Raw genomic sequence first — 57671 nt, 5'->3', positions numbered from 1 at the left:
GAGGCAAAATAATCAAAAGCGCTGCCCAGAACACAACAGACCCGAAAAATACGCCAGTCAGCAACTTGCCATAGTTTTTGAAAAGCGCCTTCATTCCGCGATAAGCTCCTCTCGGCCCGTTTTCGCCATAGGACCAACGGACAAAACCCGGGCGGCTTCAGGATCAAACGCCACAAATGCCCTCTCATCCTGTTGAAGGTCCGGTAAGGCTCCGTTATTAGGCAGCTGCATACAAATGGGGGCTCCTTGCTCCCCCCCTGCCAGCTGCATGTAAAGGTTTACAAACGGCCCTTCCAAATCCCGTCGAAGAAAGCGTACTTCAAAGGCATTCTCATCACTTATCCCATTTGCAAGTCTCATATTTTCCGGACGGACAAATAGGATCGCCTCCTCTCCATCTCTCATATTCGATGGATTTTTGCCGGCCATACTCCCAAGTGTGGTCTGAATAAAGGCCGATCCCGTACCTGCTTTGGAAACCCTGCCGTGGAAGTGATTAACCTCACCCACAAAGCTGGCAACAAAGGGTGTTTCAGGGTGCGAATAAACTTCATCACCACTGCCCACCTGTTGAACTCGCCCCTCATTCATCACCGCAATGCGGTCTGACATTGTCAGCGCTTCGCCTTGATCATGGGTAATATAAATAAAGGTAACCCCGGTTTGCTTTTGAATGGCCCTAAGTTCGGTGCGCATATGTTGGCGCAGCTTTAGATCGAGCGCCGACAAAGGCTCATCCAGCAGTAAGACCGCAGGCTCGACAGCCAACGCCCGTGCAATAGCAACACGCTGGCGTTGCCCACCGGAAAGCTCGGTCGGTTTTTTATCGGCCTGATCGTGAAGGGCAACCAGTTCCAGAAGCTCCTCGGCCTTTTCACGCCGTTTCCTTTTGGAGATCCCGCGAGCTTCAAGCCCAAAGGCTACATTTTCCCAAACCGACATAAGAGGGAACAAGGCGAGGTTTTGAAAAATCAGCGCAGTTGGACGCCCATTGGGGCCGATCCCTTTATAGTCTGTCCCGCCAATCAGAATTTGACCTTCTGTGGGTTCAACAAAACCCGATATGGAGCGAAGCAGTGTTGTTTTTCCGCAACCGGATGGGCCAAGGATCGAGAAAAACTCTCCGGGGTTGATCGTCAGGCTAGTGGGGTGAACAGCTGTAAAGCCGTTAGGGTACGTTATACTGACGTCATTCAACGTCACTTCCATTCCGCGCATCAATTCCTCATTGTATAGGGAATGGGAGGCAGCAGTGCTGTCTCCCGAAAGATCTCTGATTTGAGATTTAGGCGTTCGTTATGATTTCAACGAATTCGTTACGAACTGGTGCGAAGAATGGCGTATCTGCCTGCCACCACCACATATTACTCAGAACATCCGGCGTATAAACCTCATTAAACTGACGCTTGAACTCTTCAGTGGCATAGTCCGCAGCCCCAGCAACGGCTGAATTGTATCCGGTATTGTTGGCAAACATGCCACCCACTTCCGGCTTCAGCATGAAGTTCATGAATGCAATCGCCTGATCCCGATTCTCGGCACCACGCAAAATACCAAAACTATCAAGCCAAGTGATGATACCTTCCTTAGGCGCACGGAAGGCATAACTTGAATCTTCCCTGTTCAATAACAGGCCGGTTGTGTCCCATGTCTGACCGATAATGCAGCCAGCTTCTTTGAAGGCGGCGGTTGCTTCAGTGGCGTTGTTCCAGAATGCCCCGAAGTTGTCCTTGCGCTCCATGATCCACTTGGTGATGCCACCCCAGACACGGCGCGCATCCTCTTCGGTCTTATAAACATCCAACATACGGTTGGACTTCACTTCACCAATCGCATCCAGATAAAGACCCGTTCCCATAATAACGGATTTCTGTCGGAAGGCTGCTTTCCCTTTTGCTTCTGGGGCCCATAAATCCCCATAGGAAATGCTCTCATCAGCGATATCAAAAGCACTACGGTTTACGGTGATGCCCTCTGTGCCCCAGTTGAAAGGCAGCAAAATCTGCTTACCGCGGTGCAGACCACCCAGAACAGCACTATCTCTTAAAAAAGAAGGAATGATAGCGTCTGCATTCACCTCTGCCGGAATGGGAGCAAAATAGTTATCTCCACTTTCATCCAGATAATTTGGCGCATTGGTGATGGAAGGGAAGACAACATCAAACCCTTTTCCGCCAGCAGCACGCACAGTTGATTCAGATTCGTCATTGGAGCCATAAGTTGAGAGCTCAACTTTAATTCCAGTCTCGCCCTCAAACTTCTCGATTATATTGGGCTGAATGTAATCGGTCCAAGCGGAAATCTTTACGGAACCAGAAGTCGCGAGAGCGTCGTGGGCTCTCAAAACCGCCGGTGTTGCAACTGCTGCAGCCGTTACTTTTAAAAGGTTACGTCTTGATATTGTCATCTACCCCTCCAAGAATTCAGTCAGTTTACTTTTTACAATGGCATTGTCCCATCCAAGGCCATTGTTGTAAGCGCCGCTCATTTACACTTTTATGACGATACAAATTCTGAATTCAATTATAATCAGCTAAGTAGAATTTAATGGTATTTAAATGTCAATATAACTTCGATATTTAGACGGCTTAAGCTATAAAATTCTCATTTATATTTATATATTTAAATATAATATCACCGATATTACTAGGATACATAGATTTTACACGATAAGACTATTAGTAATATTTATGGGTAAGCGATTTAAACCAATACCATTGTATATATTTCATTAAAATTGGCCCTTGAACAGTAGAGAATCCTTAGCCTTATCTCTCTGGTTCGCCGCCTCGGTCAGCCAATATTCCACGATGGTACGACGCTACCCCTTTTATTTATATTATCATATTTACCAATAATTGACGTATTGCGCTTTAGCCTCTGTTCAATTTTTTACCTTGAGGGGGGTGATTCTGGTGCAATTGCTGCGATTTATTGGCAATCAAAAGCTATCCGTTAAAATTGGCGGAGGTTTTTTTATAATTATGCTGCTGGCATTAACGGTTGGCGGACTAGGAATTTTTTCTATCTATAAACTTTCCAAACAAACAGAGTTGACGAGCTCTACTTTACATTTGATGCAGAAGCTGCAGGACGCCACAGCTGCCCGAGAAACATATTTGCGCCATCTCGATAGCCAGACAGCTGACGTGGCAGCTCAGGAACTGACAGGGCTCGCTGCCCAGTTAGAAACCTATCAACAAAATGCGGCCCAACTGGCCCTGTCCGGTCAGGATTTTAGCCATGCTCGCAAGAATATCAAAGACCTATCCACATCCTTTGACGAACTACGAACACTCAATTCAAACCAATCTGCAAAGCTCTCCGAGCTGATGGAGACAATTGGCTCCATCAAAAAGATTGATGCAGCTGTCAGGAATGAAATTTCCAAACTCAACCAGTCTGCTTTGACAAGCTACACTGAGGCACAGGAACAAGTTGCCCTCGCTGAAAAAGCTGGAAAGCTTGCCGTCAACATCCATAATAACCTTCTGCAAATGCGGTTTGATTTTCTTGACGCCACTTCCGGTGGCAACGAGGAACAACTCCTTAAAAAGACAATTCTGCTGGCTGCAAAAACACAAAAATACTTTGACGAGCTAACTGCGCTTGAAATTCAGGGCTTTGACAGCGAATCTGTTAAGCAACTGAGTGAGGTGAACCAACAGCTCACCGCGCAGCTGAAAACATATAGAGACACAACTGACTTTTCTGAAAAGTTCATTGTCAAAGATGAAGTTGCCAAGAAGATGAAGAGAGTTTCAAATGGCTCCAAAATGACGATTGCCTTTTCTCAGGCAACCATTTCTGCTTCAAGAAATATCCAGAAGATATCAGGGCAGCTCCTGCAGGATGTTGAGCAGATTAGCCAGCGTACGCAGGCTTTGTTTATTGCCTCAACTGAATCCACGGTCAAAACACTGGATTTCCTGCGGCCGGGCAGCCAGCTACTGGAAGAGGATGTCTCCAAACAGATCAAACTATTTGTTGAGGCAACCGCTGAATTCCAGAGCAAGGAAACCCAGTCAGCGGAAATAAACAAGCTGGCGAAAAGCATTTCTTCCGTGAGTAAAGCTTTACAGGATAAGTTTGCAGTACTTTCAGAAAATCAAATCGACCTTTATAGCAAGCGGGCAGATCTTGTTTTTCTTTCCCAAAATCTGCAGGAAAGCATATCAAGCATTGCAGAGGCTGAAGCAAGTTCAGCCTTCTCCAGAAGTCAACGTGCAATCGAAGTTATCGCAATAGTTGATATTATTTGCCTGGTCCTTGGCATCATCATCATTGTCATTCTTAGCCGTATTATTTCCCTGCCTATCAGGCGGTTAACTTCCATTATGGCGCAGCTTGTTGGAGGCAAACTGGATGTGCGCATTCGTGGTTTGAGCCGTCAGGATGAAGTTGGAGAAATAAGCCGAATGGTTCAGGTCTTCAAAGAAAACGCTCAAGAACGCGTAAATTTGCAGTCTGAGCAAGATAAGGCGCGCGCGAGAGAAAAAGAGAAACAACAGGCCATTGCACAGCTCATTGAAGCCTTTAAAGAAAAGAGTCACGATTTATTAGGTGCTGTTGGAAACAGTATGAGTGAAATGGGCCGAACTGCCCAAGATATGTCAGAGCTTGCAAAAGCCACTTCGGAAACAACTGCCAGTGCATCCAGTTCCTCAAATGAGGCTGCCTTGAATGTTCAAATGGTCTCTTCGGCAGCTGAAGAACTTGCCGCCTCTATTGATGAGATTGCCCGTCAGGTAACAGCAACGACAGATGTTGTTGGGAAAGCAACAACTGATGCGCATAACTCCAATGACCGTATTCTTCATCTGGCCGAGGCTACCGGAAAGATTGGAGAGGTTGTAGGACTCATTCAAGCAATTGCCGAACAAACTAACCTTCTGGCTCTGAATGCAACGATTGAAGCCGCTCGTGCTGGAGAAGCAGGCAAAGGGTTTGCCGTCGTTGCTTCTGAAGTCAAGGAACTGGCCACCCAGACGTCCAAGGCAACAGAGGAAATACGAACGCAAATTTCAGCTATTCAAGGGTCCACGGATGAAGCCGTTACTTCCATCGAGAAGATATCGGCAACTATGGATGAAGTCTCCCAGTATACGACCGCCATTGTGACTGCCGTAGAACAACAGGGAGCTGCGACCAGCGAGATTAGCCGCAACGCTCTTGAGGCTTCAGAGGGAACTGCAATGGTGAACAATAATATCACTGAGGTATCGAAGTCTGTAACTGATACCAACCGGGCCGCCAACGGTGTGCTCATGGCGACAAATGAGGTAACCGAAAAAACTCTGTCTCTAAGCAGAGAGGTTGATGAGTTTCTAAGTTCCGTCGCTAAAGTTAGTTAAATACGAGTACAAGCAAAAAGCGGGTTGCAAGCCACAATGCCCTCAAGTGGCTTTGCAACCTGTTTGATCTTCTCTTACGCTTCAAGATCAAAGGCCATCTATTTTTTAGCGCTCTCAGTTCGAAAGAGCTTGGTAGAAAAGTAGGTAACTGGCGTTGGTCCAGCCAAATCCTCGCTGTGCATGCGCATAACCGCGCTGTACCACTGTCTCCTTCAACGGGGCACTTGCATTATATTTTTCCTTAATAACACCTTCTTGCATAAATGCGGTGCTGATAGCAGTGAGCCAACTTGTCATCACTCCTGCCGCTATGCGGGAACGATTAACACGGCGCAGACCTTCCACAGCAAAAAGCTGGATAGGAGCCCACGCGAAGGGGGCATCCCACTGATCCCCGCTCCATTGTAAACTCATTGGAATCCCGAACTGCTTATTCCACGTACTAGGTAAGAGAGATAGTCTTTGCTGCTGATCCGTTTGCTTAAGGTTTTTTAACAGTTCCTCAACTTGAGATTGCTCCAGCAGCAAATTTGCCCAAAGTAAATAATATTGTGTTCCATAGGAATAACTGAACTCAGGTAAGTTTGGAGCACCACCGGGCCTGTGAATCAGTCGATCCCCAAAACCTCCCCCCTTACTCCGTTTAAAAAATTTAACCAGAAATTTCACCCGCTCATCAATATCTGCCTTAGGAATAATTGGCAGGAGGTTAGTGATATCCGCAAGCTTATTGAGGTCTTTAGACATCTGGTAAAGAAGAGCATTTAAGGATAGCGGCGCATAGTGCATAGTCCACTGCCCTACTTTGCCAAAACGGGCTGAAAGATCAAAACCAGAGGCGCGGGCCGCCCTGTCAGATGCATAATACTCTTGCGTCAGGTGATATACAGGATCCCCGCAACCTGATTGCATAAACACACCGTCACATGTGTTTTCGTCATTGAAAAATTGTCGGTATCCATTTTGGCTCTCATTCTGTTTGAAGTACGAAGCAACCACGGAGTAGTATTTCTGATTTTGCGGTTGGCTACTGTTTGCAACCTCAGGAGCGGGGCCCATTCCATCAGTTCCGTATAAGCTGATCCAATACTGTTTTCCTTCAAACTTGATGTTCTTTACTCTTGGGTTCCCCTTAGATTTTAGCTGAACCAAGTCAGGGTCAGTCCAATAGGCATAATATGCCTTCGCAGCGGGCAAGACTTCGTATTCAATCCATTCTTCATAACTTGCAGGCTGAATGAAGTTAATCTCCGACAGGCCAAAGAATGGGGCAAGAGTTTCGCTATATTCAAACCCATACTTCTTGGCATAAGCATAAACTTCCAAAGCCTCTTGCGTAAAAAGAGGTGGTTGTGATCGCGTCAGATAATAGGTTCGGTTCGCATTTAAGATATACCCACCATAATACCTTATCTGGAAGATATGATTGTCCACCATGCCTTTGGCTGTATCAAAAAGCCGTTTGGCATATCTCTTGAAATACCACTCACTGTCTTCCTCAGGACTAAGCGCAACAAACCTCTTCTCACTTTGCAGCCATATCTTACTGGTAGGATTAGCCATAATGTAATCAATGGAAGCCAACATACCGCGAATGATGAAGTAAGAATCCCATCCATACATTTCATTAAAAATTTCACCCGGCACCACATAAGGGTTGGGCAGGTATAAGAGCCCAGGCCTATTATATATACTCTCAGATGAAAGGCTCGGCTTTGGGAGTGGATCTGGCAGTTCTTTCAATGCTATCCGGCTGTGTTCTCCAATGACGCCGTGAAGGTCTTTTCGAACAATGCTTGACACCTGCCTTGGATAGTAAATTGGAAACCTATAATCCTTTTTCTCTCGTATCAGCTTGTCAGTCGCTTGTTCTTCAATGTTTTGGCGAGATCGGTACAAAGTCCCAGGGTCAAGCCAAAGCCCATTGATGTAAGGTATAATGCAATCAACCGAAAGCTGCAGCAATCTATCCCGACTGCCCCGCTCTTGGGAATCAAGCTCTGCATTACAAGCCTCTAAAACGGCTGGCCTTGCCGATATCTGCTTGCTAGATGTCTCTGGCAAATCTGTCGCCCTTGATGGGGTAACCAAAATGAACAGTATAAGTACAGTGCGTATGATTTGGGCCATACCAAAACAACCTCTCCGGTCACGATGGTAGGCATAGGAATACTAAGAGACAGCTCCATTCCATGGCATCAGTTTTATGGTTGCCATTAATTATTCCTCCCCAACCACGCTCTCCTCCAACCTGTGGTATTACGATTGTAATCTAGATGTCTCTACTCGTTCGGCGTCACAAGTTTCTGTGGCATCCAGGCCAGAACAACCAACCATGCTAACAGAAGTAGGAGACCGCTACTAATGAAGAGAAACGGATAACTGTCTGACAGGGATAATACCGCTCCCGCATAAGAAACATAAATTGTTCCCCCAACCAACTGCGCTGCAATACAGATGCCGCTTGCTTGCCCTACCTTATTACTTGTCACGCTGGCGACTACTGCCTTTCGCATGGGTACGAAATGAAATGGAAGCGCAAAACCCCAAAGGATAAGAGCAGGAACAAAAAGCCAGTAGGACTTATAATAGGCTGCGAAGCCAAACATGCTTAGTGTCACTGCACTGGCAAAAATTGTTATTATGGCCAGTGTGCGCTCCGAGTGCACATCGGAAAGCCGCCCACACCAAAGCCCCGTCAAAGGAAGGTGAATAACAGCTGGCAGCATGGCAACACCTGCCATTAGAGGGCTAAATCCCATCCCACTTTGTAGGTAGATGGGTACAAAAACAACCGCGGCTGTTTGCATGAACTGCCCTGCAACGACGACAAGATTGTACGAACTAAATCCCTTGTCTGAGAAAAGCGAGACATCCATAAACGGGTTTTTATTTTTCCTTTCCATCACGCTGAAAAGTGCCAGAAGACAAATCCCGGCAATTATTCCAATAGCCGCAACTAGGTAACCCCAGTCTGATATCTGAAGTAAGGCAATGACACAAAAGCTCAAACCAACACAAAATAAAGAACACCCCACATAATCAAAGGGTTCTTTTCTAACCTGTTTAGGAGAGTAGACATTGCGTTCTAAAAGGGTATTTGGTTTATCACGCCCTTTCCAGAGCATGATGAGCACAATTGCAAGAACAATGGGAGCATTAATCCAGAACACGCCCCGCCATGATATGAAGTTGGAGATAATACCGCCAGTTAAGGGGCCAAGGGCCATTGCAATACCAGAGGTTGCCGTTTGAATACCGTAGGCAAATCCACGCTGCTCTGGTTCAAAGACATTCGCAATAATCGACATACCACAGGGGAAAATCAGGGCTGCACCAAGCCCCTGCCCTATTCTGGCCCCAACAATCATTTCAGTATTCTGCGCAGCAGCACAAAGAAGCGATGACACGCCAAAAATAATCAGACCACTGAATAAAATGGACTTTTGTCCAATTATATCACCAAGGCGCCCAAAAACAGCGACCCCTACTGCCATGACGAGAAAATAGGCATTGATCACCCAATGGGAGCCAAGCTCCGATAGTCCAATTTCCTTTTTCATTGAAGGCAATGCTACGCCAACAACAGTAAAGTCCAGCAGTATAACGGCAAGGACCCCGCCCATCGCGCCGAGGATCCACCACTTTCGATTGGCATCTCTTGCGAGCACTCGAAAACCTCCTGAATATGCGAAACCGGATCTCTATGCTTGACGGAGAAATAGGTTTGGCACTGAGCCAAATGTTACTGACTTTCCCCTCTACTTACATAAACTCCCTTAAGATTATGAGAAATGCTTCTGGAATACACAAACCTGTCAAACAAAAGGGGCTGGCAGGTTTACACCTGCCAGCCCCAAAATTGCTTGCTCTTAAGTAAAGCGCTTAGCTTTCGTCAGCCCAGCTCTCTAACAGCTCATCATAATCAACAGTGATTGGCTGAGGCTTCTCGTTACCAAGGCGAGCCTTAGGCGCACCTGGCTGAGACAACCAATAATCACGGGACTGTGGTTCGTTAAGTTTCGGACCACATTCGCCCTGAATGCCAGCACGTTCGATACGAGCCAGAACTTTATCCTGAGCAGTTGCAAGGGATGTCATAGCTTCCTGAGCAGTTTTTGCGCCAGAAGATGCATCACCAATGTTCTGCCACCACAGCTGAGCCAGCTTTGGATAATCAGGAACGTTTGTACCTGTTGGTGTCCACTGAACGCGAGCTGGCGAACGGTAGAATTCAACAAGACCACCGAGCTTAGGCGCACGTTCTGTGAAGGATTCGTGACGCACGTCACTGTCACGCACGAAGGTCAGACCAACGTGGGATTTCTTCAAAGAAGTGGACTTTGCAACAGTAAACTGTGCGTAGAGCCACGCAGCTTTTGCACGATCTTCAGGAGTAGACTTCATCAAGGTCCAGGAACCAGCGTCCTGATAACCAAGCTTCATGCCTTCTTCCCAGTAAGCGCCCTTCGGAGAAGGAGCCATACGCCACTTTGGAGTGCCGTCTGCATTCACTACTGGAAGACCTTCTTTCACCATGTCGGCAGTGAAGGCTGTGTACCAGAAGATCTGCTGAGCGATAGACCCTTGGGCTGGAACAGGACCAGCTTCGGAGAACACCATGCCACCAGCTTCAGGCGGAGCATACTTCTTCAACCAATCAATGTACTTGTTGATTGAGTAAACAGCAGCAGGACCATCAGTAGCACCACCACGCTCAACGGAAGAACCAACTGGTGAACAGCCGTCTACGCGAATGCCCCATTCGTCAACAGGGAAACCATTCGGGATACCCTTGTCGCCAGCACCAGCCATGGAGAGCCATGCATCGGTAAAGCGCCAACCCAAAGATGGATCTTTTTTACCGTAGTCCATGTGACCGTATACTTTTTCACCGTCGATTTCTTTCACATCGTTTGTGAAGAATTCAGCGATGTCTTCGTATGCAGACCAGTTAACCGGAACACCAAGCTCGTAGCCGTATTTGGCTTTAAACTGAGCTTTGATTTCTGGGTTTGTAAACCAGTCGTAACGGAACCAGTAAAGGTTTGCGAACTGCTGGTCAGGAAGCTGGTAAAGCTTGCCATCTGGACCGGTTGTGAAAGACGAACCAATAAAGTCTTCCAAATCCAAAGTTGGCAAAGTTACGTCTTTACCTTCTTTCGACATCCAGTCTGTCAGGTTACGAACCTGCTGGTATCGTGCATGTGTACCGATGAGGTCGGAGTCATTGATGTAAGCATCATAGATGTTTTCACCGGACTGCATCTGAGTCTGGAGCTTCTCTACAACGTCACCTTCACCGATCAGGTCATGCGTAACTTTGATGCCTGTGATCTCGGTGAATGCTTTGGCTAGAACCTTAGCTTCATACTCGTGAGTTGTGATGGTTTCGGAAACCACCTTGATTTCCATGCCCTTGAATGGCTGAGCGGCTTTTACGAACCAGTCCATTTCCTTGAGCTGCTCTTCCTGAGAAAGAGTAGAAGGCTGGAATTCGTCAGCAACCCACTTCTTGGCAGCTTCCATGTCCGCAAATGCAGAACCTGAAGCTGTAACCATTGCAGCAAATGCAACAGAGGCTAGTAAACTACCTCGCATAAATACCCTCCCAAATATTTAAATAAAGTCCGCACACTAGGGATAAGGTGCGGACCCATACTAACGCCTCTTACTCTAAACCCACCGAAATACGCAGGCAGCGTACACAAGGCAAACTCCAAGTGCGAACCAAAGGTTCGTACTCACCAACCCAAGCCAGAACAGACAAATAAATGCACTCCCCAGCAGCGAGATGAACAAGCGGTCACCCCGGGTTGTCTCAAAACGGAGTATTCCTATCCTTGGGCTACCGCCCGGAACGAAATACTCCCAAACCCCCATCCCGGCTATCAAGCTCAAAATGGTAATAAAGAATATCGCAGTGGGCGTCGTCCACGCCATCCAAGACAGATCCATTTGACGACCCCTTCTTACACGCGGCCCAAGGCAAAGCCCTTGGCAATGTAGTTACGTACAAACCAGATAACCAAAGCACCTGGAATAATGGTCAAGACACCCGCGGCAGCCAGTACACCCCAATCCAGACCGGAAGCAGAAACTGTTCTCGTCATGGTTGCAGCAATAGGCTTAGCATCTGTAACAGTAAGTGTTCTTGCGATCAAGAGTTCTACCCACGAGAACATGAAGCAGAAAAAGGCAACAACACCAATACCACTAGCAATCATCGGCATAAAGATCTTCAAGAAGAACTTGGGGAAAGAATACCCATCGATATATGCCGTCTCGTCAATCTCTTTAGGTACACCTGACATGAAGCCTTCCAAAATCCATACAGCCAGCGGTACGTTGAACAAACAGTGAGCCAGAGCAACCGCCCAGTGAGTGTCAATCAGCTCAAACGCCGAGTACAGCTGGAAGAACGGCAAAACAAACACTGCCGGTGGCGACATACGGTTTGTAAGCAGCCAGAAGAACAGATGCTTGTCACCTAAGAACTTGTAGCGAGAAAATGCGTAGGCAGCCGGCAGCGCTACAGCCACGGATATTGCCGTATTCAATGCCACATAGATGATGGAGTTGATGTAGCCATTATACCAACTTGGATCGGTGAAAATGACCATATAGTTGGCGATAGTCGGGTTTTGCGGCAGCAAAGAGAACCCTGAGAGGATCTCTTCAGTGGTCTTGAAACTCATGTTGACGAGCCAATAAATCGGCAACATCAAGAAGACTATGTAAAATGTTGGAACCATCCAAGAGAAACGGCTGTTTTCTCTTTGCACTTTAACGTTAGCTAGTGACTGCCCCCTATTTGGGGCAGTCTTGGTTGGCACCACTCCGGCGCCTAGACCGGCAGTATCAGTTGTCGTTGACATTATTATTCTCCCACCTGCTGCTGCTTCTCTTCGCCCACATTCGTCATGATTGTGTAGAACACCCATGAGAACAGAAGAATGATCAGGAAGTAGACCAGAGACATAGCCGCAGCCGGTCCCACATCAAACTGGCCAATGGCCATTTTCACGAGGTCAATTGAGAGGAAGGTTGTTGAGTTACCAGGCCCACCACCGGTTACCACGAATGGTTCGGTGTAGATCATGAAGCTGTCCATGAAGCGCAGTAGAACTGCGATCAGGAGAACGCCATGCATCTTTGGGAGCTGAATGTAGCGGAATACCGCCCACTTGGATGCACCATCAATACGAGCAGCCTGATAGTATGCCTCTGGAATAGAAACCAGACCAGCATAACACAGAAGAACTACCAGGCTTGTCCAGTGCCATACATCCATGACCACAATAGTGATCCAAGCAGCAACTGAGTCTTGGGAGTAGTTGTAATCAATCCCCAAAGCGTTGAGCGTGTGCCCCAACAAACCAATGTCAACGCGGCCGAATACCTGCCAGATAGTGCCAACCACGTTCCACGGCACCAACAATGGCAGTGCCATCATGACCAAACAGACGGGAACACCCCAGCCTTTTTTGGGCATGTTAAGGGCAATTATAATTCCCAAGGGAATTTCAATTGCCAAAATAATAAAGGAGAAGGCCAAGTTGCGGACCAAAGCGTTGAAAAAGCGCTCAGATTGCAGCAATTCTTGAAACCACTCCGTACCAGCCCAAAAGAACTGGTTATTTCCAAAGGTATCTTGAAACGCGTAGTTCACAACCGTCATCAATGGAATGACAGCAGAAAACGCAACCAGTAGAAGCACTGGCAGCACCATGAACCAGGCTTTGTTATTATAGGTCTTGCCCATGCCTAAGCCCCCCTACTTACCAGCCAGTCATTGGCATAGAGATTCAATTTATCTTCATTGAATACAGCCTTTGGACTTTCAGGGATTTCCTCACCCTCAAGAACAATTGCATTCAACTCGATGCCATCCATATTACCGCGTACAATGCGGTAGCGACCGATATCCTCAACCGCTTTCACGGAAATAGGCAGCCCTTCCTTGTCTCTGCTAAGGCTCACAAATTCCGGGCGAATACCCAGTTCTGTTTTCCCTGTAACAGCGGATGCATTCGCATAGTGCGGCAAGTTGATGGTGTGTTCGCCAACGCGCACAGAAGCATTGCCCACATTACATGGCATGACATTCATGCCCGGAGAGCCGATGAAGTAACCGACAAACGTATGCTGTGGACGCTGGAATAACTCATCAGGAGTGCCGATCTGGACCACTTGCCCATCGTGCATCACCACAACCTTGTCTGCAAATGTCAGCGCTTCGGTCTGGTCATGGGTCACATAAACCATTGAGTATCCGAACTGCTTATGTAGGGTTTTCAGCTGAGAGCGCAGAACCCATTTCATATGCGGATCAATAACCGTCAGTGGTTCATCGAACAAAATCGCGTTCACGTCAGAACGAACCAGACCACGCCCAAGAGAAATCTTCTGTTTCTCATCGGCTGTCAGCCCTTGCGCTTTCCGTTTTGCTTTGGCTTCAAGATCGATAATTTTAAGGATCTCGCGAACCTTTTTGTCCACGTCCGGCTCGGCCATTTTGCGGTTGCGCAACGGAAATGCCAGATTGTCGTAAACACTCATAGTGTCGTAAATGACAGGGAACTGGAAAACCTGCGCAATATTGCGAGCTCGTGTAGGCAAATCGCGCACAGAAACACCGTCAAACAGAAGGTCCCCTTCTGATGGACGCAAAATGCCGGAGATGATGTTCAAAAGCGTCGTCTTGCCACAGCCTGAAGGCCCTAGCAGAGCATAGGCTCCACCATCATCGAATGTGTGATGCACTTCTTTAAGAGCATAGTCCGCATCATTTTGCGGGTTTGGCTTATAAGAGTGGCGAATATGATTTAGGTCTATACGTGCCATTAGAACTCTTCCGTTTAAGCTGCCTGCAGAGCAGGCGCGGCACGCTTGCCGTTTTCATCGAAAAGAAGGAAAGTGTTGGCGTCCACGAAAATGTGCACTTCTTCACCTTGTTCGTGATTGTGAATGCCGTGGGTCAGAGCAACCCAGCGTTCGCCCAAACAATCCAAGTGAATGAAACTTTCCGAGCCGGTGATCTCGGAGACAACCACATGGGCGCCCAAGCTCACAGCATTCTCATTTGGTGCTCGCATGTACAGCTGGTGCGGACGGATGCCGATTGTGTACTTTCCGTCTGGCAAGCTCATCTGAGCAGGTGTCACGGAAATCCGACGGCCGCTGGAAAGCACAAAGCTATTGTCTTTTTTGACAGCTGAAAGCGTATTGAGCGGAGGATCGGAGAAAGTCTGGGCAGTTACAAGGTCTTGAGGGTTACTATAAACGCCCAGTGTAGAGCCAAACTGGCTAACATACCCATGATGCAAAGTTGCAGTACTACCACCCAGAAGAAGTGCTTCAGAAGGTTCAGTCGTTGCATAAACGAACACTGAACCGGCTTCCGCAAAAATCTTGGGAAGTTCAGCCCGCAGCTCTTCGCGAAGCTTATAATCAAGGTTTGCCAGAGGCTCATCCATCAGAACAAGATGCGCTCCTTTAACCAGCGCACGGGCAAGAGCTGTACGCTGCTGCTGGCCACCAGACATATTCAATGGTGTCCGGTCCAGATAAGGTGTCAGCTTCAACAGGTCGGCCGCACGGCGAACTTCCTTGTCGATATAACTCTTGGACTTTCCTTCCACGCGCATTGGCGAGGCGATATTTTCATAAACCGTCAATGCAGGGTAGTTAATGAACTGCTGGTAAACCATTGCAACGTCGCGCTTTCGAACAGAAAGCCCAGTTACATCCTTACCCTCAACGAGAATCTGACCAGATGTGGGTTTATCCAACCCCGCCATCAAGCGCATCAAACTAGTCTTACCGGAAAGTGTCGGTCCCAAAAGAACATTGAGCGATCCGCGCTCAAGCTTCATAGACACATTGCGTGTGTGATAGACGCCGCCAACGAGCATGCTGACGTCTCTTAACTCTAACATTCCGCCCCTCCCATGGCCCTACAGAAAGTTTAAAACTTTCGGCAGACAGCCCACGGCTTCATTCCAAAGATAGCTTTCGAAAGCTTACATAAATCTCAGAGGTATTGCCCGATTTCAAACCAGATTTTGAAACCAAATTTCCCGACTGAACCCTCATGATTCAGAAAATTTGCCATTCCGTATTCACAGTTTCCCTGGCAAAGATCCCCCACGCTCCTATTACCTATCGCAAACTATGTTTAGTGTGTGACTACGTACTCTTCACTAACTTGCATATTGTTTCTTTATTAGTCAATATGAAATAAAACGAAACCTGCACCCAGTTAGTCGAAACCTAATCCTGCTGTACTCAGCGGGATGCGACAGCACCCTGTAAGTCGAGCATATTACTAGTATTATTGCCAATAGCCACACTACTGATACCCCTAGTTTCCCGCCGAATGGGCTGTGCAAAAAACGCAAGTTGTGGACTTTCGCAGCACTACTTCAAACTTCATTCCGCTCATACATCGAGCTCGGTAGAGATACTATTCTCCAAGTGCATTCGATCAAAAGCTGTCGAATGATCGCATTTCACCAAGAACCTTACCTTTGAGATAAGGTGCCTTACTTTGCGTTTTACACGAAACCGGTTTGATTGGCAGTAAAATTGCACTTTTTCATCATAAGACTTAGTGGCAAAACAGCGCCCTTAAGGAAACCGCACCAAACTAACACGCGGAGCGTATATAAAAATGACGACAAAGAATCTCACTTTGCCGCCGTCTTCCCACTGTCAAAAAGACTGCTACTAATCGTTCAAAGCCATATCTGGAGACACAAACTCATAACCAAGATTTTTGGCAACACTCTCTTCGCACACGACACCCCTGTACACATTCAACCCGCTCAAGAAGCCGGGGATGTTACGCAGTGCCGCCTTGTACCCATTGTCCGCAAGGCCCAGGACGTAGGGCAACGTTGCGTTGTTCAAGGCATAAGTTGATGTTCTTGCAACCGAGCCTGGCATATTGGCTACACAATAGTGGACCACATCATCTACAATGTAGGTCGGGTTAGTATGTGTTGTTGGCCGAGAAGTTTCAAAACACCCCCCTTGATCAATTGCCACATCCACAAGCACACTACCTGCTCTCATAGCGCTCACATGATCACGCGTCACTAACTTCGGAGCTGCAGCTCCAGCCACCAGAACCGCTCCGACAACAAGGTCGGCCGAGACTACATATTCTTCAAGACTGGCATAGGTTGAATATACGGTTTTCAAGGATGAACCAAACTGCTTGGATAGGCTTGCCAGAACATCCAAATCACGATCCAAAACTGTCACATCCGCACCAAGGCCGATTGCCATGGTAATGGCGTGAGAACCTACGACGCCGCCGCCGATTACAACAACCTTGGCAGGCTCAACACCAGGAACACCGCCCAAAAGAACACCGCGCCCACCATTTGCCTTTTGCAAAGCAGTTGCACCAGCTTGTATGGATAAACGGCCCGCAACTTGAGACATAGGAGCTAGAAGCGGCAGGGTTCCCTTACTGTCCTGCACTGTTTCATAAGCGATACAGACGGCACCTGAATCAACCAGATCCTTGGTTTGTTCCGCATCCGGCGCCAGATGGAGATAGGTGAACAACACTTGATCCGAACGTAACATGCGGCGCTCAACTGCCTGAGGCTCTTTCACCTTAACAATCATCTCTGATTGCTCGAACACTTCCGCAGCGTTTGCTCTAATCTGTGCACCTGCGGCAATATACTCATTGTCAGATACACCAATGCCTAAACCCGCACCAGATTCCACCGCAACTTCATGACCGTGGGTCACAACTTCCCGCACGCTCGCCGGTGTGAGGCCAACACGGTACTCATTGTCCTTAATCTCTTTTGGCACACCTATACGCATAATGTCCTCCTCCGGAATTGTCCCAAAAAGCATTTCTTTGACACTAACTGGCAACGCATTGCAGGTTCTTGCAAAGGTTGATTCAAAATCAGTTTTATTGCAATAATCTACAAACTATTCGCTATCTATTCGCAGATTATTCGAAGATTCTGATCTATGAAAAATAATAGGTACACATTGGACCGCATCGATCGAAAAATCCTCAACCTTCTTCAAGTTGACGGTCGCATCTCCAACGCAGAATTGGCCGAACGTATTAACCTATCCCCTTCCGCCTGCCTAAGACGGGTCAAGTCTTTGGAAGCATCTGGCGTTATCGACCGGTATGTTGCCTTGCTCAACCCGCAAAAGCTGGGCTTGAATATGAGCGTATTCGTGGAAATCTCACTCGGCTCCCAGTCCAAAGAAGCTCTGGAGACCTTCGAAACTGCCGTTCGCAAATCTACTGAAATTATGGAGTGCCATCTGATGGGGGGAGATGCTGACTACCTCCTTCGTATCATGGCAGAGGACCCGGCTGATTTTGAACGTATTCACCGAGATCATCTTTCTCAGTTACCTGGCGTCATCAAAATGCGAAGTTCATTCGCCATTCGATCCATCTCCAATCGTACGGCTTATTCCATGCACTCTACCGGCTAAATTACCTTCTTCTTTCCCTATCTGGCAAATAAAACCAATGAACACGGTTAGGGCTGCCCTTGCTCTAACCATTTTGAAGCTTATAAACGCAACGATCCAACTAGGCCCTTTATTCGGAGCTTGTCCCTAATGCATATATTTACCCGTTTCCATGATAGCACTTACAAACTCGCCGAGAGCATTCAATGGGATAGCCAAAGCAATCGCCTGTTCTACTGCGACATAATCGGGCAATCCATTCACGCCTTGGATTGGAACTCGAAAAGAAGGGAAAGCTGGGACTTCCCCAAACCCGTTGGTTCTTTCGGCCTATGCAAAGACGGAGGACTTGTCATAGCTATGGGGGACGAGATCGTACTGTTCCGCACGGAGAACGGGAAGCAGGAGACAATCGCCCACATTGAAAGCGATAACAATCGAACCCGGTTAAACGACGGAAAAGTTGGCCCTGACGGATCCTTCTGGGTCGGAACCATGGACGATACGCCCGCCCGTGAGCCCATTGCAGCACTCTACCGTGTGGATGCAAGTGGCAATGTACATACAATAGAAACGGATATCCGCGTCTCCAATGGACTGGCCTGGACGAAAGAAGGGACACGCATGTTCCATTCCGACAGTTCCGCAGGATGGGTAAACACCTATGATTTTGACCCCAAAACAGGCCAGCCATCCAACCGCGCACGCTTCCTTCAACTGGACAACACACTTGGTAGACCCGATGGCGCAACTGTAGACGCAGAGGGGAATTACTGGTCTGCCGGTGTATCTGCAGGCAATCTCAATTGCTTCTCTCCTTCGGGAGAACTTATCCAATCCTATGCTATGCCAGTCCCGAAGCCCACAATGCCCTGCTTTGCAGGACCAGACATGAAAACGCTTGTTGTCACCTCTTTGCAGCCAGACACGGCAACTTTACAAAAATACCCACTATCTGGAAGTCTGTTCTCCATGAAGGCGGACGACTACCAAGGAGTTGAGGGGTTTCGTTTTGGCTAGGCATTAATTGACATTCGGGAGACAGCCGTCCCTCTAGCGTAACTGAAAATCAGCCGCATACTCAATTTATCTAAAGCATGTTCCGTTCGATTGGAATCAATCAAACGACAAGAACTCGCTCAAACTATAAACGTTAGAGTGCGAGGCGTGAATGAACGCTGCGCGCTCCAGCCCATTGAGATCACAAACAGACCCCATATATCCATAGGTTGTTCAAGCTATATTACACAACCTATAAAGAAACATACTACAACCCACCACTCCTATCTCCTTGAGTTAGTGAACAATTTCCAGCAATTACCTCAATTACAACCCAAGGTTGTCATCGATATATTCATAAACCCCCAATTTAACACAGATGGATATATCGCGATAAATATCTTAGTTAAAGATCATAAGTCACCACCATTTCAAATATATTACACACATATATTAGATTGGTATGAGTATATGCTTTTATTAAACCAAGATGAACTTCAAAATATAGACAATAAAAGCCTATCTATATTATGGGACAACTGGATAAAACACAAAAAAAATCTAAAAGGAAAAGCAATGCGACTTACAGGTGGCGACCCCGATGCTGCAGAAGAGCTCCTGTCAGCCACAATACTAAAAGCCGCAAACCACTTTGAACACAAAGAGGTTGACCTGCGTGAGCCCCGCGCCTTCTTCCTATATGCTCTTAAAAACGAATTCATAAGCCAATACCGAAAGAAAAAATATGAATTTCAATACAGAATTTCCGAAATAGACGTCTATGAAGACAGGCTGTCCTTCGCAAATAACCTGACAACAGAGCAAGACCATCAACTTCAACGCAGGCAGCAACTGGGAGAGGTTCAACAGGCCTTAACAACCCTTCCAGATATTTACCAGCGCATCTTTACTATGAAATTCGTAGAGGAGCGGTCTTATCCTGAAATTTCTGAGGACTTGGAAATTTCTCAGGCTCTTGCGAGAAAACGTGTCCAGTTCCTAAGGCAAAAGCTCCGGCATCTCGTAAAGTGGAATTACCCATCCAGTCTTTGAGTTTCACAATGCTCTTTTTTTTCCGTCTTTAAACTTAGTTAATCTAAAAATTTTGATAGGGATACAGCAATGGCAGATGACACAGTTAATTCTCAAATCACCGATGCAGTCACACAGACAAATGTGAAAGTTGTCGCTGAAGCTCCCTCCCAAGCAATGGCAAGCCTTTATCAGGTGGTAAGCAATGCAACAGGCCTGTCGGTTCAAAACGCCACACATTCCCAGCAAGCCATGAACCAGATCTCCACTGCAGTGGTTTCCAAAGGCGTTCAGCTGATCATGGAGATTGCCGCCAAGTAATTCGCTTTATGAGTATCTGGAAGCTGGGTAGCTGGAATGAGTAGGACTACCATAACCCAAAACGGCCAGTCCTCCTATGAGCGAGCACTTCAAAAAAGGCAAAACTTCATCAAAGGGCTTTTGCGCCCCCTCACCCAGTGCAGTCGAAATATTGCGCACAACCCCGCTGCCCCCTGCGCAAATCAGCGTCAAAAGCAAACGCCAACCCACAGTGAGGCTCTAGCTACTTTAGACACTAATACTAAGCATCACAGCAGCGCCCCCCCCAACAATTCTACGAGCACACGTGAAACCCAAATTCACAAACAGTCTCGAAAGACGTCTTCACTAACACACCCAAGTAATCTGGATAAACAACAGACACCGTTGGCGAAGGACACTGTAATGCCCGACAACACCGCAGATTCCCCTCCAGATACCTCAGCGCTCAACAGCCAAATTGTGCAAGCGGTGGACCTGAGTAATTTTCAAAACAGTCAGTATGCCCCGCAACTTGTATCCATTCCCGCGGAAGTTATGGCAACGCAAACAGCAGGGCACGCAACACAAAACGCAGAAGCCTACATGAACAATATCATGCAGATTGCTGTCGCCGCACAAGCTGTTGTTGCCGCAAAAATTGCCGCTTCACCCGCCACAGCGGCCACTGATGCAACAGCACTGACCGAGCTGCAGGGAATGGTGACAGCTGCCATAAGCGCTTATGGCACAGCCAGTGAGAAGGCTGGCACCTCAGCCGCCACCATAATCGAAAACACAAAGTCCAGTTAACCTGAATTAGAGGGGGACCTAGGAATGCAGGAATTCTCCAATCCCAAAAGCACCACCACACCACAAGGTGCTAATGAAACACAACCTAAAGCCATCCCTCGGGATATGGCAGAAGCCGTTCTCAAACTCTCAAAAATCCCAGCCAAAGACTTGGCTCTGGCAATGATCATGATGACACTACTGAAGAAGCGGAAGAAAACCGGACACAACTGACCTCCAATAGCTCAGGAGAGCCTCATGGAACGAGATATTTCTTATATTCGCGAGGAGTTGGATGAAGTCACACTCCTTCACCTAGAACGTTGGCGTAAAATCCTGTCAGAAGACACTCCAACGCACCGCGTTGCCCCGCAGATATCAGCCATCCCATGGCATCTAAATCAGGCACGCGGTGCGCTCATCAAAGCGGAAGCAATACTATTAAGCCTGAACAGCAGTGATGACACAACCTGCACTTCAAAAGAGCAAGCCAGCGAAGTTTGCGAGAGCGACATTTCAACTGAAACCGAAATACTTGAAACTGTAAAAACAGATAGAGACCAACAGGTTAAATGTACGGAGAGAGATCATGAATGCAAAGGGAGACCAACCAGCAACTGCAGAGGACGTCGATAGAAACCAAGCGGCGGCCGCCCTTCAAAAAACAGCACAAGCCGCCCAAAAGCAAATCGACGAGACAACACAGGAGTTTTTGAATCTCAAGCAACAGATACCAGATTTCAAAAAGGTCATTGCAGAGATAAAACAGCAGCAAAGCGACTTAGACAAAGCCAGTACGGAAGTTGCGCAGGCCGCCCATCAAACTATGACCAAGGTTGAGCAGAGCGTTAAACAAATATCTGCGGATGTCCAGCGAGAGGTCAGCACCCTCACCTCATCCCTGTCTGGTTTCAGCAATCCACCTCAAACCAACACCCAAGCTACGCAAGCAAATGCAGCTCAACACCCCCCGAATAGTCCAACCTATTCGGGCAGCGTGACACCACAGCAAGTAGCCGACGCACTCCGCAAAGTTATTCAATCAGAAGTAAACTCAGTTATAAACAGCAGCCTTGCACCACTTACTTCTCAATTAAAAAGTATAATTGAAAATAAAGAGAACAAATAGCTAATAACAACTTCACAACTGATATAAATTTTCGTCATTAACACTGTAAACACCTAATGACAGGTAGCTTTATTGGAGGTTTAAAATGCCGGATCCTACAACCGTCAGCCCAATGATTACTGACGCCGTAACGCAAGCCAACGTGAAAGTCGTCGGGGAAGCACCAGCTATGGCCATGGGTAGTATTTACCAAAGCATGGCACACTCAACCGGAATTTTGTTTGAAAATGCTGTTTCAGCTGCCCAGCAGCAAACAACCCTATCGCAAGCCGCCACTAATCAAGGTGTCATGCAGATTTATTCAATGGACACAATGGCGGGCGCTGGTGCGACCGAAAAAGTTGGCCAGAGTGGCGAGTCAGATAACTTGGCTACCCTTCTTACTGTATTGAATTCATTCACCTAAGCGTAGCTGTATCTCTCAGCATTACTAGTCACTTTCATTATAAAAATTACTCAAAGGGCAGGCTTCCATCTTGGGTGCACCACCCCTTTAACCACCTAAACCCATCACCCACCCGAAACTACGGAGAAAACCATGCCAGATCCGACAACCGTCAACCCGATGATCACGGATGCAGTCACCCAGTCAAATGTTAAAGTGGTTGGCGAAGCTCCCGCCATGGCTATGGGAAGTATTTTCCAAAGCATGGCCCACTCAACCGGCATTCTTTTTGAGAACGCCGTCTCCGCATCCCAACAGCAAAACACTCTAGCTCAAGCAGCTACAAACCAGGGCGTTATGCAGATCTACTCCATGGACACCATGGCAGGGGCTGGAGCAACTGAAAAAGTCGCCCAAAGCGGAACTGCTGATAATCTGTCCACTTTGTTGACAGTGCTAAATTCATTCGGCGGCGGCAGATAACACTTCCACCCCACGACCCGCAAACCCTCTTCGGCCCACCCGAAGAGGGTTTGTTTTTGTCTTTCCATCCTGAATTACTGGAATATCAAGTTCAATCCCCCTATATTCCAGAGCAAGACACACCCATAACCCCCATATGAAATCTGATGACATCTTATCTTGTAGCTGCGCTCTACAAATTTGTAGAGCTTAAAGACTTTGAAAACATGAAAGCCCCCCTCCACGCGTTCTGTGAAGAACTCGGCATACGGGGGAGTATCCTTCTTGCGAAAGAAGGCATAAACGGCACCGTTTCCGGCGAGGAGGAGGCCGTTAAAAAACTTCTAGCACACTTACAAAGTGATCCACGCCTTAGCGACCTCTCCCATAAGGAATCTTGGGCGAAGCGCATTCCATTTCGCCGCATGAGAGTGCGCCTAAAAGTTGAAATCGTTCGCATGGGAGTGGACGGCATTGATCCCAATAGTAAAGTGGGAACCTACGTCCCTCCTGAGGAGTGGAACAAACTCATCAGCGATCCCGACACCGTGGTCATTGATACACGCAATGACTATGAAACTATTCTCGGGACGTTCAAGGGAGCCGTTGATCCGGACACCCAGAACTTCCAACAGTTTCCTGAATGGGTCAAAAACTCAAAAGAAGTAAACGGACCCAACAAATCTAAGAAAATAGCTATGTTCTGCACTGGGGGCATTCGCTGCGAAAAAGCTTCAGCCTTGATGCTGGAAGAAGGCTATGAAGAAGTTTACCACCTACAAGGCGGAATTCTAAACTACCTAGAGAAAATACCAGAGAACGAGAGTCTATGGAAAGGCGAGTGCTTTGTCTTTGATGATCGTGTTTCAGTAGACCATAGCTTAGAGGCAGGCTGGGGACACGACCTCCCGGAAAAAACAAAGGACGTCCTCTCTGAGTATATGATCAATCAAGAAAAAAGCCGTAGCAGCTAACCAACACTCAAAAGGGGGGACACAACCAAGCTCCCCCTTTTCCGTATCTGAAAAGAAGAGGTAACAACGTGTACAAATTCAAAACGCATACCAATGCCTAAGCATCAGATCCGGTTTTAATTATATTCAAAGAGTTGGGAAAGACGATCTTGGATTATAAAATCACCATTGAAAAACAATGGTGAGCCCGCACGGGTTCGAACCGTGGACCTACTGATTAAAAGTCAGTTGCTCTACCAGCTGAGCTACGGGCTCACATCCTCACAAAAGAGGTGCTTATCACTTCAACAATCCTCACCTACCAAATGGTGGGTGCACAGGGATTCGAACCCAGGACCGGCTGATTAAGAGTCAGCTGCTCTACCAACTGAGCTATACACCCTCAGCGCCGAAGCGATGGCGGCTGTATATCCACGCTCGGCGCAGTTGGCAAGTGCCGTTTCGAATTATTTTCAATTGCTCTGGGGAAAAGAAAAATCATGGTGTCTAAAACATATCCCATAAAGAGATAGAGAAGGATTATCACAATTTTGGCGTGTTAAAATCATCCATATACGCCCTCTCCCACTGCTACGCGAAAACTTCCCAAAACCTCACAAAAGAACAAAGTGAACGCAACTATTAAAATTACGTAATATTAGTTCTTTAGGTAAATATTATAGGTAATAATCGACAAGGGGGTTGACCTCTTTCCCCCTTACTGATTAATTTCCCCCAGAATCAAACTGCCAAGTTGCCAATCCGGCATGATCTGGCGCGTGAAAACTGTGATTAAAGGAGAGTGAAGCTTTTTGAGCTTCACGAGATATTAGATGAAAAAATCTGTACTTCTTATCGTGGTGGGAATGCGCGTCGCCGGAGTGGAATAGGCCACTCGGAACGGTTTGACGCGCAAAGGAGCCTAGAGGGCTCCTTTTTTATTGGCCGAATGAATGTCGATGAGCAGCCTTTTCGGGCGAATACAGGACAAGGACTGAAATATGGAACGGGAGATGACAGGCGCGGAAATGGTTCTCCAAGCCTTTCGGGATCAGGGCGTTAAGCATGTATTTGGCTATCCAGGTGGTGCGGTGCTGCCAATTTATGATGAGCTGATCCAGCAGGATGATATTGAACACATCCTCGTTCGCCATGAACAAGGGGCAGGACATGCCGCCGAAGGGTATGCACGCAGTACCGGAAAAGCAGGTGTCGCCCTTGTGACTTCAGGTCCGGGCGCTACTAATATGGTTACCGCGCTGACTGATGCCATGCTCGATTCCATTCCTCTTGTCTGCATAACAGGTCAGGTTCCAACCAATTTGATTGGTACGGATGCCTTCCAAGAGTGTGACACAGTGGGGATCACGCGCCCTTGTACCAAGCACAACTGGCTGGTTAAACGTATCGAAGACCTGCCTCGCATTCTTCATGAAGCTTTTTACGTGGCAACCAGTGGTCGCCCAGGCCCTGTTGTTGTAGACGTTCCAAAGGATGTTCAGTTCGCAACAGGCAAATATGAAAGCCGCAAACCTAACCCGTCCCAGCACCTAAGCTATCACCCGCCTATGAAAGGCGACTTGAACGCCATACGCGCAGCAGTCCAATTGCTCTCCACTGCACGCAAGCCCGTATTTTATACAGGTGGCGGCGTCATCAACTCCGGCCCGGCTGCCAGCCAGCTCCTGAGGGAACTGGTACGAATGACCGGTGTTCCTGTGACATCCACCTTGATGGGTCTGGGCGCCTATCCCGCATCCGGCCCTGAATGGCTCGGCATGTTGGGAATGCACGGCACCTATGAAGCCAACATGGCAATGCACGATTGCGACGTTATGATCTGCATTGGGGCGCGGTTTGATGACCGCATCACTGGCCGTTTGGATGCTTTCTCGCCAGACTCCAAAAAAGTACATATTGATATAGACCCCTCCTCCATCAACAAGGTTGTCCATGTGGACATCCCGATTGTTGGCGATATTGGGTATGTGCTGGAAGACATGATCCGTGTCTGGCGCTCCTCTAACATGAAGATGCGTAAAGAGGTTCAGGAGTGGAAGGCTCAGGTTAACCAGTGGCGCGCGCGCAATTGCTTGGCCTACAAGGAAAATTCATCGGTTATCATGCCCCAGTTCGCCTTGCAGCGTCTTAGTGAAGCACTTAAAGGCAAGGACTACTACATCTCAACCGAGGTAGGCCAACACCAGATGTGGGCCGCCCAGTTCCTAGGCTTTGAAGAGCCGAACCGCTTCTTGACATCTGGAGGCTTCGGGACAATGGGTTACGGACTACCTGCGGCAATCGGCGCGCAAGTGGCAAACCCGGATTCCTTATGCATTAACGTTGCCGGAGATGCTTCGATCTTGATGAATATTCAGGAAATGTCGACCGCAGTCCAGCATGGCTTAGCTCCCAAAACTTTTATTTTGAACAATAGTTACATGGGTATGGTTCGGCAGTGGCAGCAGTTGCTGCATGGCAACCGGCTTTCCCATTCTTACACCGACAGCCTGCCCGACTTTGTCAAACTGGCAGAGGCCTATGGCGCAAAAGGCATTCGGGTGACAAAGCCTCATGAACTGGATCACGCAATTCAGGAAATGATCGAAACACCGGGACCGGTCCTGTTCGATTGCTGTGTCGCTCAACTTGCCAATTGCTTTCCAATGATTCCATCGGGTAAAGCACATAATGAAATGCTGCTTCCTGATGAAGCAACTGATGAAGCTGTTGCCAACGCTATCGGCAAAGAAGGTAAAGCGCTTGTGTAAGCGATGGGAGGTTTAAATTATGAACGCACAAAACGTTGATGCCCTATCCGCCTACTTCTTGGCCGAGGTAAGCGAAAAGGAAGAAACGCACACCCTATCAGTGGTCGTCGACAACGAACCCGGTGTCCTAGCCCGTGTTATTGGCCTATTTTCTGGCCGTGGATACAACATTGAGGCCCTGAGTGTTTCGGAGATCGAGCAGGAAAGGCACCTCTCTCGCATTACCATAATCACAACGGGTACGCCGCAAACCATTGAACAAATTCGCCACCAGCTTGACCGGCTGGTGCCTGTTCACAGAGTGCGCGACCTGACTGTCGCCGCAAGGCGTTTCAAACAGGACAAGCCCCTAGAGCGCGAGTTGGCGCTTGTTAAGGTGAAGGGTGCAGGCGAAAAGCGACTGGAAGCACTGCGGTTAGGTGAAGCCTTCAAAGCTACCGTGATCGACGCAACAACTGATCACTTCGTCTTTGAAATCACGGGGCGTTCCAACAAAATCGAACAGTTTATAGAAATCATGCACCCGCTGGGAGTGGTTGAAGTTTCCAGAACCGGTGTCGCAGCTCTCAATCGCGGCCCCCAAGGACTGTAAAAAATAAAATGAACGGTCGAAACACTCTCGGCTTTATCTATATTCTGCTTTAATTTATAACAGCGGCTCTCTTTTTAAAGGAGCCGCTGTTTCCGTCTTCTAAGGATTATAAATGACAACAACCAGCCGCCTTTCAGTAAACGTGAATGCCGTTGCCATGCTACGCAACCGTCGCGATTTGCCTTGGCCCAGCGTAACCGAACTTGCAAGCATTGCTATGCAAGCGGGGGCGAAAGGAATTACAATCCATCCACGCCCCGACGAAAGGCACATTCGTAAAACTGATGTTTTTGATCTGGCCACTCTCATAAAAAACCAGCATCCGGGCAAAGAGCTCTGCCTTGAGGGCTACCCCACGCGGGATTTTCTGGATCTGGTGGAAAAAACACGCCCTGCACAAGTGCTATTCGTGCCGGATGACCCGGAACAGTCCACATCAGATCACGGCTGGGACTTTACTGAACATGCCAGCCTTTTGTCCGATATTGTTAAAACAGCAAAGGACTGGGGTGTCCGCACCTCTTTGTTTGTAGACCCCTCGCCCGAGCAAGCTGGTCTTGCTGCAAAGACCGGAGCCGACCGCATTGAGATCTACACAGGTCCATACGGCGCATGCTTCGATGACAAGCAAAAAGAGCTCGATGAACTGGATTTGGTTGTACTTACTGCAGAAGCAGCAAAGGCGGCAGGTCTTGAAGTCAATGCCGGCCATGATTTGACAGTCAGTAACATTCCAGCACTTATCGTTCGAGCTCCCTACATCACCGAGGTTTCCATAGGCCACGGCTTTACGGCAGATGCGCTTGTCTATGGCTTCACCCAAAGTGTGCAGCGTTACCGGCAAGCTCTTGGTGAGCTGTGACGAAAAACCGACCAGTTACTGGGATATAAAAATTGGAAAGGGACACTATGCCCCTTTCCTGTGCCACCACTTAAAGCTTAAAGCACGTTGCATTCATTTTCATTCACGCCTAGCGCTCTAACTTCTTTCTTTTCGAGCGAGTTCATATCGCTTGATTGAATTCAATCAAACGGAACACGCTTTAAGCGAAAATAAAGTCGCTCTCGCTAAAGTCGCTTTTCATGAGCCAGTCACCTTCCACTTTCAAGGTGTCGCCACCATACTTGATAATAACTGGGTCCCAGATACTATCTTGAGTAATCGCAAGCTCATCGAATGATGCTATACCGGCAGCGCTCAGGTCAATGAGATCGACCCCGTACTCAAAATCTTCAATTCGATCGGTATCCCCATCGTCACCGAAGTAGAAGGTGTCAACACCGTCCCCCCCAATCAAGTAGTCACTACCATCCCCGTCGTAGAGGTGGTCTCTACCATTTCCACCTTGCAGAATGTCATCCCCATCTCCGCCAAGCAGTCGATCTTTCCCTTTTCCGCCTTTCAGGTGATCATCTCCGGCAAAACCTTCCAGAGCATCATCACCATCATTTCCACGCAGAAGATCATCATATTCAGAGCCCAGAATATAGGCGTCATCACCATAGTGACCGGTATGGTCAAATGGGATACTGATATCCTCAACCCAGGTATCACCGCGTTTTTCATCGGACAGGCCAGAGACAATAACAACACTATCCCTGTCCATCTCCCCATAAAACGCTGAGGCGCTGATCGCTTCAAACACAGTCGAATAACTAAACGGCAAATGGGCGGACCATGTAGCCAAGTTCAGCAGGTTGCCACCATCCCAATATAGGGGCGTATCATAGAGATCATTGAACAACACAATGTTGCTCGTATCATACTCATAGTCTGTGTCGTTCCCCGTAATATCAACCCCATCCTCGGAAATCGCTGAGGGAACCGGATCATTCTCCAAATCCAGACTAAATATCTCCGCCCCGTTGGAAAGAACAGAAGAACCGTCTTCCGGCGTATAGTGCCCTGCAAAGCTGATGTAGTTGGCATCAACAAAGAAACCATCATCAAACTGATCGCTCTGTTCGGCCATGTTCAACACTGCACCGCCACCCAAAGAGTGCCCCGTTACCACAAGATCACTGGCACTCAGGCCGTTATCAAGCATAAACCCTTTCAAGGAAGTGAGAAGTTCTCCGAATGCCTCTTCAACATAGTGGGGTTCGTCCTTCAAGAACTCCAGATAATCGATGACATCCCCAATGGAGTCAGAAACAATATTATCTAAAGTTCCTGTGGTGCCACGAAAAGCCAGACCGATCTGAGTGATGTTTCCGTTCTCATCATATTGAGCCAGAACATCGGCTTGAGCATCCTTGAACTTGAAAGTTTCTCCCTGGAACGTGCCATTATGGTCAACACGTGCCCCTTCATAGCCAAGGTCCTCTGCTGTTAAAACCGTCCACCCTTTCTGTTCGATTTTCTCCAACGCAGCTTCTTCGCTCTCCCCGCTTAGTAAGCCTGCTTCATCGGATGTTCCCCAAAGGGCGCCCCAAACCGTGCCAAGAGAAATCCCATTTTCCTCATAGGCATCCCCTAAAGCATCATCCAGTCCATGATAGCTGTAGAGCATCAAATCCATTGCGTCGGTTACAAGCCCCAAAGCATCTTCATCTTTATATTCAAATAAAGGCATAGTCCCTCCAAACTATATTAAGGAAGAGACCATTAGACAAAAGTCCACAAAGGAAACAACAAATATTTTTGTCTAGTTAAAACTAGGTATATTACTAGTAGATATTTGCAACTTTTACTTTTAAAACTGTGAAAAATATAATATTTAAACTTAAAGATTTAAATATATATTGCAAAGCACAAATTTTTACTGCAAGGCAAAATGAATAATTTCTATTGACCAAAAACTCAGCGGGAGCTACAAGTACCGTACCGTACGGTACTGAGTATTATTTAGTGGATAGAGCTGTGGGCACACCGAATCACGAGAAGACGCAAAACCTGACGACTCGCCAAAAGGCGGTTCTGGACAGTGCTCTTCAGCTTTTGGTGGCTGGGGGAGAAAAGGCTCTAACCACATCCGCCATTGCCCGCTCAGCTGGCTGTTCAAAAGAAAGCTTATATAAATGGTTTGGTGATAGGGACGGGTTGCTGGCAGCTATTGTCGCACGGCAAGCCAGCAAGGTTTATGCGCCGGGCCTGCCTGCTAGAGACTTCACACTCCTCCAGTTCACGCAGGAGCTGGAGAAATTTGCCCACGACCTGTTGGCGGTGGTGTCTGGAGAGGTTTCCATAGCACTCAACCGTCTGGCTGTAAGCAGCACCAGTAAAGGTGATGCCTCGCTTGGCTCTCTCCTTCAAGAGCACGGACGTGGCCGTATTGGAAAAGCTGTAACCAGCATACTTCAACGCGGTATAGATGCGGGTTTTTTGCAGGCAGCCGATACAAGAACCGCCTATCAGGATTTATACGGTCTGATTTTACGGGATCTTCACCTTCGTCTACTCTTGGGGGACAGTTTGAAGATTGAGGAAACAGATTTCAACGCAGCAGCACATCGTGCTATTGCACAATTTATGAAGCTCTACGGAGCTTAGGGAACAACATACTGCCAAACCACAGTTTGCAACGGGTTTGACACATAAAAGGGGAAGTTCAATGCGTGTCTATTATGATCGTGATGCAGATACAAATCTGATCAAGGCAAAAAAAGTAGCGATTATCGGCTATGGCTCACAAGGCCGCGCCCACGCCATGAACCTGAAAGATAGCGGTGCCAAAGAAATCGTTATTGCTCTGCGTGAAGGTTCTACAACAAAATTCAAAGCTGAAGCTGATGGCTTTGAAGTGAAAACCGTTGCAGATGCTGCCGCTTGGGCTGACCTGATGATGATGGCAACTCCTGATGAACTTCAGGCTGAAATCTACAAGGATAGCATTGCAGACAACATTCGTGATGGCGCTGCTATTGCGTTTGCTCACGGCCTCAATGTTCACTTCGGCCTCATCGAGCCAAAGTCCTCTGTTGATGTCGTCATGATCGCTCCAAAAGGCCCGGGCCACACAGTGCGCGGCGAATACCAAAAAGGCGGCGGTGTTCCTTGCCTCGTTGCTATCCATCAGGACGCAACCGGTAACGCACTTGATCTGGCTTTATCTTATGCATCAGGTGTTGGCGGCGGCCGCTCCGGTATCATTGAAACAACTTTCCGCGAAGAGTGTGAAACCGACCTGTTCGGTGAACAGGCTGTTTTGTGTGGCGGCTTGGTTGAGCTGATCCGTGCTGGCTTTGAGACACTTGTTGAAGCTGGTTACGCCCCTGAAATGGCCTACTTCGAGTGTCTGCATGAAGTGAAGCTCATTGTTGACCTGATTTATGAGGGCGGCATTGCCAACATGAACTACTCCATCTCCAACACAGCGGAATGGGGCGAGTACATGACAGGTCCACGCATCATCACGTCTGAAACAAAAGCAGAAATGAAGCGTGTTCTCGATGAAATCCAGAACGGTAAATTCACATCCGACTGGATGCAGGAATGTAAAGCAGGTCAGGCTCGCTTTAAAGCAACACGCCGCCTGAACGACGAACACCAGATCGAGGCAGTTGGCGCGAAACTTCGCGAAATGATGCCTTGGATCAAATCCGGTGCGCTTGTAGACAAAGAAAAGAACTAATCACAAGCGAATATCTCCTTCCAGAGATCGAAAAGCCCGTCAAACTTGACGGGCTTTTTTGTTTTTATTAAGAGGCAAAGGGCTGCATTCAAGTCCCAATTAAAACTTCGGGAGTACTCAATTGAAAATTTCAACAGACAAATCTCTGTTTGATCTGGATTTAATCTTCAACTTCCTTTCCAAGCGCGCCTACTGGTCTCAAAACCTCCCGCGTGACATCTTTGAAAAAGCCATTGCAAACTCTTTTTGCTTCGGAGCTTTTGACGATACTGGCAAACAAGTGGGCTTTGCCCGCCTTGTCACTGACTATGCAACCTTCGGCTATTTAGCAGATGTCTTTATTGATGAAAGTGCGCGGGGGAAAGGCATATCCAAACTTCTAATGGCGGCGATTATGGATCACCCCCAGCTTCAAAATATCCGCAGAATGAACCTTGCCACAAGAGACGCCCACGGCCTTTACGAGCAGTTTGGTTTTCAGTCGCTGGATAAACCAGAAATCTATATGGAGCGGGTGGATCAAGACATTTACAATAGGCTAATGGAACAATCGCAAAGCGCTTGCACGTAGCTGACCTTCCTTAACCTCAGTCCTTTATTGGCCAAACCAGTTTATTTAGCATTAGCTCTTCGCCTCTAACCTCTCACACGTTGTGTGTGGAGGTTTCAAAAAATGAAGCAGGCTTTCTTCCGTATTTGTGCGCTCACCTTAGTTGTGTTCCCTTGTCTTGTCTCACAAGCTATCGCACAACCCAAGCCTGCATCCAAATTCACGCAAAGAGCATATGAAGAGCTCATTCAAACTTTGCCGTTCAGCAATACGCAGAGCTTTGTTGAGGCGATGAATGGATTTATCGCCCCTCTTCCCCATGAGGGCGTCGTTAAAAACGACAAGGGACAGGTTGTTTATGATTTCAAAAAGTTCAGCTTTATAAAACAAGGTTCAATCGCCCCCACCTCCGTTAATCCAAGCCTGTGGCGACAAGCGCAACTAATTATGATGGGAGGCCTCTTCAAGGTTTCCGATCGCATCTACCAAGTCCGCGCTGCCGATCTTTCCAATATCACTTTCATTGAAGGCGATACGGGTATCATTGTGGTTGATCCCTTAATCTCTAAGGAAACCGCTAAGTACGCTCTCGATTTCTACTTTACTCAAAGACCAAAAAAACCCGTGGTAGCAGTTATCTACACCCATTCACATGTGGACCATTATGGTGGCGTGCGAGGCGTTATCGACGAACAGGATGTTGTAGATGGCCTTACTAAAATCTATGCACCCTCCGGCTTTTTGAACAGCGCTGTCTCGGAAAACGTGATGGCTGGAAATGCCATGAGCAGGCGCGCAAGCTATATGTATGGAAACCTGTTGTACCCAGGACCAGAGGGACAAGTGGGGGCAGGCCTTGGCCCGACCACTTCGTCAGGCACCATTACTCTTATCCCCCCCACCAACACAATTAAGCAGGATGAAGAACAAATCACCATAGACGGCTTGAGCTTTCGCTTTTTCCTTACCCCGGACAGTGAAGCTCCATCGGAAATGATGTTTTATATAGACGAACTGGAAGCTTTGTGCATGGCGGAAAACGCCACACATACCTTGCACAACACATACTCCCTACGTGGAGCCAGAATTCGCGATTCCCTTGCGTGGTCCAAGTATATTAATCAAGCAATTCATAGCGTTGGCAAAAAAACAAAAGTCCTGTTTGCTCCCCATCACTGGTCGATTACCGACACGCCGAATATTCTCAAGCACCTTACTTCCCAGCGCGATCTATACCGTTTCATCAATGACCAACCTCTCAGGCTTGCGAACCACGGCTTTCATATGACCGAGATCGCCGAGATGCTCAAAATGCCAAAAGGTCTGGAAGAAACTTGGTCTGCCCGCGGATACTATGGCTCTGTGAATCACAATGCCAAATCAACCTATGTGAAGTATCTTGGCTGGTTTAATGGAAACCCTGCCACACTGCATAACTACCCTGAACGCGTTGCAGGTGGCAAATATGTAGAGTTTATGGGAGGAGAGGATGAGCTCATCAAAAAGGCTCAATACTCTTTCAAGGAAGGTGATTACCGATGGGTTGTTCAGGTTCTCAACCACCTAGTCTACTCCAACCCGCAAAATACACAGGCAAAGAACTTGCAGGCAGATGCATTGGAGCAGTTGGGGTATCAAGCTGAGTCTGGGCCTTGGAGGAACTTCTATTTAACCGGAGCACAAGAATTGCGCGATGGCGTGAAAAAGGCAGAAGCTCCAGATACCGCTAGCCCCGATACAATCCGCTCCATGGGACTGGATCTGGTCTTCGATTACTTTGCGCTAAGGGTCAACGCCGATAAGGTAACCGGACTAAACTTGACATATAACTGGAAATTCACAGACACCAATCAAAACTATGTCATGGAATTGAGTAATTCGGCACTCAGCCACCTTGAAGAGGCTCAGAGCGATAAGCCGGATGGAACAATTACCACCACAAGAACAATCATTGACGACATTCTTCTTGGAGAAATCACCTTCTCCGATGCCCTGAGCCAGAAAAAGATTGTTATTGATGGCAGTGAAGAAGGCTTACTTCAACTGATTGATTCACTAGATACATTCGATTTCTGGTTCAATATTGTCACGCCAGTACCAATGCCAGCCAAGTAGAACTACAGCGTATCGCCGAAAAGTGAGCACCGGTCCTTGGACTGAGATACGCAAAAAACAACAATTTACAGCAGTGAAGTATCACCAAGAAGCCCTATAGGGATGTTTAGGGCTCCTATTCACCAAGTCTTGAAAGAGCCTTTTTGGACGCCTCAACGCCGCCTTGAGCCGCTATTTTGTAAAAATACAGAGCTTGCTTCAAATCCTTACGGGTTCCCTGCCCTGTCTCAAAACACCACCCTATAAGGTGAAACGCTTCTGGGTCTCCCTTTTCAGCAGCCGCTTCAAACCGTTCAAATGCCTTGGTAGAGCTTTTTTCTATACCAAGCCCTTCCAAATATGCTTTTCCAACCAGCACATCTCCCTGCGGTTCCCCATTGTCAGCCGCTTTTTGAAACAACGCCACTGCGGCTTTATTGTCCTTCTCCACCCCATACCCGTTCAAATACATCAAGCCGAGATTTGCATAGGCAAGAGGGTATGAAGGGCCAGCGCTTTCATACAGCTTCAAGGCTAATTCGTAATCCTTCTCTAGATATTCACCAAACTCGTACATCACCGCCAGATCATTCAAAGCAGGCCCCAAACCTTGGTCTGCCGCCATGAAATAAAGGTCTATCCCCTTTTCTGGATCATGAGGTACCCCAATTCCATTCAAGTAATAACGACCAAGAGTATACTGTGCGAGAGCAAAGCCGTGATCTGCCGCTGTCATAAAATACCCGAGCGCCTTATCGGAATCACGCTCCACTCCGGCCCCTTCCTCATAAAGGGTCCCCATATAATACAGGCCGGTCGGGTCTCCGGCTTCCGCCGCTATCTTGTAATGTTGAATGGCCACTTTCAGATTTCGTTCACCGCCCTCACCAAACTCGTAAAGCTCGCCTAAAGGTACATGCGCTTCAATGGAGCCTTCCGTGATAGCATTTGCGTAGATTTCTCTCGCCTTTTTCGCACTTGTCGGCACACCTTGCCCCTGGCGATACATAGCCGCCTCATTCAGTTTGGCTTGTACCAATCCTGCTTTCGATGCCTCTGAAATCCAATAGAAAGCTTCGTCCAGATCCTGTGGAATACCCTGACCCTTAAGATATAAAAGCCCAAGGTTGTTTTGCGCCCAATAGTCCCCCAGTTCAGCAGATTTCAGGTATAAATCGCGGGCTTTTTCCAGATCCAGATGCCCACCTTTTCCCATACTGTAAATGTTAGCCAGATTGGTCCAGGCCGCACTAATGCCGCGGCTAGAAGCCTGTGTGTACAGTTCTATCGCTTTTGATATGTCCCGCGTGACGCCCTGTCCCAACTCATAGGCAATCCCGAGGCGAAACTGAGCCATTGCATCACCTGCACGTGCCTCAATGGAGAGGCGAGGAATTACAGCCGCATACCCAAGCTCCTTTGCCCAATCTTCCCGAAGAGGTTTACCACCCAAACGGGCCGACTTCCCCTGTACAGTCCCTTTTTGGGTATCTGCGAAATCAGAGTTTGCCTCATGATAAGAGGAGGATGCTGGTTCGATTGCCCAAAATGGCATAGTAGCCATCAACAGAATTGCGCTGGAACGCATGAGCTGCCCTGTTCCTATCGTCATAAAATTATAATTTAACGTGAGAAAGGACAGTGCATCCTGATCTACCACTGCATCCTTCCACCTTTTCCCGATAGGGTCTAATCCCGACAAAAGCTGGGGTGCTCACTTCAATCAAACACAAAAATGTGTCAGTTTTTAAGCACCAGATAAGGTCAGCAGGTCTTTTGAGGATATAAGTAGCTGTTTGATGTGTATGGAGTAGATCTTTTGCCTAAACGTTATATTCGCCAAGCGCAGCAAAATGATGCCCCTATTTTGACAGGTATTCTCCACCGGGCAAAAGCCTCTTGGGGCTACGCAGAGGAAGATATGGAGATTTTCCGCAAGCATTGGAAAGTCACCCCCGATGATATTGCGGAGAATACGGTTGTTGTTGCCCTCAACCAAACAATAATTGAAGGCTTCGCTATGCTGCGCGAGGAAAAAGATTGCTTTCTTTTGGACCATCTCTTCATCGAACCAAGTGCCCATGGGTCTGGATGGGGGAAGTCACTTCTTTTGCACGTACAATCACTGGCAAGCGCTATGGGGAAGCCAAAAATCAGGCTGGAATCTGATGGCTACGCAGCAGACTTCTACCTTAAGCACGCTTATAAAATAACCGGAGAGCGCCCCAGCGCATTCCTAAATGCCCCCTCCATCAAACTTATGGAAAATGAGCTAAAGCCCCAGAGTAGACCAAGGTGATTTGTTGTTTACGGGAGCAACAACTAAATGCAGAAGAAAATCCAAACCTATCCCCAATTGGGGCACCAAAAATCTCCAGCCCATACCTAACCACTAGACAGTAATCGGGATACGTGAGACCACTAAGGCTAAAGCTGCACAAGCCTACAGATACGATGAGGGATGCAAAATTCGAATGGCTAGAAATTATGTGATTTTGGATGTCTTCACCGACAAAGCACTCTCCGGCAACCCTTTGGCCGTCGTTCTGGACAGCGAAGGATTAAGCGACGAAAGAATGCTTCAAATTGCTGGAGAATTCAATCTATCGGAAACCGTATTCGTCTGCCCGCCGACAAACCCGCTTCATACCGCCTCCCTTCGCATTTTCACGCCAATCTTTGAAATGCCCTTCGCCGGTCACCCAACCATTGGCAGCGCGGCTCTTCTTGCCAGCGAGCGGTTCGGCGAAATCAGCTCTCCTCAAGACGCGGTCATCGTTCTGGAAGAAAAAGTCGGCATCATCCGCTGCGGCGTCAAGCTCAATACGGGCGGTATCAGCTATGCAGAGTTTGATGTTCCCTCTCTCGCAAAGCCTGCAATGTCACTTGGCAGCAATGAGCTCATCGCAGCAGCGCTTGGCATTGAACTCAATGAAATCGGTTTTGAGAACCACCGCCCCTGCACCATGGATGCCGGTGTTCCCTTCGCTTTTATTCCGGTGCGCGATCTCACTGTTGTCGAGCAGCTCAAACCCAATGCAAACTATTGGAATGAAGCTTTCGGCTCTCACGACCACAACAACGCTTTCATTTACTGCAGAGAGACGGTCAACTCCCAGAGCGACTTCCATGCTAGAATGATACATACGGATAGCGGGTCCTTCGCCGAAGATGCCGCAACCGGCTCCGCCGCCGCCGCCTTCGCTGGCACTATTGCCCGCTTCGATGAACCTCTGGACGGAACCCACAGGTTCACCGTGGAACAAGGCCTTGAAATGGGCCGCCCCTCCATAATCGATCTGGAAATCGACATGGAAAAAGGCCAGATCCGTGCCCAGAGAATAGGTGGCAATGCAGTAATCGTCGGTCGAGGGCAGCTTTATATTTAAAGCTGCTTTTGTTGTAAAAAGACTGTCAAAGCGTGATGCCAATTACCGTGGTTAAGCGTTAATAGCTAGCCATAGCGGAGTTCGTAGGAACTTTTGTCAACTTCCAAATTGTCAATCCCTAGAACCTCAGTACGTTCTAGAAGTATGAAGGCTTCATTTTTATAAGCCGCACTCAATGCCGTAAACATTTTTTGCTCTTTTTCTGCGATATACTTTGCTGTCTCGCTATCCGTTTCCAGATCGTCCATATTCCCAACTAGGGCTAGCTCGCCGCCCTCATTTTCCAACGTATAATATATACTCTCAGTACCAACTTGCATGGTATAGCTCATGAGAGAATTTCCACGAAAACTCAAAATGCTGCCATCAGGAAGTTCATGTACTCCCGAAGAAGTCGGAGCCTCTTTCATTAGGTTACTAATAAACATGATATATTCTTGACTATCATAACCATGACTGTCGAGAATAGAATCGCGTTCCACAAGTATGTGTTCTCGATCATCAAAGAAACGATTTGATAATGTTAGCGCCTCAACACTACCAGCCCCATATTCATTATCGTAATAATTTCCAATAGCTACTGAATATTCTATTAAACGGTCATAATCATCATCTAGACGACTTAATTCGCCCGCTAAGGACGAACCACTGGAACGAGCCCCCCAGTAGTGCTCTGTAACGTGTGCAGGCAGCTCCCAATTTGCTATATTTATACCACCGATTGTGTAATTACCTTTTTGAGGCTCTTTTAGTTCAAAACCTGTTAACGACGCCAACTGCTGCTCAACATCACTGAATGCAGCCTGTGTCTCTCGAATAAACGCTAGGCGTACTTCCTCGGACATACCCCCAATAGAATCATAGAGTACTCCATCAAATTCGAACTCCAGTTCAGGTTCTTCGGGAGCGTTCTCCTCAACTTCAGGAACCTCTTCCAATTCTGCATCTTGCTTCGCTTGAAGAAGTACATCTGTAATACGCGCCTTGGCATCATTGACCGTTTTATCGGCTTTAGCAGACACGAGATCCTGAATTTTTTCGACCGCAGTCTTAGGTTTTTCTTCTTCGCTCTTTTTTGTATCTAGATCTTGCCCCGATATGATTTCCAGTGTCTTGTCAGCTACTGACTGGCTGCCACCCTCAACCAACAAGGTATTTTGGATCTGGTTAACATAGAGGCTCTGAAGCAGGACAGCGGCCTGATTTTGGAGAATACTTGTATTGATCGTAGACATTGGCACCAAAATTTCTGTCCTTTAAAGCTCCCTCATAGAGCCCTAAACGGATATGAAGCCGCACCCTAATAGTGCCGCTAAACAAAACATTATTTGATAATATGAAACGCCGAAACTTGCACAGAGCTGACCTTGTCGCCATTTAATTGCATTTGTATTATGCACAACCAAACTTTAAATGTTGTAACAGGGAGGAATTGATTAGATGGCCAGCTATTAAAAGGCGAAGTACTCACAGAAAAACTTCCAGCTGCACTCCGCCTTCGATATCGGGTCTACTGAATTCAGAAACACTTTACATGATGAAAAAGGTTAGAACTCAAAACTATGTGTAGCTTAAGCGATCACATCGCTAATTGTGATTTCCAACTCCGGAATATCTGCAACTGATGTCTCACCAAACGGGAAGTCGGGAAGTTCAGGAAGATCGAAAGGAAGCTCATCAACTGTTAGCGCATCATCAAGGTTAATTTCAGTGGTTTCAACTGCACCAACATTATCACGTGTAAACCCACTCGCACTGTCGTCAAAGTGGTCAAAAGTGAGAGGGCTATCTTCCACAATGATAATGGCCTCTGTCGGGATTTCCACAGAGGTTTCATCGTCGATATCACGTACAAAGCTATCGGGATCAAATGGAATTTCAGGGTTTCCATCAACTGGAGTAATCACGATGTCACTACCGTCATATACTTCAAGTTCCAATGTTTCTGGATTGACAGACATAACGGTGGATCCATCCTCAGTTCTCAATGTGAGCATTGTTCCCCCCTGAAGGTACACAATCTCAAGCCCATCCGGAGTTTCAAACCGAGCAAAATCTCCACCCGTGTTGTCGTAGAGATCTATCATGAAATTGACAAACTGGCCGCTCTGGTATCCATACTCCTCCACAATCGCATCTCGTTCGGCAATTATCTCACCTCGTTCACCAGCGTACTGGTTAGCTAGCGTAAGATACTCAACACTCCCTGCACCAAACTCACTAAAATAATATCTTTCAATTTCCCAAATCTTGTCAGTCGCTTCGAAATAAATTTTCTCTAATGCCGCAGGTAGTTCAGAAAAACTACCCTCTTCTACGGCTTGATAATAAGCGTACCTGACCATATGAGAACGGTAGATCGCATTCGAAACATTGTCTTCGAGAGGATGTACCTCCAGTAGCCCCTCATATTCTTCCTGTGTCATCAGGCCATCTTCAATCATTTTTGCTTCAATCTTGTGCAAAGTGAAATCGGCAGCCCGATAGGTCGCCATACGAATTCCCTCGGGCAATTCTGAAACAGGAATATCGGAAAAGCTCGTAAATTCAAAATTATCTTGATTTTCTGAAATCTTACCCGAAAAGAGGTTTTTGAAAATGGACATGTGTATTTTACCATAACTGATTGTAGCGAACCCATTTATCGGTTTGCGCTGGTTTAAGACTTGGAGTCAATACGGCTCCAACTAGCCATTTCACGTAAAAGCTGTGAGGCTAGATGACACCCAAACCATATTAAACCTTAACTTGCATGAAGCTGAGTTAACTAAACTTTTAGTGTTAACTTTAGTATTATGGAGCGCACTTGGAATACAACGAAATACACGTCCCTATACGCTCAACAGATATCCCAATGCTATAAAACAACACACTCCATGTTGAGGGAGACACAAATCAGTCAAGCAAAAAGGGAGTTCTATGCTTCATCTAACGAAACTGCGGTTATTATTGCCTGACCGTTAGCTTCAAGTTCTTCAAGGTAGCCCCTAAACCCTTCAAGGTCACCATGATTAAATCGGCGCTCAGTGTCCGAAGGGTCATACCAACGAAAGTTACCCAAAACTGTACTTTCCACAGTTCCACTTTCAAAGCTATTGATTTGTCCAGTCTCACTATCAAAGGTTATGTAGTTAACATCTGCCTCCAACTTCTGCCGCAGGACGGTACCGTACCCGGTTGATGTTCTATAGAAGTGTATCCCTAGCCCACCCGAAGTTTCCATTTGAGCGTAATCAAGCTTAGTATTTTCATAGTAGAAATTAGTCATATATGCGACATGTTCAGCACTGACCTCACCGAACTCAGAAACTATAGCATCGCGTTCCGCCAGACTTTCTGCCCGGTCTTCCACAAGATCTTCTGCGAGAGTAAGATACTCAAGACTGTTTCTGCCATACGTCTCAGCATAATAATATTGGATACTCTGCGTGATCTCTGTCATGCGGTGAAATTCCTGAAAAACAGGATCAAATCCCATATATTCCCAAGAAGGCCAGAAGTTCGCCCACTTTCCGGGAGTGTCTAGATCGACAAACTCTTGCCAATAATAATCAAGGTAAGCAGCAGAAACTCTACTCGAGAAATCCGCATCCGAATAAACTTCCCCCCCTGCTTTCCAATTCTTAGCGTCTTTATAACGGTCAGTTTCCAAATCAAGCCAACGAGTATTATCCAAAACACCGGAGTCTATTATTATATCGCGTATATAGTGCTCTATTTCTTTTGCAGCTATATAAACATTGATCCGCACCTCCTCACTCATGTCAGATACTTTTACGTAGTGAGTTCCCTCCACTGTAAAGCCGAAATCCACATCTTCATCATTACGTACTTCAACTGTGGCTGCTTTCAACTGAGCCTCAGCAATACGGGCTTTGGCTGCTGCTACGGTTTTATCCGTTTGGCCAGAAATAATGTCATGGATTTTTTCTGTAGCAGTTTTGTTTTCTTCTTCGTCAGGAGAACTACTGGAGGGTTGATTGGCTTGAAAACTTTGAAGCAACTCCACAGCTTGATTTTGCAAGAGACTAGAATTAATCATAGATATTGGCATTTGGGTTTTCTCCCCTACCGCTCCACCATAGAGTCTAAAGCAGCATGATGTCGCGCCCTTATATTGCAGCAAAGTGCTTCAAAACAAATGTGTTATCAACGTTCCAAGTTTCTCAATGCCTAAAAGGAGAACCCTAAGTTACTCCTTTAGTCAGTGGCATTTCTGTCATCGTTGCGTGTCCATTAGCGGTTAACTCCTCAAGACCAGTTTCAAGCGCTTCAAGAACACCTTGATCAGTTATTCGTCGTTGAGCATAGTATAAGGTGTCTTCTAAAGTCTCACTTTCAAAACTATTAAGCTCTTCAATTTCACTGCCAATAGTAACAGGCTGCATGCCGGCCTCAGACTTTTGCTTTAGAATACTACCGTAACCTGTAGATGTTCTTATGAAGTTTATTTCAAGTCCTTCGGCCGTTTCTATACGAGCATAATTGAGCTGCGTTTTCTCATAGTAGAAGTTATTTATGTAAGCCACATGCTCAGTACTATTCACACCGAACTCAGAGACTATAGTGTCACGCTCTGTGAGAATTTCCGCCCGGTCCTCAACTAGGTTTTCTGAAAGAGTAAGATACTCAAGACTGTTTAAGCCGTACGTCTCTTGAAAATAATATTCAATTTGAGAGGTTATCACCATCACGCGAGAAAACTCTTGAAAGACAGGGACAAAGTCATATTCCTTATATGAAAAGACTCCAGATCTACCATCCGTACCAATTACATCTTCGGTCAAGACTTCTCCCAAGTGATTTTGGAAGTATTGTGAAGCAACGTAGGCGGATAAATCAGAATCCGCATCAACTTCCCCCCCAAAACGCCAATACGTTTGATCCGTGCCTTGTTGGTCATAAAGAAAGTCCCAGGTGGTGTACGGGTTATCGACAGCTCCAGAAGATATATATTCTTCGCGGAGGTAACGCTCCACTTGTTTAGCTGCTATATAGGCGTTGATCTGCACTCCCTCGCTCATATCGGCGACCTTTTCATAATAAACTCCCCCGACGGAGAGCCCAAAGGGAGCATCTGAGTTATTTTCTAACTCAGATTTCGAGGCCTCCAAATGAGCTTCAGCAATTCGGGCTCTAGCTGTTGCCACTGTCTTATCCGTTTGCCCGGTAATGATCTCATTAATTTTCTCTATGGCAGTTTTGTTCTCACCCTGGTTAGGAGAGATATTTGGAATTTTACTGACTTGAAAACTTTGCAGCAGCTCTATGGCATGATTTTGTAAAAGACTGGAATTGATCGTAGGCATTGGTAAACAAATCTCTTGCCCCTGCTACTCCATCATAGAGCTTAAAGGAAAAAGGAACCACGCCCTCATAGCGTAGCGGAAGAAAGCAATGATACGAGTATGAACCACCAAACCTTGCGCGAAGCTGTCACAAATACAACTTTAAATATATATTATATATAGTACTCACCTTGAGCTAAATATTAATAATAGCACGTTACAAATCTTAAAAATAAGTCATTGAGATTTCGCCATCTTATTTGCAGAGCAATCAAGCCTCGCACCTTTTGATATTACGATATTGCCCCCTTTCCACAAATAACAAGTCACCTTCTCAAAAAGTAATCTTTGACCATTTTATCAAATCCCCTTGCCATTTAATTTCATTTGAGATAGGCATTTGGAAATAATTTGATTACTTACATTCTTTACGCTTTATAGGTCTATGCCTTATACTGTGATAAAAGTGTAACTTGAGAAAAGGCTAGAGTGAGCAGATGATCGCCTCCTGCGACAATCTGAATTTTTCCAGCGACGCCTATTTGTGCGGCGGCCTAACTCGTATTCTTGATCTCCTTCTACTTAGATGCCCCTGAGCGTCGGCTGCTCCGTATCCGAGCGGGCTCTTAGGGGATCTTGAACCATCTGGAAAAAGTAAAAGCCCCTTGAAAACCAAGTGTGATGAAGTGGGGGGCAACTGAAGGACCTCATTACATGACCACATCTGCAACAGACAGAGTCGTTATCTTCGACACCACCTTGCGTGATGGAGAACAGTCTCCCGGCGCTTCCATGACACTGGAAGAAAAGCTGCAAGTGGCCGAAATTCTGGACACTATGGGTGTCAATATTATCGAAGCAGGCTTCCCAATTGCCTCCAACGGCGATTTTGAGGCCGTGAGTGAGATTGCCCGCCGTTCTAAAAACGCCGTTATAGCGGGTCTGGCCCGCGCAATTCCCGCCGATATTGACCGCGCTGGCGAGGCTGTTGGCTTTGCACGCAGGGGCCGCATTCACACGTTCGTCTCCACATCTCCCATTCATCTGGAACACCAAATGAATAAATCCCAAGAGGACGTGCTGGAGATCGTTAGAAAAACCGTTACCCAGGCCAGAAACCTAATTGATGACGTTGAGTGGTCCGCAATGGATGCAACCCGCACGCCTATTGAATATCTTTATCGCTGCGTAGAAGCTGCAATTGAGGCTGGGGCAACAACAATCAACCTGCCAGATACGGTCGGTTATGCTGTACCGCATGAATACAAGGCTATGTTCGAGAACATTCGCAACAACGTGCCGAATGCGGACAAAGCCGTATTCTCCGTTCATTGCCATAACGATCTGGGCCTTGCTGTGGCGAACTCTTTGGCCGGAGTTGATGGCGGGGCGCGGCAGATTGAGTGCACAGTCAACGGGCTTGGCGAACGTGCAGGCAATGCGGCTCTCGAAGAAGTGGTCATGGCCATACGCACACGATCCGATGTCCTGCCGTATACATGCGAGGTCGACCCCAAGTATATGACACGGGCTTCCAAACTTGTATCCGCCGTTTCCTCATTCCCTGTGCAATATAACAAGGCGATTGTCGGTAAAAATGCATTCGCGCACGAAAGTGGGATCCATCAGGACGGAATGCTAAAAAATGCTGAGACCTACGAGATCATGCGCCCCGAAGATGTGGGAGTGCGTGCCACCTCACTTGTTATGGGCAAGCACTCGGGTCGCCACGCATTCAAAGACAAGCTCACAGAACTGGGATATGAGCTGGGTGACAACGCCTTTCAGGAGGCCTTCCGCCGTTTCAAAGAGCTGGCCGACCGCAAGAAGAATGTATACGATGAAGACATTCAAGCTTTGGTCGAAGACGAAATCACTGTACAGGGTGAGACCGTCAAAGTGATCGCATTGACCGTTATCGCTGGTACTGGCGGCCCGCAGAAGGCTATTTTAACCATGGATGTCAATGGCCGCCATGAAACCCGCGAAGCCAATGGGGATGGGCCTGTTGACGCAACATTCAACGCCATCAAAGCCATTTGGCCCCATGACGCTACTTTGCAGCTCTATCAGGTGCATGCGGTGACAGAGGGTACAGATGCACAGGCAGAAGTTTCGGTGCGGCTTGAAGACGGTAACAAAATCGCTACAGGTAAAGGCGCTGATACCGATACCTTGGTTGCGTCCGCCAGAGCCTATGTTTCCGCGCTCAACCGCTTACAACTGCGTCGGCAGCGGCAAGTCAACGTGGAAGATGTGCTCGCTAGCTAAAGCGTATAGCCGAAAAGTGGACACTAGTTTTCGGTTAAAGATACGTACCTAAACAATAGGTTAAAGCAGCGAGCTGTTTCAATAAAACGTCTCGCTGCCCTAGCTAAATTAATAGAAGCTTTTTAAGGGGTGTCAAAAGGTTTACCCCTTACTACTTGGCAAACGCTTTCCCTAGGGTGTCTATGCAAGCTTCTCTATCAGCCGCATTCAACGGGTCGAGTTGCGGCCACATGGGCAGTTGGCCATTGAAAAACGTCATCTGTCGTTTGGCATATTGTCTCGTTTCAGTTTTCGACCTCTCAATGGCCGCATCCCGTAAAACCTCACCAGCTGCTGCAAGGCTCAACTGTTTCACCCCAATAGCCTTCATGACAGTAAGGCTGGGATCAAGTCCTTGAGACGTCAAAGCAACAGCCTCTTGTTCTGCCCCCGCCTCCATCATCAACTCAAACCTTCTATGAATACGTTCATGCAAAGCCTTACGTTCCGGCGCCAGAACCACTGAAACGTGGTCGGAACTTCCCAGCAGAGGCGTGCTGCGATTTTGCTGCCAATATGACAAGGATTTCCCAGTACCTTCAATCACTTCCAATGCCCTGACAATGCGCTGAGTATCACCTTCTTTCAGCCGCGCCGCCACAACAGGATCTTTTTCCCTCAAAATTGAATGAAGATATTCAGCGGTTTTGTGGCAGCTTTCTTCGCGCCAGTATTGTCGAATGTCCTGCGAAATTTCCGGCATCAGAGAAATACCTTCCAGCAACGCTTTGAAGTAAAGGCCTGTCCCCCCAACCACAATCAAAGGTACCTCTTCCTTTCGCGCAGCCTCCAACTCTACTTCAAAATCAGAAAGCCATCGCATCACACTATAGGCTTCATGGGAGGGAACATGACCAAACAGAACGTGAGGTGCCTGCGCTTCTTCCTCGCGGGAAGGGCGCGCAGACAGTATATGAAGGTCCCTGTAAATTTGCATAGAATCTGCATTTACGATGCGCGCACCCAGCATTTTTGAAAGCTCAATCGCCAGTGCGGTCTTGCCGCTGGCCGTTGGTCCAGCTATCAACACAGCCTCAGGTCTGTTAAACCTGCTTTGTTTCTTTTGTTGCTGAGAGCTTCCTATGTCTTTTGTTGTCACGCTCGTTTCCAATCCAACCCTTCCCGCAATCTCTGAAGAGACTATCTTGTCAGTCCGGAAGGCTTTGCCAAATCAATCAACCCAAGAGGTTTTAAGAGAAGGCTTTGCCTACGATTTCATACTTCCCGTTTCAACCCCTATTGAAGGGCTGGAGGACAAACTACGAGATGTCCTTAAGGGCGCTGCGGTAGATGTATTCCTACAACCTGTTGCGGGAAGAAAAAAGAAACTTCTGATCGCCGATATGGATTCAACCATGATTGGTCAGGAATGTATTGATGAGCTGGCGGCAGAAGTCGGCCTCAAAGACAAAGTAGCGGACATTACAGAGCGGGCAATGCGCGGTGAAATCGACTTTGAGCCCGCTTTGAAGGAACGGGTGCAGCTGCTCAAGAAATTAAAAACTTCTGTCATCGCGCAGACTCTGGAAAACCGGATATCCTTAAATTCAGGTGCAAAAGAGCTGATCGCAACGATGAAGGCAAACGGGGCCTACACAGCTCTTGTCTCCGGCGGCTTTACGGTTTTCACAAGAGAAATTGCCAAGCAGGTGGGCTTTGATGAAAATCGTGCAAATACTCTTATTGAGGAGGCCGGCGAGCTAACAGGGCAAGTACAACTGCCGATATTGGGCCAGTTAGCCAAACAGGAGCGACTTGAGCAGCTTATGAAAGAAAAAGGTCTATCCAAAGATGAAACGCTTGCTGTTGGCGACGGTGCAAACGATCTGGCAATGATTGCTATTTCCGGACTAGGCGTTGCCTATCACGCCAAACCAAAGGTGGCAGCTGCTGCTGATGCCAGAGTTGATAACGGAGATCTGACAAGCCTGCTGTATATCCAAGGTTACAAATACGAAGAATTTATTAGGTAAAAGCGTAGAGTGGCGGGCAACTGGCCATCAACCCGCCTCCAAACGTTATAAGCTATTCGATACGAACCGCTATAAAGCGCAGTTCGCCATCGCCATTGGAAAGCAGCAAAAGGGCTGAACGGCGTCCCTGCTCTTTCAAGTGGCCGATTTGTTGCACAACATCCTCTGGCGAAGTCACCGCTTCCTGTGCTACTTCAACAATCACATCGCCGGGAATGATCCTTTTGTCATCTGACGGGCTACCCGGATCAACATCAGTCACGACAACACCCTCTACCTTTTCGGTAAGTGCGTATTTTTCGCGGCGCTCTCCATCGACCTTGGCAAGAGACATTCCAAGAATTTCAAACTGAGGCTCTTCTGACTTCTTAGAATCTTCAGTTACTGCTTTTTCCGCCAGCTCCGTGGGTTCTTCCAGCCTGCCAAGCGTCACGGCAACAGTCAGCTCCTCACCTTTCCTCAAAATCTGGACGGGCACATCATTTCCGATTTCCGTATCGGCAACCATGCGCGGGAGGTCTCGCATTTGTGGAACAAGTTTTCCATTAAATGTCACAATAACATCACCGGGCTGGATTCCTGCCCCCTTTGCGGGACCATCCTCAGTTACTCCGGCAACCAAGGCACCTCTGGCTTTTTCCATGCCAAGTCCCTCGGCAATCTCATCCGTCACTTCCTGAATGCGCACACCCAGCCAACCTCTACGGGTCTCACCAAACTCACGCAGCTGGCCAATAACTTTTGAAGCCGATGCGGCGGGGATTGCAAAACCAATCCCGATGGAACCGCCCGATGGAGAGAAGATCGCGGTGTTAATGCCAACAACCTCCCCTTCCATATTGAACAAAGGCCCACCTGAATTACCACGGTTAATGGAGGCATCTGTCTGGATGTAATTGTCATAGGGACCTGAATTAATGTCCCGATTACGTGCAGAAACAATTCCAACGGTTACAGTTCCGCCCAAGCCGAAGGGATTACCGATTGCCATTACCCAATCGCCAACACGCAGCACATCTGAATTACCGAACCTGACATCTTTCAAGGGCTTTGAGGGTTCTACCTTGAGAACTGCTATATCAGTTTTTTCATCAAGGCCAATCAGCTTAGCAATCAGCTTGCTGCCATCATTGAAGTTTACCGTGATTTCATCGGCCCCTTCAATTACATGGTTATTGGTAATGATGATACCTTCTTCACCGTCGATGACAAATCCGGATCCTAAAGACTGCACACGCTTGGGGCGACCGCTCTCCCCTTCTTGCTTATTGAAAAATTCCTCGAAAAACTCCTGAAAAGGAGACCCATCCGGAACCTGTGGCATGGGAACGGATCGCTGCGCCGATACCTGTTGCGCAGTTGAAATATTTACAACTGCATCCCCAAGCTGTTCAGCCAGATCGGCGACAGAGTCCGGCCCCGCAGCTCGTGAGAACGTAGCGCCGCTCACCACGAAGCAGAGCGTAAATAATGACGCCAAAACAAAACGATAATTAAATCTGGCCGGCAGATGCCGGATACCGGGTATAGCCATTGGGCCCCATCTCCACATTTAGCAGCAAACGCGACTGGGCGTTTCTATAATAAAAATACCCGCACCTTCATTGAAAGCGCGGGTATCTATTCAACTAGAGAATAGACCCGCCAAGCAGCCTATCCTGACACTAGCAAAGCTCAAGGGGAACGTCCCTCCTCAAAACCCGCCTCGTGCGAACCATACTATCAAAAACCCAAGAGTTAGAGCGATGATCCCGCCGACCCTCAAAGTCTGGTCTGGTATGTCCTGAGCCTTGCGCATGAACTCTTTCAGCTGTGAGGGAGCCAATGAATAAAGGATCCCCTCAATAACTAGAACAAGCCCAAGCGCAACGATCAGATCATTCATTGCGCGGTTGCGGGCGCTTTGGCAGGCACTGCTCCTCCGGCATTCTTGAAGTATCTGAAGAACTCGGAGTCTGGTGAAAGAACCATGGACGTATCACCGGATTTCATCGATTCTTCATAAGCTTGCATGGAGCGATAGAATTCGAAGAACTCTTTATCTTTTCCATAGGCTTCGGCAAAAATACTGTTCCGCTCAGCATCCCCATCACCGCGAATGATGTCCGCATCCCTTTGGGCATTCGCAACGATCACGGTTGCATCACGATCAGCTCTTGAGCGAATACGCCTTGCCTGCTCTTCACCTTGCGCTCTGATTTCAGTTGCTTCACGCTGACGCTCAGTCTGCATCCGCGCATAGATTGCTTGAGAGTTGGTTTCCGGCAGATCTGCACGACGGATTTTCACATCGATCACGTCCACGCCGATAGCCTTCGCTCTGTTCTCAACTTCTTTACGAGTGGATTCCATGAGATCAGAACGTTCATCACGAACAACCTGAGTAAACGTCGCCTTACCAATCTGGTCTCGCAAGGCCGATTGCAAGAATGTGGACAGTCTGCGAGATCCTTCATCCACATTGTTCACGGACTGGTAAAACTTCACTGGATCAGAAATGCGATAGCGTGCAAACGCATCAACCAAAAGTCGTTTCTTGTCAGAAGAAACCGGCTCAAATACCGGCATATTCAAGTTCAAAATCCGTTTGTCCAAGTAAACAACGTTTTGCCAAGGATACTTGAATTTCAAACCAGGCTTATTCTCCATCCCAGTCACTTCACCAAACTGGAAGATCAAGGCCTGCTGCGCCGGGTTCACTATAAATGTCGACCAGTAACCAACCAGCACAACAATTGCGATAAGAATTCCGATAAAGCCGTTCCGCATTAGTTGTTCCCTCCTACAGTTCGCGCTGAGGATGTTTTATTGAGTTGATCAAGCGGAAGGTAAGGCAACACACCGGACCCGGAGATATCTCCGTCAATAATTATTTTATTGTTCTTACCCAGAACCTTTTCCATAGTTTCCAGATAGAGACGTTGCCGGGTTACGTCAGGAGCCTTGGCATATTCATCATAGATCTTTGTAAAGCGCTGCGCCTGACCATTGGCTTCTGCGACGGTCTGATCACGGTAAGCCTGCGCCGCTTCACTGATACGTGCAGCATTACCGCGGGCTTCTGGCACAATACGGTTGGCATAAGCTTGCGCTTCGTTCTGGATACGCTCCTGATCAGCACGTGCGGCCTGAACATCACGGAATGCTTCAATAACCTGTGATGGAGGATCAACCTTTTGCATCTGAACTTCAGTGATCTCAATACCAGCCTTGTAAGAGTCCAATGTGGACTGCATCAATTTGAGAACTGCGTCCTGAACAGCTTTTTTATTCTCGGTAAGGATGGAATCGATTCGGGAATTCCCGACTACTTCCCGCATGGAGCTTTCTGCAACAGCTTTTACTGTCGCTTCTGGATTTTGGATATTGAACAGATACTCGGAAACACCCGTTGGGGTATTTTGTATGAGCCACTGAACCTTGAAGTCCACGTCCACAATGTTTTCATCTCCGGTCAGCATCAAGCTTTCTTCCGGCACATCGCGCTGATTTACAGAGCTGCCACGAACAAACTCTGCCATGCCGATGCTGACTTCGCGAACACGCGTAACTGCTGGAGTGTAAACTTCGCCAACTGGGTACGGCCAGTTATAATTCAAACCAGGGGAGGTATGACCTTCGACCTTACCGAAAACCAAGGCAACACCAACCTCGTTTGTTTCAACACGGTAGATACCAGTTGCCAACCAAATGACTACAGCAATGAAGACTGCAAGCAAAATGCCTTTAAAGCCCATGCCGCCGCCGCCGCCGCCGGGCATAACGCTCTTTAGGTGCTCTTGGCCGCGCTTAAGGAGGTCTTCAAAATCAGGAGGTGTATTGCCACCGCCGCCTCGCTGCGGGCCGCCGCCGCCGCCGCCCCATGGGCCGCCGCTGTTGCCGCCACCGCCACCAGAGTTCCCCCAGGGGCCGCCGTTGCCGCCACCTCCACTTTGATTGCTCCAAGGCATAAAGAAGTCCCTTACTCGGTAATATGCCGGACACCCGGCCTAAAAAATTATTCGTTCACTGTGTCAATTATGACTTGATTAAAGGTATAGGCAATGCCCCAAAATCGTAAATAGAACCCTTCTCCAGTCCTAAGAATAAAGGGCGTTTATTCCCCACAAGCCCACAGTGTCTCTTAGTCCTAAAGGATTTAGGTAAATTAATCACCAGTTCAAGTAGTCAATGTACCGAAACTTCCATGGTTTTCAGGAGAAAACCAAGAACTTACAAGTTTGATGTCCATAAAGTAGATATAACCAGTTCTCCAAATGTTCCGCCACCTGAGAAAAAGAACCACTAGATATGAAAGGTACTCTCGGGATTTCCCCCATTTCTTTCAAAGGAATGCCTCTCAAATTTACCCCTTTATTATCCAAGAATCACTAACGACCTCCCATTTTCCGTGGAGTTTCTTCCTAGTACCCCGCCTTAAACTCCAAAGCCTCTGGCAACCAGCATTCTGAGGAAGGCACACCCATGGTTCCCTTGGATTATTTAAAAACCCCGCTTTGGGCTCTGGAAGTCGCAGGCCCAGCCAAATCCTTCAAAAAGAACCCGATTATAGGCAATGAACGTCTCAATCGGTGGGGCCTTCACAGGGCAAGATTAAAGCTCGCAGCAGGGCTTGCCGAATCTCGGCGTCGGCGCCTTGCGAAGTATTTAACGCCTGATCAGGTTTCCGATATTGATCAAAATGGCTTCATAAAAATTGAAAACTATCTCTCCCCTGCGGATTTCAAAGCTTTGCGGAACGAGATCTATCGCTCTCCCATGAAAACCCGGCAAATGCGGCAGGGACAAACAGCAACGCGAATGACGCCAATTACACAACAGGTCATTGAACAGCGGCCTACATTAAAAAGTTCAATAGAAAATAAAGGACTTCTCAATCTCATTCGGTACACCGCTGCCTGTGGGGGGCAACCCATCTTTTTTATCCAGACAGTACTGGTGGACCCTGCGCAAGGAGGGGCAGACCCTCAAACAAAATTACATGCCGACACGTTTCATAGCACTGCCAAAGCCTGGCTCTTTTTGCATGATGTTAACGAGGAGGAAGGCCCCTTCTCCTATGCTCCGGGCTCTCACCGCATCAATGACAAGCGTCTTGAATGGGAATATCAAAACAGTATTAACGCCTGCCGTGACAAGCGAAACCATCATGCCCATGGGTCGTTCCGTGCGACCCATAAAGAGCTTGACCAGATGGGATATAGCGCTGCCCAGTCTTTTCCCGTTAAAGCCAATACTCTGGTTATAGCTGATACCTTTGGATTTCACGGCAGAGTGCCAAGCCCCCAACCGACCAAACGAATAGAACTTCATGCCCATATGCGCCGCAACCCCTTCTTGCCGTGGTGTGGCTTTGACCTCAAATCGCTTCCTGGCGTCAAAGGCAGAGAACTGGAGCTCTTTTTGGCCTATTCGGACTTTCTGGAAAAAAATTTTGGCAAGCGGACAATATGGAGAAACACGGGCAAGCGCTATGTAAACAGCCCAGCGGTATTTTGACAGGAGTTATCCGGCACTTGCCTCCCCTTTTTACCTGCAGCACATTTCTCCTACTAGAATTCTTAAAGGAATTTTCATCTCCCGCAATCGAGAGGAGCCCTTGTGCTTTCTTTCATGTTTTACTGAGTGAGTCTCAGGGGGAGCTTGGTGAAAAATGCGTCAAATGAAGGGCTGGGCCGAAGTTTCAAAATGGCTTTCAAATCACAAAAAACTTCAGGACAGGCAACAACAGACGCTTTCAATAGGGCTAAACAAAAAAGCCCGAAAGCACTTTTGCGAACACGGGTACTATATTCAGGAGGCATTTCTCCCTCAAAAACAACTTCACCAAATAGCCGTTGAATTCTTTGATAAAAAACAGGCGACTTTTCAGGAAAGCGGGTGGATGGGACAAGTGGAAGCAATCCCGATCTCGCCCGCAGATTTGAAATTAATGCCTTTTACCCACGCCGCTACTGTTGAATATGATCTAGAACTGTTACTCCGTTCATTAACAGGGGCTGGAAAGTCTCTCGCTCCGCTATTTGTTTCTAGAAAACCCCAAAGGGCTCCCACGGAAAACGTCCATTCCATTGAACAAATGCCTGATGTCGTATGCTGGGTCACCTGCGGCAGTAGAAACGAGACTTCACTGTTTTCCTATATTCCCCAATCCCATAGAATTACCGAGAAACGAATGGTGTGGGAGCAAAGGCGATATGCCGAGCTACAGGAAGGGATGAGAACCACCCCAAATGTAACCCCCGAAGACTTGAGGGAGCTTTCCAGTCTACAGCCGCATACGCTGACGCTCAAGCCCAACACTTTAGTCTTGATAGACCCCTTTGGCTTTTATGGATGGAATGCACTTGGACCCGGGCAAGTGTGCAATAATTTATTCATGATCCAAACAGATCGCTTCTTCCGCCGCTTTTCTGCTATCCCCTTTGAAGTGCAGGCCAAGAACCTGTTGGAGCAAGTGGCCAATCCGCCACTTTCTCCAGTCCTGCTGCAAAGCCCTACTCTTATACAAGAGGCGGTTTAGGTTACCCGTCTCTCATAGATCTCCAGTGAGGTATCCGCACTATCTTTCTCACCTCTTTGGAAAGGCAGTGTTTCACTCAGTTGCCAATCGCTATTATCTATATCGGGAAATAACGTATCGCCCTCTGGCTTTGCATGTACCCGCGTGATGTAGAGTTTTGTGGCATGGGGCATGGCCATATTATAAACCTGCCCACCGCCCATAATCATGATTTCATTAACGCCGGTTTCCTGCGCCTTGGCCTTGGCCACATCAAGCCCTTCATCCAGACCAGACGCCGTGACAACGCCTTCAGGCTGGAACGTAGAATCGCGCGTAATGACAATATTCGTTCGGCCCGGCAGTGGTTTCCCTATGGATTGAAATGTCCTGCGGCCCATAACAATGGGCTTTCCCATGGTTGTTTTCTTAAAAAACTTCAGGTCAGTAGAAATATGCCACGGCATATCATTACCTGCACCAATAATACCGTTTTCTGCCACCGCAGAAATCATCGAAATTTTCACCATTTCCCGGCTCCCGAACCTTTAAACACAATGGAGTAGCCGCCCCCAAAGGGGCGATATCTCTTAGGGGCGAATATTCCACCCATTCAACGACACTTCACCGCTTTCAGAAACCTCAAAAATTCCATAGGCACCTGTCTTCAGCTTAAGGGCGTTGTTTCCAGCTCCCTCGGAAAGTGCCTGTAAGGCGAAACGGGCAATCCCGTTGCTGGTTACAAGCAGAATAGTTTCATCCTTGTACTTTTTAGCGGCACCGGCAAAGAACTCCTGCCAGCGCCCGATTACTGCTGGTGGGTCCACATGCCAGCCTTCAGGGGGAATGCCCTGCTCTTCCCATGCCTTCAAAGCCTCTTCGCCAATGCGGGCGACAACTTCTTCTTCCGGCTTGTTCTCATCGGGCCCATAGTCAACTTCCACCAAAAACGGCAGAACCTTGAACTCTATCTCCTCATCCTGCCCGGCCAGAGCCAGTCCAGCTGTTTGCTTGGTACGCTGCAAGGGGGAGCAGAACACGCGGTCGAAGCGAACTCCCTTTGCTTGGAAGTGTTCTCCCAAAGCCCGCCCCTGCTCTTGCCCTGAGGTGCTGAGCGGAAGATCCGTCCGGCCTCCAACCCGTGTGACAACGTCTCCTTTATCGAAGGTATTGCCGTGGCGACAAACAAATATACGGATCATAAAAGCTTCTCCAGTTTATCTGCAGGGTCGCCGTGTTTCGCGATTAACTCTTCTGCAAGTTCGGCATCAGCGGGAGTGTCTACACCCGACATTGAAAGCTCGGGGCGCTCCACCAGAACTGCATGAATGCGCATTCCGTTTTCCAGAAAGCGTAGCTGCTCAAGGCCCTCCAATTTTTCATAGTGCCCCACAGGCAAACTGGTAAAGCGTTTTAATGCATCAATCCGGTATCCATAAAGTCCAATATGACGCAGCACTGGAGAAAGGTTGCTTTGCAAGCGCAGCTTATCTTCTCCGCGAATAGCCGGGAGAATAGTCTTGGAAAACCACTGGGCCATCTCGTTGATATCACGTACACAAGTGGTGCCGGAATAAGGGTGGCTTTTCTTGTGCTCACGCAACTGGTCCAGCGCTTCCCAATCCAGCTGGATCACAGGTGTGAATACATGGGCACTCTGATTCTGCCGGGCAGCTTCTATGAGTTTTGATACATGAGCTGGCGGGGTGAACGGCGCATCCCCTTGCAGGTTTAAAACAAACTCGTAGTTTTCTCCCGTTTGAGCTCTCGCAGCCAAAGCACGGTCGGTTCCCGAGGGCAAGCTAGGGTCTGTCATCACCCATGGGGCACCGATTTCATCGCAGTGCCGTGCCACGTCCTCATGGTCCACAGCCACCACATAATCAGCGCCGGTTTGCTTGGCAGCAACTTTCGCAATCTGCACACAGCGCTCCAACAGAGTCTTTCCGGCAATGGAGTGAAGAGGCTTTTTAGGGAAACGGGTTGAGCCAATTCTGGCGGGCACTGAAATTAAAGCACGCATTTTGTTCAATACCTTTTTATTCAAACAGCCACGACCGCTTTAATATGCGGATGCGGATCGTAATTTTCTAAGGTGAAGTCTTCAAATTTAAACGCGAAAATATCTTTCACATCCCGATTAATTTTCAAGGTCGGCAGAGCACGCTTAGCTCTGGAAAGTTGTAGACGGGCCTGCTCCAGATGATTGCTGTACAAGTGGGCATCCCCGAATGTGTGAATAAACTCGCCGGGTTCCAGATCGCAGACCTGTGCCACCATCATGGTGAGCAAGGCATAGGATGCGATATTGAACGGGACACCCAAAAAGATATCAGCAGAGCGTTGATAAAGCTGACAGGAGAGTTTGCCCTCGGCCACATAAAACTGAAAGAGGCTATGGCAGGGAGGCAGCGCCATTTCATCCACAAGGGCAGGATTCCACGCGGAAACTATCAGGCGGCGGCTATCTGGATTGGTCTTTATTTGATTGATCAGGTTTGTAATCTGATCAATGCTACCACCTTCAGGCGTAGGCCATGAGCGCCACTGGTAGCCATAGACCGGCCCCAGATCTCCGTTTTCATCCGCCCACTCATCCCAGATCCGTACGCCGTTCTCTTTTAAATACGCAATATTAGTCGAACCACTCAAAAACCACAGAAGCTCATGGATGATAGACTTTAGGTGCAGTTTCTTGGTTGTCACCATGGGGAAGCCTTTGGAAAGATCAAAGCGCATCTGGTGACCAAACACAGAGCGGGTTCCCGTTCCTGTTCTATCTTCCTTAACAGCCCCCTCATCCAACACACGTTGCATAAGTTCAAGATATTGCTGCATTGAATGTCCTTCCCAAAACGCCTTGGTCTTTTGCCAAGCAATCTAAAATAACCGTTTCCACTGGCTTATACAGTTGCTCGGCAAAATGCCACAAAGAGCGCGTCTTTGATTTCTTCTTATCCATTTTGTCAACAACTGGCAAAACACTTCAGCTACCCCCTTCCCTTTAAGGGGCACTGCACCTATATTCCCGTTTGCCAGCTTGCTGGCTACGGCAATAAATTGTGAGCGCAATAAACCATTCGGACCCGGGGGCGGTACCCGGCGCCTCCACCAAAGCCCGCAGTAAGGAATGCGGGTTTTGGCGGGGGCGAAATAGGATCGACGAGGGCGTAAAGGCTTTACTTTTGCTCGGCATGGTACCACCGACATCGGGCCATTATGATAGTTGCAAATGACAACTACGCTATGGACAACGCTGTTGCTGCGTAATGCAGTACCGGTAGTCCGCTAAGTCCTTTTGGTTAGCACCTTTAGGCGGGGTTCGGAGGCACCTGGCAACAGAAGCCTTCACTGAATTTTGCGCCTGCGCTTCCATAATGTTACAGATTATGGCACTTTTTAATTTGTGCAGGCTTTTATTTGCCTTTACGGTATAGTTGGGCAGGCTGTAGAAACGCAAAAGGATGAGCGTAGCCACCGATGGCAGAAGATCTGATCCGCTACGATATAATTATTCAGGACGCCCTGCGCGGTGCAGTCCGGAAGATTCTCAATGAAGTGCTACGTTCGGGTCTTCCCGGCGAACACCACTTCTATATCGCCTTTGAAACCACTGCCCCGGGTGTGAAGATTTCCAATCGTTTGAGGGAACGCTATCCTCAGGAAATGACGGTTGTCATGCAGCACCAGTTTTGGGATCTGCAAGTGGGAGAACATGCCTTCGAAGTGGGTCTTTCCTTCGGCGGTGTTCCAGAAAAACTCTATATCCCGT

The 57671-nt window shown here is 47.8% G+C and carries 53 protein-coding genes, 2 tRNA genes and 1 other RNA gene (2 of these 56 cut by a window edge); 27 read left to right on the top strand and 29 right to left on the bottom strand.

Annotated features, from left to right (window positions below; all coding sequences use genetic code 11):
- The 3 genes from P6574_RS04340 to P6574_RS04330 form a co-directional block, all read right to left on the bottom strand.
- On the bottom strand, positions 1 to 94 hold the 5' portion of the coding sequence (locus P6574_RS04340; RefSeq protein WP_310619161.1) for an ABC transporter permease. 1334 nt of this gene lie to the left of the window's left edge; only the first 94 of its 1428 coding nucleotides appear in the window; it begins with the start codon at positions 92 to 94; the stop codon falls past the left edge of the window.
- Entirely contained in the window at positions 91 to 1218 is a 1128-nt protein-coding gene (locus tag P6574_RS04335) for an ABC transporter ATP-binding protein (RefSeq protein WP_310619160.1), read from the bottom strand. The genes P6574_RS04340 and P6574_RS04335 overlap by 4 nt, the downstream gene beginning before the upstream one ends.
- A gap of 67 nt (positions 1219 to 1285) precedes the next feature.
- Complete coding sequence (locus P6574_RS04330; RefSeq protein WP_310619159.1) at positions 1286 to 2407, bottom strand: extracellular solute-binding protein; 1122 nt, start codon at positions 2405 to 2407, stop codon at positions 1286 to 1288.
- A gap of 508 nt (positions 2408 to 2915) precedes the next feature.
- On the opposite strand from P6574_RS04330, the gene P6574_RS04325 reads away from it, so the two are divergent.
- The gene (locus P6574_RS04325; protein WP_310619158.1) at positions 2916 to 5354 is read left to right on the top strand and encodes a methyl-accepting chemotaxis protein; all 2439 of its coding nucleotides are present in this window, start codon (positions 2916 to 2918) and stop codon (positions 5352 to 5354) included.
- Positions 5355 to 5468: 114 nt separating this feature from the next.
- Here P6574_RS04325 and P6574_RS04320 read toward each other — a convergent pair whose 3' ends face one another.
- From P6574_RS04320 to ald, 9 genes are all read right to left on the bottom strand, one after another.
- Positions 5469 to 7484, bottom strand: coding sequence for a trehalase family glycosidase (locus P6574_RS04320; RefSeq protein ID WP_310619157.1), 2016 nt, complete (start codon positions 7482 to 7484; stop codon positions 5469 to 5471).
- Positions 7485 to 7636: 152 nt separating this feature from the next.
- Positions 7637 to 9025, bottom strand: a complete 1389-nt coding sequence (locus tag P6574_RS04315) for an MFS transporter (protein WP_310619156.1) — start codon at positions 9023 to 9025, stop codon at positions 7637 to 7639.
- A gap of 214 nt (positions 9026 to 9239) precedes the next feature.
- Complete coding sequence (locus tag P6574_RS04310) at positions 9240 to 10955, bottom strand: ABC transporter substrate-binding protein (protein ID WP_310619155.1); 1716 nt, start codon at positions 10953 to 10955, stop codon at positions 9240 to 9242.
- 75 nt (positions 10956 to 11030) lie between these two features.
- Complete coding sequence (locus P6574_RS04305; RefSeq protein ID WP_310619154.1) at positions 11031 to 11312, bottom strand: DUF2160 domain-containing protein; 282 nt, start codon at positions 11310 to 11312, stop codon at positions 11031 to 11033.
- A 14-nt stretch (positions 11313 to 11326) separates the two neighbouring features.
- Positions 11327 to 12109, bottom strand: coding sequence for a carbohydrate ABC transporter permease (locus P6574_RS04300; protein WP_405048129.1), 783 nt, complete (start codon positions 12107 to 12109; stop codon positions 11327 to 11329).
- 125 nt (positions 12110 to 12234) lie between these two features.
- A complete protein-coding gene (locus tag P6574_RS04295; RefSeq protein ID WP_310619152.1) occupies positions 12235 to 13119 on the bottom strand; it encodes a carbohydrate ABC transporter permease in 885 nt (294 codons plus the stop codon).
- Between the two features lie 2 nt (positions 13120 to 13121).
- Positions 13122 to 14201, bottom strand: a complete 1080-nt coding sequence (locus P6574_RS04290; protein WP_310619151.1) for an ABC transporter ATP-binding protein — start codon at positions 14199 to 14201, stop codon at positions 13122 to 13124.
- Positions 14202 to 14215: 14 nt separating this feature from the next.
- Positions 14216 to 15295: an ABC transporter ATP-binding protein gene (locus P6574_RS04285; RefSeq protein WP_310619150.1), complete on the bottom strand. Its 1080-nt coding sequence runs from the start codon at positions 15293 to 15295 to the stop codon at positions 14216 to 14218.
- 790 nt (positions 15296 to 16085) lie between these two features.
- Positions 16086 to 17204: an alanine dehydrogenase gene (gene ald, locus P6574_RS04280; protein WP_310619149.1), complete on the bottom strand. Its 1119-nt coding sequence runs from the start codon at positions 17202 to 17204 to the stop codon at positions 16086 to 16088.
- Between the two features lie 156 nt (positions 17205 to 17360).
- Between ald and P6574_RS04275 the strand changes: the two genes are divergently transcribed.
- From P6574_RS04275 to trhO, 11 genes are all read left to right on the top strand, one after another.
- Complete coding sequence (locus P6574_RS04275; RefSeq protein WP_310619148.1) at positions 17361 to 17846, top strand: Lrp/AsnC family transcriptional regulator; 486 nt, start codon at positions 17361 to 17363, stop codon at positions 17844 to 17846.
- Positions 17847 to 17975: 129 nt separating this feature from the next.
- Positions 17976 to 18845 (top strand): SMP-30/gluconolactonase/LRE family protein, encoded by an 870-nt coding sequence (locus P6574_RS04270; RefSeq protein ID WP_310619147.1) that lies wholly within the window; start codon positions 17976 to 17978, stop codon positions 18843 to 18845.
- A 450-nt stretch (positions 18846 to 19295) separates the two neighbouring features.
- Complete coding sequence (locus P6574_RS04265; RefSeq protein ID WP_310622102.1) at positions 19296 to 19877, top strand: RNA polymerase sigma factor; 582 nt, start codon at positions 19296 to 19298, stop codon at positions 19875 to 19877.
- A gap of 69 nt (positions 19878 to 19946) precedes the next feature.
- The gene (locus tag P6574_RS04260; protein ID WP_310619146.1) at positions 19947 to 20177 is read left to right on the top strand and encodes a RebB family R body protein; all 231 of its coding nucleotides are present in this window, start codon (positions 19947 to 19949) and stop codon (positions 20175 to 20177) included.
- 36 nt (positions 20178 to 20213) lie between these two features.
- Complete coding sequence (locus P6574_RS04255) at positions 20214 to 20948, top strand: hypothetical protein (RefSeq protein WP_310619145.1); 735 nt, start codon at positions 20214 to 20216, stop codon at positions 20946 to 20948.
- Between the two features lie 24 nt (positions 20949 to 20972).
- Positions 20973 to 21161, top strand: coding sequence for a hypothetical protein (locus P6574_RS04250; RefSeq protein WP_310619144.1), 189 nt, complete (start codon positions 20973 to 20975; stop codon positions 21159 to 21161).
- Between the two features lie 24 nt (positions 21162 to 21185).
- Positions 21186 to 21563 carry a hypothetical protein gene (locus P6574_RS04245; protein ID WP_310619143.1) on the top strand — a complete coding sequence of 126 codons (378 nt, stop codon included), beginning with the start codon at positions 21186 to 21188 and terminating at the stop codon, positions 21561 to 21563.
- Positions 21517 to 22056: a CDK5 domain-containing protein gene (locus P6574_RS04240; protein WP_310619142.1), complete on the top strand. Its 540-nt coding sequence runs from the start codon at positions 21517 to 21519 to the stop codon at positions 22054 to 22056. Before P6574_RS04245 ends, P6574_RS04240 begins: the two co-directional genes overlap by 47 nt.
- Positions 22057 to 22141: 85 nt before the next feature.
- The gene (locus tag P6574_RS04235) at positions 22142 to 22462 is read left to right on the top strand and encodes a RebB family R body protein (RefSeq protein ID WP_310619141.1); all 321 of its coding nucleotides are present in this window, start codon (positions 22142 to 22144) and stop codon (positions 22460 to 22462) included.
- A 132-nt stretch (positions 22463 to 22594) separates the two neighbouring features.
- Positions 22595 to 22924 carry a RebB family R body protein gene (locus P6574_RS04230; protein WP_310619140.1) on the top strand — a complete coding sequence of 110 codons (330 nt, stop codon included), beginning with the start codon at positions 22595 to 22597 and terminating at the stop codon, positions 22922 to 22924.
- A 146-nt stretch (positions 22925 to 23070) separates the two neighbouring features.
- Positions 23071 to 23877: an oxygen-dependent tRNA uridine(34) hydroxylase TrhO gene (trhO, locus tag P6574_RS04225; RefSeq protein ID WP_310619139.1), complete on the top strand. Its 807-nt coding sequence runs from the start codon at positions 23071 to 23073 to the stop codon at positions 23875 to 23877.
- 179 nt (positions 23878 to 24056) lie between these two features.
- Here trhO and P6574_RS04220 read toward each other — a convergent pair.
- Positions 24057 to 24132, bottom strand: a tRNA-Lys gene (locus P6574_RS04220).
- Between the two features lie 51 nt (positions 24133 to 24183).
- Positions 24184 to 24259 (bottom strand) — tRNA-Lys (locus tag P6574_RS04215).
- A gap of 598 nt (positions 24260 to 24857) precedes the next feature.
- Between P6574_RS04215 and P6574_RS04210 the strand changes: the two genes are divergently transcribed.
- The 3 genes from P6574_RS04210 (at position 24858) to P6574_RS04200 (ending at position 28081) form a co-directional block, all read left to right on the top strand.
- Entirely contained in the window at positions 24858 to 26627 is a 1770-nt protein-coding gene (locus tag P6574_RS04210) for an acetolactate synthase 3 large subunit (RefSeq protein WP_310619138.1), read from the top strand.
- Positions 26628 to 26646: 19 nt separating this feature from the next.
- Complete coding sequence (ilvN, locus tag P6574_RS04205) at positions 26647 to 27219, top strand: acetolactate synthase small subunit (protein ID WP_310619137.1); 573 nt, start codon at positions 26647 to 26649, stop codon at positions 27217 to 27219.
- A 112-nt stretch (positions 27220 to 27331) separates the two neighbouring features.
- The gene (locus P6574_RS04200) at positions 27332 to 28081 is read left to right on the top strand and encodes a pyridoxine 5'-phosphate synthase (RefSeq protein ID WP_310619136.1); all 750 of its coding nucleotides are present in this window, start codon (positions 27332 to 27334) and stop codon (positions 28079 to 28081) included.
- A 181-nt stretch (positions 28082 to 28262) separates the two neighbouring features.
- Here P6574_RS04200 and P6574_RS04195 read toward each other — a convergent pair whose 3' ends face one another.
- The gene (locus tag P6574_RS04195; protein ID WP_310619135.1) at positions 28263 to 29795 is read right to left on the bottom strand and encodes a triacylglycerol lipase; all 1533 of its coding nucleotides are present in this window, start codon (positions 29793 to 29795) and stop codon (positions 28263 to 28265) included.
- 287 nt (positions 29796 to 30082) lie between these two features.
- Here P6574_RS04195 and P6574_RS04190 point away from each other — a divergent pair, with 287 nt between their 5' ends.
- From P6574_RS04190 to P6574_RS04175, 4 genes are all read left to right on the top strand, one after another.
- Positions 30083 to 30712: a TetR/AcrR family transcriptional regulator gene (locus tag P6574_RS04190; RefSeq protein WP_310619134.1), complete on the top strand. Its 630-nt coding sequence runs from the start codon at positions 30083 to 30085 to the stop codon at positions 30710 to 30712.
- Positions 30713 to 30773: 61 nt separating this feature from the next.
- Positions 30774 to 31793, top strand: a complete 1020-nt coding sequence (gene ilvC, locus P6574_RS04185) for a ketol-acid reductoisomerase (protein ID WP_310619133.1) — start codon at positions 30774 to 30776, stop codon at positions 31791 to 31793.
- 121 nt (positions 31794 to 31914) lie between these two features.
- Complete coding sequence (locus P6574_RS04180; RefSeq protein ID WP_310619132.1) at positions 31915 to 32364, top strand: GNAT family N-acetyltransferase; 450 nt, start codon at positions 31915 to 31917, stop codon at positions 32362 to 32364.
- A gap of 102 nt (positions 32365 to 32466) precedes the next feature.
- Positions 32467 to 34458: an alkyl/aryl-sulfatase gene (locus tag P6574_RS04175; RefSeq protein WP_310619131.1), complete on the top strand. Its 1992-nt coding sequence runs from the start codon at positions 32467 to 32469 to the stop codon at positions 34456 to 34458.
- A 115-nt stretch (positions 34459 to 34573) separates the two neighbouring features.
- Here the strand turns inward: P6574_RS04175 and P6574_RS04170 are convergent, their stop codons facing one another.
- A complete protein-coding gene (locus P6574_RS04170) occupies positions 34574 to 36049 on the bottom strand; it encodes an SEL1-like repeat protein (RefSeq protein ID WP_310619130.1) in 1476 nt (491 codons plus the stop codon).
- 207 nt (positions 36050 to 36256) lie between these two features.
- Between P6574_RS04170 and P6574_RS04165 the strand changes: the two genes are divergently transcribed.
- Together P6574_RS04165 and P6574_RS04160 are read left to right on the top strand one after the other, a co-directional pair.
- Complete coding sequence (locus P6574_RS04165) at positions 36257 to 36736, top strand: GNAT family N-acetyltransferase (protein ID WP_310619129.1); 480 nt, start codon at positions 36257 to 36259, stop codon at positions 36734 to 36736.
- Between the two features lie 175 nt (positions 36737 to 36911).
- The gene (locus tag P6574_RS04160) at positions 36912 to 37826 is read left to right on the top strand and encodes a PhzF family phenazine biosynthesis protein (RefSeq protein ID WP_310619128.1); all 915 of its coding nucleotides are present in this window, start codon (positions 36912 to 36914) and stop codon (positions 37824 to 37826) included.
- 65 nt (positions 37827 to 37891) lie between these two features.
- On the opposite strand, the gene P6574_RS04155 is transcribed toward P6574_RS04160, so the two are convergent.
- The 4 genes from P6574_RS04155 to P6574_RS04140 form a co-directional block, all read right to left on the bottom strand.
- Positions 37892 to 39061, bottom strand: a complete 1170-nt coding sequence (locus P6574_RS04155; protein ID WP_310619127.1) for a hypothetical protein — start codon at positions 39059 to 39061, stop codon at positions 37892 to 37894.
- Positions 39062 to 39397: 336 nt separating this feature from the next.
- Positions 39398 to 40432: a hypothetical protein gene (locus P6574_RS04150; protein WP_310619126.1), complete on the bottom strand. Its 1035-nt coding sequence runs from the start codon at positions 40430 to 40432 to the stop codon at positions 39398 to 39400.
- Between the two features lie 311 nt (positions 40433 to 40743).
- Complete coding sequence (locus P6574_RS04145) at positions 40744 to 41880, bottom strand: hypothetical protein (RefSeq protein ID WP_310619125.1); 1137 nt, start codon at positions 41878 to 41880, stop codon at positions 40744 to 40746.
- Between the two features lie 133 nt (positions 41881 to 42013).
- The gene (locus P6574_RS04140) at positions 42014 to 43135 is read right to left on the bottom strand and encodes a hypothetical protein (RefSeq protein ID WP_310619124.1); all 1122 of its coding nucleotides are present in this window, start codon (positions 43133 to 43135) and stop codon (positions 42014 to 42016) included.
- A 693-nt stretch (positions 43136 to 43828) separates the two neighbouring features.
- Between P6574_RS04140 and P6574_RS04135 the strand changes: the two genes are divergently transcribed.
- Positions 43829 to 45385, top strand: coding sequence for a 2-isopropylmalate synthase (locus P6574_RS04135; RefSeq protein WP_310619123.1), 1557 nt, complete (start codon positions 43829 to 43831; stop codon positions 45383 to 45385).
- A 151-nt stretch (positions 45386 to 45536) separates the two neighbouring features.
- Here P6574_RS04135 and miaA read toward each other — a convergent pair whose 3' ends face one another.
- Complete coding sequence (gene miaA / locus P6574_RS04130) at positions 45537 to 46523, bottom strand: tRNA (adenosine(37)-N6)-dimethylallyltransferase MiaA (RefSeq protein WP_310619122.1); 987 nt, start codon at positions 46521 to 46523, stop codon at positions 45537 to 45539.
- Between miaA and serB the strand changes: the two genes are divergently transcribed.
- A complete protein-coding gene (gene serB / locus P6574_RS04125) occupies positions 46507 to 47397 on the top strand; it encodes a phosphoserine phosphatase SerB (protein WP_310619121.1) in 891 nt (296 codons plus the stop codon). The genes miaA and serB overlap by 17 nt on opposite strands.
- A 52-nt stretch (positions 47398 to 47449) precedes the next feature.
- Here serB and P6574_RS04120 read toward each other — a convergent pair whose 3' ends face one another.
- The 4 genes from P6574_RS04120 to hflK form a co-directional block, all read right to left on the bottom strand.
- Complete coding sequence (locus P6574_RS04120; protein WP_310619120.1) at positions 47450 to 48931, bottom strand: DegQ family serine endoprotease; 1482 nt, start codon at positions 48929 to 48931, stop codon at positions 47450 to 47452.
- A gap of 159 nt (positions 48932 to 49090) precedes the next feature.
- Positions 49091 to 49282, bottom strand: coding sequence for a DUF2065 domain-containing protein (locus P6574_RS04115; RefSeq protein WP_310619119.1), 192 nt, complete (start codon positions 49280 to 49282; stop codon positions 49091 to 49093).
- Positions 49279 to 50166, bottom strand: coding sequence for a protease modulator HflC (gene hflC / locus P6574_RS04110; protein ID WP_310619118.1), 888 nt, complete (start codon positions 50164 to 50166; stop codon positions 49279 to 49281). The genes P6574_RS04115 and hflC overlap by 4 nt, the downstream gene beginning before the upstream one ends.
- Positions 50166 to 51347, bottom strand: a complete 1182-nt coding sequence (gene hflK / locus P6574_RS04105; protein WP_310619117.1) for an FtsH protease activity modulator HflK — start codon at positions 51345 to 51347, stop codon at positions 50166 to 50168. Before hflK ends, hflC begins: the two co-directional genes overlap by 1 nt.
- A gap of 514 nt (positions 51348 to 51861) precedes the next feature.
- Between hflK and P6574_RS04100 the strand changes: the two genes are divergently transcribed.
- On the top strand, positions 51862 to 52896 hold the full coding sequence (locus P6574_RS04100) for a phytanoyl-CoA dioxygenase family protein (protein WP_310619116.1): 1035 nt from the start codon (positions 51862 to 51864) through the stop codon (positions 52894 to 52896).
- A 154-nt stretch (positions 52897 to 53050) separates the two neighbouring features.
- Positions 53051 to 53920, top strand: coding sequence for a hypothetical protein (locus tag P6574_RS04095; RefSeq protein ID WP_310619115.1), 870 nt, complete (start codon positions 53051 to 53053; stop codon positions 53918 to 53920).
- Here P6574_RS04095 and P6574_RS04090 read toward each other — a convergent pair.
- The 4 genes from P6574_RS04090 to P6574_RS04075 are packed head-to-tail and all read right to left on the bottom strand — an operon-like array spanning position 53917 to position 56737.
- Positions 53917 to 54429, bottom strand: coding sequence for a dihydrofolate reductase (locus tag P6574_RS04090; protein WP_310619114.1), 513 nt, complete (start codon positions 54427 to 54429; stop codon positions 53917 to 53919). The two genes, P6574_RS04095 and P6574_RS04090, sit on opposite strands and share 4 nt — an antisense overlap.
- 60 nt (positions 54430 to 54489) lie before the next feature.
- Positions 54490 to 55101, bottom strand: coding sequence for a histidine phosphatase family protein (locus P6574_RS04085; RefSeq protein ID WP_310619113.1), 612 nt, complete (start codon positions 55099 to 55101; stop codon positions 54490 to 54492).
- Entirely contained in the window at positions 55098 to 55922 is an 825-nt protein-coding gene (locus P6574_RS04080; protein ID WP_310619112.1) for a 3-deoxy-manno-octulosonate cytidylyltransferase, read from the bottom strand. Before P6574_RS04080 ends, P6574_RS04085 begins: the two co-directional genes overlap by 4 nt.
- A 20-nt stretch (positions 55923 to 55942) precedes the next feature.
- Complete coding sequence (locus P6574_RS04075) at positions 55943 to 56737, bottom strand: thymidylate synthase (protein WP_310619111.1); 795 nt, start codon at positions 56735 to 56737, stop codon at positions 55943 to 55945.
- 156 nt (positions 56738 to 56893) lie between these two features.
- Here P6574_RS04075 and ssrA point away from each other — a divergent pair.
- Positions 56894 to 57252, top strand: a transfer-messenger RNA (tmRNA) gene (ssrA, locus tag P6574_RS04070).
- A 127-nt stretch (positions 57253 to 57379) separates the two neighbouring features.
- Positions 57380 to 57671, top strand: the 5' portion of a protein-coding gene (locus P6574_RS04065) for an SspB family protein (protein ID WP_310619110.1). It continues 308 nt past the right edge of the window; 292 of the gene's 600 nt are visible here — the first part of the coding sequence; the start codon lies at positions 57380 to 57382; its stop codon lies off the right edge, out of view.

The sequence above is a fragment of the Pseudovibrio sp. M1P-2-3 genome, assembly GCF_031501865.1.
Taxonomy (GTDB): Bacteria; Pseudomonadota; Alphaproteobacteria; order Rhizobiales; family Stappiaceae; genus Pseudovibrio; species Pseudovibrio corallicola.
Note: the sequence above shows the minus strand (reverse complement) of the source record. Positions and strands in the feature narration are given on the sequence as shown.

What these genes read in the sequence shown, in the direction of transcription:
- P6574_RS04095 (WP_310619115.1), top strand. Translation starts at nt 53,051, where the DNA reads ATGCGTCAAATGAAGGGCTGGGCCGAAGTTTCAAAATGGCTTTCAAAT.
- P6574_RS04320 (WP_310619157.1), bottom strand. Translation starts at nt 7,484, where the DNA reads ATGGCCCAAATCATACGCACTGTACTTATACTGTTCATTTTGGTTACC.
- ald (WP_310619149.1), bottom strand. Translation starts at nt 17,204, where the DNA reads ATGCGTATAGGTGTGCCAAAAGAGATTAAGGACAATGAGTACCGTGTT.
- P6574_RS04295 (WP_310619152.1), bottom strand. Translation starts at nt 13,119, where the DNA reads ATGGGCAAGACCTATAATAACAAAGCCTGGTTCATGGTGCTGCCAGTG.
- P6574_RS04175 (WP_310619131.1), top strand. Translation starts at nt 32,467, where the DNA reads ATGAAGCAGGCTTTCTTCCGTATTTGTGCGCTCACCTTAGTTGTGTTC.
- P6574_RS04265 (WP_310622102.1), top strand. Translation starts at nt 19,296, where the DNA reads ATGCTTTTATTAAACCAAGATGAACTTCAAAATATAGACAATAAAAGC.
- P6574_RS04230 (WP_310619140.1), top strand. Translation starts at nt 22,595, where the DNA reads ATGCCAGATCCGACAACCGTCAACCCGATGATCACGGATGCAGTCACC.
- P6574_RS04085 (WP_310619113.1), bottom strand. Translation starts at nt 55,101, where the DNA reads ATGATCCGTATATTTGTTTGTCGCCACGGCAATACCTTCGATAAAGGA.
- P6574_RS04080 (WP_310619112.1), bottom strand. Translation starts at nt 55,922, where the DNA reads ATGCGTGCTTTAATTTCAGTGCCCGCCAGAATTGGCTCAACCCGTTTC.
- P6574_RS04140 (WP_310619124.1), bottom strand. Translation starts at nt 43,135, where the DNA reads ATGCCTACGATCAATTCCAGTCTTTTACAAAATCATGCCATAGAGCTG.
- P6574_RS04100 (WP_310619116.1), top strand. Translation starts at nt 51,862, where the DNA reads ATGGTTCCCTTGGATTATTTAAAAACCCCGCTTTGGGCTCTGGAAGTC.
- P6574_RS04330 (WP_310619159.1), bottom strand. Translation starts at nt 2,407, where the DNA reads ATGACAATATCAAGACGTAACCTTTTAAAAGTAACGGCTGCAGCAGTT.
- P6574_RS04145 (WP_310619125.1), bottom strand. Translation starts at nt 41,880, where the DNA reads ATGCCAATATCTATGATTAATTCTAGTCTCTTGCAAAATCAAGCTGTG.
- P6574_RS04300 (WP_405048129.1), bottom strand. Translation starts at nt 12,109, where the DNA reads ATGGTTCCAACATTTTACATAGTCTTCTTGATGTTGCCGATTTATTGG.
- P6574_RS04255 (WP_310619145.1), top strand. Translation starts at nt 20,214, where the DNA reads ATGAGTAGGACTACCATAACCCAAAACGGCCAGTCCTCCTATGAGCGA.
- P6574_RS04235 (WP_310619141.1), top strand. Translation starts at nt 22,142, where the DNA reads ATGCCGGATCCTACAACCGTCAGCCCAATGATTACTGACGCCGTAACG.
- P6574_RS04195 (WP_310619135.1), bottom strand. Translation starts at nt 29,795, where the DNA reads ATGCCTTTATTTGAATATAAAGATGAAGATGCTTTGGGGCTTGTAACC.
- P6574_RS04335 (WP_310619160.1), bottom strand. Translation starts at nt 1,218, where the DNA reads ATGCGCGGAATGGAAGTGACGTTGAATGACGTCAGTATAACGTACCCT.
- P6574_RS04260 (WP_310619146.1), top strand. Translation starts at nt 19,947, where the DNA reads ATGGCAGATGACACAGTTAATTCTCAAATCACCGATGCAGTCACACAG.
- P6574_RS04150 (WP_310619126.1), bottom strand. Translation starts at nt 40,432, where the DNA reads ATGTCCATTTTCAAAAACCTCTTTTCGGGTAAGATTTCAGAAAATCAA.
- P6574_RS04290 (WP_310619151.1), bottom strand. Translation starts at nt 14,201, where the DNA reads ATGGCACGTATAGACCTAAATCATATTCGCCACTCTTATAAGCCAAAC.
- hflC (WP_310619118.1), bottom strand. Translation starts at nt 50,166, where the DNA reads ATGCGGAACGGCTTTATCGGAATTCTTATCGCAATTGTTGTGCTGGTT.
- hflK (WP_310619117.1), bottom strand. Translation starts at nt 51,347, where the DNA reads ATGCCTTGGAGCAATCAAAGTGGAGGTGGCGGCAACGGCGGCCCCTGG.
- P6574_RS04120 (WP_310619120.1), bottom strand. Translation starts at nt 48,931, where the DNA reads ATGGCTATACCCGGTATCCGGCATCTGCCGGCCAGATTTAATTATCGT.
- P6574_RS04075 (WP_310619111.1), bottom strand. Translation starts at nt 56,737, where the DNA reads ATGCAGCAATATCTTGAACTTATGCAACGTGTGTTGGATGAGGGGGCT.
- P6574_RS04115 (WP_310619119.1), bottom strand. Translation starts at nt 49,282, where the DNA reads ATGAATGATCTGATCGTTGCGCTTGGGCTTGTTCTAGTTATTGAGGGG.
- P6574_RS04305 (WP_310619154.1), bottom strand. Translation starts at nt 11,312, where the DNA reads ATGGATCTGTCTTGGATGGCGTGGACGACGCCCACTGCGATATTCTTT.
- P6574_RS04245 (WP_310619143.1), top strand. Translation starts at nt 21,186, where the DNA reads ATGGAACGAGATATTTCTTATATTCGCGAGGAGTTGGATGAAGTCACA.
- P6574_RS04275 (WP_310619148.1), top strand. Translation starts at nt 17,361, where the DNA reads ATGAAAAATAATAGGTACACATTGGACCGCATCGATCGAAAAATCCTC.
- serB (WP_310619121.1), top strand. Translation starts at nt 46,507, where the DNA reads ATGTCTTTTGTTGTCACGCTCGTTTCCAATCCAACCCTTCCCGCAATC.
- P6574_RS04210 (WP_310619138.1), top strand. Translation starts at nt 24,858, where the DNA reads ATGGAACGGGAGATGACAGGCGCGGAAATGGTTCTCCAAGCCTTTCGG.
- ilvN (WP_310619137.1), top strand. Translation starts at nt 26,647, where the DNA reads ATGAACGCACAAAACGTTGATGCCCTATCCGCCTACTTCTTGGCCGAG.
- P6574_RS04250 (WP_310619144.1), top strand. Translation starts at nt 20,973, where the DNA reads ATGCAGGAATTCTCCAATCCCAAAAGCACCACCACACCACAAGGTGCT.
- P6574_RS04170 (WP_310619130.1), bottom strand. Translation starts at nt 36,049, where the DNA reads ATGACGATAGGAACAGGGCAGCTCATGCGTTCCAGCGCAATTCTGTTG.
- ilvC (WP_310619133.1), top strand. Translation starts at nt 30,774, where the DNA reads ATGCGTGTCTATTATGATCGTGATGCAGATACAAATCTGATCAAGGCA.
- P6574_RS04155 (WP_310619127.1), bottom strand. Translation starts at nt 39,061, where the DNA reads ATGTCTACGATCAATACAAGTATTCTCCAAAATCAGGCCGCTGTCCTG.
- P6574_RS04200 (WP_310619136.1), top strand. Translation starts at nt 27,332, where the DNA reads ATGACAACAACCAGCCGCCTTTCAGTAAACGTGAATGCCGTTGCCATG.
- P6574_RS04310 (WP_310619155.1), bottom strand. Translation starts at nt 10,955, where the DNA reads ATGCGAGGTAGTTTACTAGCCTCTGTTGCATTTGCTGCAATGGTTACA.
- P6574_RS04135 (WP_310619123.1), top strand. Translation starts at nt 43,829, where the DNA reads ATGACCACATCTGCAACAGACAGAGTCGTTATCTTCGACACCACCTTG.
- trhO (WP_310619139.1), top strand. Translation starts at nt 23,071, where the DNA reads ATGACATCTTATCTTGTAGCTGCGCTCTACAAATTTGTAGAGCTTAAA.
- P6574_RS04090 (WP_310619114.1), bottom strand. Translation starts at nt 54,429, where the DNA reads ATGGTGAAAATTTCGATGATTTCTGCGGTGGCAGAAAACGGTATTATT.
- P6574_RS04270 (WP_310619147.1), top strand. Translation starts at nt 17,976, where the DNA reads ATGCATATATTTACCCGTTTCCATGATAGCACTTACAAACTCGCCGAG.
- P6574_RS04240 (WP_310619142.1), top strand. Translation starts at nt 21,517, where the DNA reads ATGAATGCAAAGGGAGACCAACCAGCAACTGCAGAGGACGTCGATAGA.
- P6574_RS04285 (WP_310619150.1), bottom strand. Translation starts at nt 15,295, where the DNA reads ATGTTAGAGTTAAGAGACGTCAGCATGCTCGTTGGCGGCGTCTATCAC.
- P6574_RS04160 (WP_310619128.1), top strand. Translation starts at nt 36,912, where the DNA reads ATGGCTAGAAATTATGTGATTTTGGATGTCTTCACCGACAAAGCACTC.